A 57,340-nucleotide genomic window follows, 5' to 3' on the forward strand; every position below is an offset into this window, starting at 1 on the left:
TGGGGTCATCGGCATCATCATCACCTGGAACGGCCCGCTCATATCCCTCGGCATGAAGGTGGCGCCGGCACTGGCTGCAGGTAATACAGTGGTGATCAAGCCGGCCGAGCAGACGCCCTTTGTGGCCAATCTGTTTGCCAGGCTGGCACTGGAAGCCGGCATTCCGCCAGGGGTCATCAATGTGCTGCCGGGTTCGACCGAGGCAGCGCAGGCGCTGATTGGTCACCCGGATGTGCAGAAAATTACGTTCACCGGGGGGCCGGCGACAGCTCGCAAGATTCTTCACCAATGTGCCGATCTGCTCAAACCCGCTGTACTGGAGTTGGGAGGCAAATCAGCCAACATTGTTTTCGAGGATGCGGATGTCGCTGCGGTGGCGCAAATGGCAGCGTTCTGGAGTGTCGGTTTGCTCAGTGGCCAGGGCTGCGAGCTGCCGACCCGCCTGCTGGTGCAGGACAGCATCTACGAGCAAATGGTCGAAGCGGTGGCGGCGGTGGCTGGGCACTTGCCGCTGGGTGACCCGTTTGATCCGAACACCATTATTGGGCCGGTGATCAACATGGATGCCTGCACGCGAATTCTCGGCATGGTCGAGCGCGCTCGCAGCAGTGGTGCCGGGCGGATCGTGTTGGGTGGCGAACGGGCAGGTGGTGCGTTGGCCAATGGTTACTATCTAGGGCCGACGATTTTGGCAGATGTCGATCCACGCAGTGAGATCGCTCAACAGGAAGTGTTCGGTCCGGTGCTGGTGATCCAGCGCTTCAAGGACGAAGCAGAGGCTGTGGCCCTGGCGAACTCTACCGGTTATGGCCTGGGTGGCTACATCCAGACCCATGATCTGGGTCGCGCCAATCGGTTGGCTGCCGCGTTAAAGACCGGTTACGTGCATATCAACGGCACGCGCAATATTCCGGCTTGCGCTCCGTTCGGTGGTATCGGATTGTCGGGGTATGGCAAGGAAGGTGGGCGTCCGGGGCTGGATGAGTTCGTGCGACTGAAAACCGTCAGCATGCCGATCTGATGGGCAACTTCCCCTGTCCCGATCATGGGACAGGGGAAAGCCCGCCATTCGGCGGGCTTTCTTCTTTAAAATACAAGTACTTTTTTTTGGACCCATCATGTCGAAAGCGTCCACCATGTTCTCCCTGGGTCATACCGAAATTTTTCGGATCGAGGAAACGCGTCAGCTGCTGCCGATTGCGGCATTGAACGCTGAACCGGCACTGCTCGATGCGAATCGCCACTGGCTGATGCCAAATTTTCTCGACGCCGAAGGACAGTTCGAATTAGTTCATCAAACCTGGATCGCGCGCGTTGACGGCAAGATTGTGGTGGTCGATCCGTGCAACGGCAATGGCCGCACGCGACCGCTGCTGCCGGATTACAACCATCTCGACACGCCGTTTCTCGAACGTTTTGCTGCCACCGGCATTCGCCCGGAGCAGGTCGACTATGTGTTCTGCACACACCTGCACTGCGATCACTGTGGCTGGAACGTGCAACTGCGGGATGGTCGCTGGGTACCGACCTTTGCCAATGCACGCTACCTGTTTGTGCGGCGTGAAGCGCAGCGCTGGGGCGCACGCCGCGGCGACTATCGCGGCGCCGCATTCAACGACGGCATTTACGAAGAGTGCGTGCAGCCCGTCATCGATGCCGGGCTGGCCGAACTGGTCGACGATTACCACCGGGTCGCGAATGCGGTTTCGATCGAACCCGCCTACGGGCACACTGCAGGCCACTCGATCCTGCGCGTGGATACCGGTGGCGGCGAGATTTTTTTCAGCGGTGATGTCTTTCACCATCCGCTGCAGATCGTCGATACCGCGCTTTGCATTGGCGAGGGTGGCGACGACGATGCCGCGGCGGCGGTAGCGACGCGCGTTCGGCTGCGCGCGCTGATTGCCGAGCGCGATGCGCTGATGTTGCCAGGGCATTTCCAGCAGCCGCATGGCGGTCGCATTCGCCGCAGCGGCGAGGTGTTCACCTTCGTGCCGGGGTTGCCGACCGCGCCATAACGAGCGCCGCCTGATACGCGCTCGGCGACACGCCGGTCCACTGCTTGAAAGCGCGGCTGAACGAGCGCGGTTCGGAAAAGCCGAGCTGGGCGGCGGTCTCGTTCACGCTGAGGCGCTGAAAGTGCAGTTTGTCGATCGCCAGATCGCAGCGGATGTCGTCGCGCAATTGCGCAAAGCCGGTGCCCTCGTCGCGCAGATGGCGGCGCAGCGTCTGCGCCGTGGTGCTGAGTTTCGCCGCGACGGCCTCAAATTCGAGGCATTCCTGTTGCTGTTGCAGCGCCTGGTGCACCAGTTTGCGTACGCGCAGGCTCCAGCGCATTTCGCCCTCGGGCCACACCGGTGTGCCGCGCAGACCCTGCTGCAGGTGTTCCTGCCATTCGCCGTGTGTGCGCACGATCGGCAGCGTCAGGTACTTGCGCGCAAATACCAGTGCGGCCACTGGCTGTGCCGGGTTCCAGTCGCCGTTGATGTAAAAACACAGCCGTTGCGGCGACGGTGTTTCCGCGAAGGGCACGTCGATGCGTTTGATCGGAATCAGGTAGCCGGTCAGCCAGCTCAGCAGGCGCTGCCAGTGCAGCAGCCAGTGTTCGATCAGGAAGTCCTCGGGGTCGCACTGGGGGTGAGTGCGGGTGAACTGCAGTTCGACATCGTCGCCGTGCGCGCTCAGCGTCAGCACGCGCTCGTCGGTGAGCAGGTGATCGGCGCGCAGCATCTGGTCGAGCGCAGCGGCGAGCGTGTCGCAGTGCAGCGCGAGTTCGACCATCAGCGTCAGCGCGCCGGGTTTGCAGCGCTGCGCCGTGAGCCCGAGGAATTCATCGCCGAGCGCGGAGCGTGCCGCCGTCATCAGCCGAATCATCTGCTGCCCGCGTACCTTCATCAGCAAATTGTCGAGCAGTTCGGTGGCGATGCCGGCCTCGCGCAGGATCGGCGCCGGATCGAGTCCGCGCGCGCGCACGCCGCCCAGCAGGCGGCAGGCGGCCCCGCGGTAATCGGGGTGGGTGGCGGCATTGGGGCTGGGGATGCTGGCGGACCGGTTCATCGGGTGCTTGGCCATCGCGGGTGGCGGGCGATCGTTTTGGTGAGGCATTCTGACACGTATTGTCCTTCACGCCACCGGGGGGCGGCAAGCATAGTGACTATCTGGCACAGATGCTGTCATTCCTGTCTATAACCGCGAGGACACACGCGTATGAACAACCAAATCTGCGAAATGGTGGGCTGCGAGTTCCCCCTGTTTGCCTTTACCCATTGCCGCGATGTCGTCGTCGCGGTCAGCAAGGCTGGAGGTTTCGGGGTGCTCGGGGGTTCCAGCTTCACGCCGGAACAGCTCGAAATCGAGCTGAAGTGGATCGATGAACATATCGACGGCAAACCCTACGGCGTCGATATTCTCGTGCCCGAACACACCGCGGTGGATATGTCGAAGGTCAGCGGCGAGCAGATCGCGGCGCAGATTCCACAGCAGCACATCGATTTCACCGTGAACCTGCTCAAGCAGTACGGCGTCGAAGCGGATGCCGGCAGCATCGTGCGCAGGACTCTGGCGACGATTGCACCGGAAACCGGCGAGGCGCTGATGGATGTCGCGTTCCGTCATCCGATCCGCCTGATCGTCAACGCGCTCGGCATCGCGCCGGCGTCGATGATCGCGCGCGGCCGCAAATACGGCGTACCGGTCGGCGCGCTGGTCGGCGCGAAGGAGCACGCGGTGCGCCAGGTGAAGGCGGGCGTCGACGTGCTGATCGCCCAGGGTACGGAGGCCGGCGGTCACTGCGGCGAAGTATCGACGCTGGTGCTGATCCCGGAAGTGCTGCGCGCGATCAAGCCGATCAAGGACGTCCCGGTGCTCGCCGCCGGCGGCATCATGACCGGCGGCCAGATGGCCGGTTGCATGGCGATGGGCGCCCAGGGCGTGTGGACCGGCTCGGTGTGGCTGGCAACCCTGGAATCGGAAACTTCGCAAGCCTTCCGCGAGAAAATGATTGCCGCGACCTCGCGCGACACCATCCGCTCCAAGGCGCGTACCGGCAAGCCGTCGCGCCAATTGCATTCGGCATGGCACGATGCGTGGGAAGGCAAGGACAGCCCCGGCGCGCTCGGCATGCCGCACATGGGCATGATCTCGCAGCCGGCATTTCAAAAGATCGATAAGGCCGTCGACGGCGGCAACCAGGCAGCGATGCCGCTGGTGAGCTACTGGGTCGGGCAGGGCGTCGGCCTCATCGAGTCGGTGAAATCGGCCGGTGATGTGGTGCAGGAATTCAAGGAAGAGTTCGCTGAGAGCCTGCTAGCGCTGAATGCTGCGATCGAGTAATTCACGCCACCTTCAGCTGCACCCCCCTCCAATAGCCTCATTCGTCGATAGCCCGGCCTGTGTGCCGGGTATCCGCTGAGGCTGCACATGAATCGACTTCGCCACTATGGCCTTGTGCTGTGCCTGACAGCGTCTGGCCTCTACGCGGCAAGTCGTTCAATCCTTCAATCCCCGCCTCCTGATAGCGCTTGCGCCGCCGTTTTCAAAACAGTGTACTTGGGGACATGGCGCAAGCGAGTTCGAGGATTTCCTGCCGATCTGCCGGTAAGACGAAGCCTCGTGCGATCGCTGCGTCGAGTGAGACCTCGAAGCGCTCAAGATATTCCGTTGGGCCGCACGGATAGAGCCGACGCAGAATGGCTGCGTCGAATGGTTCGCCCGAGCCGAACAAACTCGCCAAGACGTTATCTTCGTTGCCAAGGCCAGATGTCCTGGCAATCGGTACATCGACCCAGGGTGTCCTGATGCCGCCAGTGGCGAGTCCGTTTTCGTCCAGAATCAGTTGAGGCGGATGGGTGTCGGTCAACTCGATGGGTTGGGCGATCGGTGCCGGTTCGCCAGAACGTACCCAGTTGTGGAGTGCGACGAGCGCCGCTTGGACGACATAGTGATGTTGTGGGGCGAAATTGATCGATTGCGTCACTTGGGCACCCATCAGGTTACGGGTGGGCGCATAGGCCGCGACAAGATCGGTCAGTGATGCGAAGCCGGTGTCAATCCTGCCCACTTGAATGATGTAGTTGTCGGCATGGGCCGTGCCGGCAATTTCCCAGGTCCGCAGAAGTGCGCTGTCGGGCTGTCTCGCCAGGTAATAACCCGGTCGCGGGCCGCCGATCAAATCGGTCTCAGTGATCACATTGATCAACGGGACGCGAACATCCGAGCGGAATTTTGGTGCCACAGACATGCCTGCATCGGCTGGTCCGAACATGGAGTTGCCGTCCAGCGGAGCGGTGCTGGCAAACCGCGAATGGATCAGGAATCCGTCATAAACCCTGGCTAGTGGATCGACAGCATTGATGTAAGTCGTCAAGAACATCGCCGATTGGGATTCGCCAACTGCCAAGACGTAGTCTGGACGGAGCGACCCCAGGATACCGTTGTGTTGGGCATCACGAACCAGGCGCCCGGCCTGGGAAAAGATATCGTAGGAGTAAGCATCGCCGGGGTGGCGCAGGCGTGAATAGCGTTCTGGATTTATGGTCTTCAGCGAGTTGTTCGCACCGCGGCTCGGTCCACCCTCGACTCCTACCCGCTGCGCAGAGACGGCGACATAAACAGAGCCCGCGCGCACGATCTCGCGATGTGCCATGAGCCAGTCTACCGCTGTGTCCATACCACCGGTGACGTTGAGCCATTCGACGATGGCTGTGCCGTTGAATTTGGCCGTATCCATCGGTTTCAAGATCACCATTCTGGTGACGTAGTCCGCCTCGGCGCAAGGTCGGACGCACCACTGCCCGTCGGAGCCGAGATGTGCATCAGAGGCGTAGGAGACCGCTGTTGCGGAGATGAAAAATTCCTCGGCGATATAGCCCAGGTCAGCAAGCTCATAATCGCCGAGCAGTAGGGTAGGCTTTCCTGCTACAGACGTGACGATTGGATTTCTCACAGTGACAATTCCTTCCTGATTTGTGCGAAAGGCCGCCGGTGCAATCGTCGCGCGATTCTTGCGGGGCCTGCTGATGCTGTCGTAGTCCGCTTCCCGGCGCGTCCTTGAAGCAGTGCTCATTACTTCATGACAGGCCGACCTGAGTGTAGAACGGTCTGGATCGAGTTAGCGATAGCCTACGCACAATTAGATAAATCATTGCTGTAATTTGTGAAGGTGGTCAGCATGATCTGGTGCATTGCGAAGAGAGGGGATGGTTGGCTATTGACGCTAAAGATATATACGATTAATGTGATTGTCATATTGTGCTCAAACCTGATGGCTGGGCGCGCACGGTTGGCGAATGTTACCCCGCACAACAGAAAACAATAAAAAGAGTCTGGAGGTTGAAATGAGGCCGAGCAGCTCGCCGCCCTTTCGCGGTAGCGGCAATATCAAACCCAACATTCGTTGGTTGTTGGGCTGTGCGGTAGGTGTAGTCCTATTGGTAGGTGCTCAGGCCAACAATGGTGTGAAGCCTTTCGTCGATCCATTGAGCCTGGCTCCGCTGCAATCAAGCCTGGTGTCCAAGACGCAGTTGGTCTGCGTGGCCCAGGCAGGTAATCGTCTCGTGGCGGTGGGGTGGCGAGGGCATATTGTCTACTCCGAAGATCAGGGTCGCACCTGGCGCCAGGCCCAGGTACCGGTCAGCGTCGACCTGACGGCGGTGACCTTTGCCAGCGCTACGGCTGGCTGGGCAGTCGGTCACGGCGGCATCATCCTGCGTACCTCGGACGGTGGTTTGAGCTGGAGCAAACAGCAAGACGGCTTCAGTACCGGCAAGTTAATGGCGGACTACTATCAGCAGCGTCTGGATCAAGCCGCAGAGGCTGATAAACCGGCTGCCGACAGTCTGGTGGAGCAAGTGCGCCAGAACTACGAAACGGGCCCTGAGCAACCCTGGCTGGACGTCTGGTTCGAAAATGAGCAACACGGTTATGTGGTCGGGACTTTCAACCTGATCATGGAAACCCACGATGGCGGCGAGCACTGGACACCTCTGCTGGATCGGGTCGACAACCCCGAAGGTCTGCATCTGTCGGCCATGAATGCTGTCGACGGTGAGCTGTACATTGCGTCCGAGCGCGGTACGGTCTTCCGTCTGGACAAAACCAGTCAGCGTTTCGTGGCGCTCAACAGCGGTTATGTCGGTAGTTTTTTCGGTGTGACCGGCAATGCCCAGACGCTCCTTGCGTATGGGCTCCGTGGCAATGTCTGGCGCAGCGCAGACAAAGGGGCGACCTGGAGCAAGGTCGACACCGGTATCGTAAACACCCTCACTGGCGCCACTGTGCTGGCTGATCAACGCATCGCGCTGGTCAGTCAAGGTGGGGCACTGTTGATCGGTGATTCAGCGGGGGAACACTTCAAGCCCTCGACACTCAGCCAAAACCTACCGTTTGCCAGCGTCGTAGAAGCGGGCAAGGGCGCGGTGGTCATCGTTGGCACCCAAGGCGCTCAGCGAGAATCGGTGCCGGCTTTCGGCGGTTGAAGACCACGGCTTGAAAAAATATGGAGACATCATGGCTGTAGATACCGAATCACTTCAACTGCCGGTCATTCGCGACGTCAAGAACTTTGACAAGCAGTCCGGTGACTGGTTGGAACGGCTGGTCTTTAATAACCGTATCTGGGTGGTGGTGCTGGTCGCCGTCATTACGGTATTTCTGGGGTTTCATGCGACGCGCCTGGCTGTGCAGGCCAATTTCGAGGCCATGATTCCGCAGTCGCACCCCTTCATTCGCAATTACTTCGAAAACAAGGCCGAGCTCAAAGGGTTGGGTAACTCACTGCGCATCGTGGTCGAGAATACCCAAGGCGATGTTTTCGACAAGGACTACCTGGATGTGGTCCGTGACATCAACGACAAGTTGTTCCTTACGCCCGGTGTGGATCGCGCCTTTATCCGCACGCTATGGACGCCGATCGTGCGCTGGACTGAGGTCACCGAAGAAGGTTTTCGCGGCGGCCCGGTCATGCCGTTCGACTACGATGGCTCCGATAAGTCGATCGAGACGTTCCGCATCAATACGCAGCGTGCCGGCCTGCGCGGTAACTTGATTGGTAATGACCTGAAGTCGAGCATGATCGTGGTGCCGCTGCTGGACGTGGTGCCGGAGACCGGTCAGCCGCTCGATTACAGTGTGCTGTCGACCTTCCTGGAAAAAGAGGTGCGCGACAAATACCAGACGGCTCAAAACCTGGAGAAGCAGGTCAATGCCCAGACGGGTGGCCACTACCGCATCCACATCATTGGCTTCGCCAAGCTGATCGGTGACCTCATCGAGGGCCTGGTGCAGGTCATGATGTTCTTTGGCGCGTCGGCACTGATCGCCTCGCTGATTATTCTCTATTACACCCGTGACTTGCGCAGCACCCTGTTGTTGGTTGCAACGGCCACTATCGGCGTGGTTTGGCTGCTGGGGCTACTGGAGCTGCTGGGTTATTCGCTCAACCCTTATTCAGTACTGGTGCCTTTTCTGATTTTCGCCATCGGCCTTTCCCATGGCGCGCAAAAGATGAACGGCATCATGCAGGACATCGGCCGTGGGACGCACCGCTATGTCGCCGCGCGCTACACGTTTCGCCGTCTGTTCGTCGCCGGCCTGACAGCGTTGATCACCAACGTGGTGGGCTTTGCCGTTCTGATGATCGTTGATATTCCAGTGATCCGCGACCTGGCCATGACGACTAGCCTGGGTGTGCTGGTACTGATTTTCACCAAGCTGTTCTTCATCCCCGTGGCGCTTTCCTATATCGGCGTGAGCCAGGGTGCCGCGTTGCGTAGCTTGCGCAAGCAGCCAGCCGGCAAGGGGATGATGGGGATGTTGCAGCGCTGCACTGAGCGCAAGTTCGCGTTGCCCTTGGTTCTGGCGGCCCTGATCGTTGGCGTTGGCGCCATGGCCATCAGTTTCACCGGGTTGAAAATGGGCGATCTGGACGCAGGCGCGCCGGAGTTGCGCCCCGATTCGCGTTACAACAAGGATGTGGCGTACATCAATGAGCACTACGGTTTGAGTGGTGATCAGTTCGCGGTGATCGTCAAGACCAAAGAGGAAGGGATGCGTGAGTACGCGTCGCTAGTCGAACAGGACCGGTTGGCCTGGCAGTTGCAGCAGTTGCCATCGGTGCTCGCCGTCTCTTCTGTTTCCGGTGGTCTGCGTATGGTGGCCGCGGGTGCGTTCGAGGGTAACCCCAAGTGGATGACCATCCCGCGCAACGTGCAGGCGTCGGGCAACTCGACCCAGAACCTGCTGGTGGGAAACCCCGAGTTGATGAACGTCAAAGCCAGCGTTGCCCCGGTGATCGCTTACCTCAAGGATCACCGCGCCGAGACGCTGGAGGAAGTGGTAAAGGTTGTGCAAGAATTTTCCGACGAGTACAGCACGCCTGATCGCCAATTCCTGTTGGCTGCGGGGCCTGCCGGCATCGAAGCGGCGACCAATATCGTTGTCGAGCAGGCCAACTATCGCATTCTGGGGCTGCTCTATGCCGCCGTGATCGTACTGTGCCTGATCACGTTCCGCAGTTGGCGCGCGGTGGTGGTGGCCATGGTGCCGTTGATCATCACCTCGTTTCTGTGTGAGGCGCTGATGGTGGCGCTCGGGATCGGCGTCAAAGTAGCGACGCTGCCGGTCATCGCTCTGGGTGTCGGTGTTGGTGTTGACTATGCGCTGTACCTGCTCAGTGTCCAGCTGGCTGCGCAGCGACGCGGTATTTCCCTTTCCGAATCTTATGGGCTGGCGCTTGGGTTCACCGGGCGGGTTGTGGCGCTGATCGGCGTGACGATGGCGGCAGGTGTGGTGACCTGGGTTTGGTCGCCGATCAAGTTCCAGGCCGACATGGGCATGCTGCTGACCTTCATGTTCTTGTGGAACATGCTGGGTGCGCTGACGCTGATACCGGCCTTGTCGTATTTCCTGCTGCGTGATGTCGGTCGCGACGTCGAGGCACAGTCGAATACGGTGTCGCTGCCCCTGGGTGAGCGTGAGCCGCTGGCCGAGAGTGAGGTGGTATTGGAAGTCGGCAATCAGAATCGTACCGTCAGTCAGGCTTGATACCTGCGCCATTGCTTATTGACCAAGGAGGCGCCTGATCATGGCCCTGAGTAATAGAGACAGCCGATGGAAAACGATCATGCTGGCGTTGGTCATTGCAGAAGTGGCATCGGCGTTCGAAGTCAGTATGGTGTTCTCCGGCTTGCCTACGTTCTACAAGCTGTTCCAGGACCCGGCGCTGGTGGGCTGGGTCATCACCGCTTATCTGTTGATGGGAGCCGCTGCTTCTGCGATCTGCGGGCGAATCGGTGATCTGTATGGACGCAGCCGGGTATTGATAGGCCTGCTGTTTTTTGCCGCGCTTGGCTCACTTATCAGCGCTATATCCACCTCGCTTGAGGGAATTGTTTTCGGACGGGCAGTGCAGGGGTTGGCGTCAGCTATCTTGCCGTTGTGCTTCGGTCTGGTCAGAGAAAATATCAGTCCGGCGCGTACACCGCTTTGCATCGGAATCCTCGCGGGTACAGCCTCAACTGCGGCCGGTATCGGTTTTGTGTTGGGCGGGGTGTGCATCGATTACCTGAGCTGGCACTGGATCTTCTACATAAGCACCGTGGCTTCTGTGCTTGGTTTGCTGTTGGTGATTGCCTTCCTGCCGTCGTCAGCGGGCAAGGCCAGCGAGCAGAAGGTGGATATCCTCGGTGGGGTGTTGTTTGCTCCGGCGGTGGCGGGGATTCTGTTCGCCTTGACCAAGGCCAGTGCCTGGGGTTGGTTTGATCAGCGCACGTTGTTGTTGGGTTTCGGCAGCCTTGCCTTGTTGGCATTCTGGGCGTGGTACGAGGCGCGGCATAGCAATCCGCTGATCGACGTACGGCTGTTTGCAAATCGCCAGTTGGCCATGTCCAACCTTTGCTATGTCTTCATAGCCCTGGGTGCCATGCAATTCGCTCAGGTCCTGTTTGTGTTGTTGCAGCAACCCACCTGGACCGGCGTCGGCCTGGGTATGGCGGCGACGGCGGCCGCGGCAATGAAGTTGCCCTCCTCACTGGTGGCAATCTTCGCTTCGCCCTGGGCTGGTGTCCTCGCCGGGCGTTTTGGTGGGCGCAAGGCGTTACTGTTTGGATTGTCCTTTCTGGTTGTAGGGTGGGCTGCCTTGACAGTGCACCATAGCACCGTCTGGTTTGTCGGATTTGCGATAATCCTTCACGGCATCGGGACGGCCATGGCGTTCAGTGCCGTGCCGAATCTAATCGTGGAAGCGGTACCGCCGCAGCGGGTCAGTGAAGTGACTGGCTTGAGCCAGGTAATACGTACGACCTTCATGGCCATCGGTGCGCAAATGATCGCCTTCATCCTGGCCACTCAAACGATCAGCGACCCGGCGCAAGGTCCTGGGGTCTACCCAGCAGGTTCGGCGTTCCAGCTGGCGTTTTTGGCCATCACCCTGCTGTGCGTTTTCAGTATGTTTGCAGCGATGGCCTTGCCCAAGCGCGGGGCTAATGGGGCGCGCGAAGCTGCGGTACAGCCTGCCATTAATTCATAACGGTAACGCTAGTCCAAGGCCGTCGTTCTGGTGATTCGGAACGACGGCGTTGTGCGTTTCAAGCCAGGATTATTCCAGCGACTTGACCCATCCTGCCAGGTGTTCTGCGTTATCCGGGAATGCGCTTAAATTCGCTGTGGCCGGCCCTATAACTGGTTGCCTATTATTATAATGATATATACAATTTATCGAAGTGGCTTGCCCTGGATCTGGGTGCAAGTGTTTCAAACGGAGCGAGGAGAAGTTCGTGAGCAATCCCAATCTGGTAATCGACAGCAAGCAATTCCGTAATGCACTGGGAGCGTTCGCGACCGGCGTCACGATCGTCACTACACGTGACGCCGAAGGCGCTGATGTAGGCCTCACTGCCAGTAGCTTCAACTCGGTGTCGCTGGAACCGCCGATGATTCTCTGGAGCCTGGCAAAAACCTCCGGCAGCTTGTCGGCGTTCATGACCGGCGACCATTTTGCGGTACACGTCCTGGCAGCTGATCAGCAAGCCTTGTCCGACCGCTTTTCCAAGCGCGGCATTGACAAGTTTGCCGGTCTGGAGTTGGAGCGTGGCCCTGGGCAGGTTCCGCTTCTCGGCGACTGCGCGGCCCGGTTCAAGTGCAAGACCAGCTTTCGCTATGAGGGCGGTGACCACATCATCTTCGTCGGCGAAGTGATCGAGTTCGATCATTCTGCTCATCCACCGCTGGCGTTCCACGGCGGCAAATATGCCAAGGTTCACCCGCGCGCACTGGAAAATCCGCTGGATGTCGAGGATGTGAACAGCAGTTTCAACAAAGACTATCTGGGCTTTTTGCTCGGTGTGGCCTCCATGCAGCTGTACCAGCCTGTGCGCAACGACTGGCAGCAGATGGGCCTTAGCGAGTGCGGGTATTACGTGCTCAGCGTATTGGCGGCCGGCAAGCACAAGACCCAGGGTCAAATCGAAGAGTTGCTCAAGCCCAGTGGTCACCGACTCGATGATGAAGAGCTGGGAAGGCTGCTGGAAACCGAATTGGTGACCGTGCACGGCGATGGCCCGGATCGTCAGTTCGATCTCACTCCCCGTGGCCATGAGTATGCGGTCAAGTTGTTCGTGCAAGCCAAATCGGTGGAGCAAAAGGCTATCGCCGGTCTGGATTGGGATGATCTTGCCTTGCTCAAAAACCTGCTGAAAAAGGTCATCCGCAATACCCGCAGCTGATAGCGCAGGCGTCACGAAAAGCCCCGGTCGATACCGGGGCTCAGTGCTTTAGCCGAGTTGACGGAACAGCGAATGCTGGGCTGCATTGGCGATCAACCTGCCATTGCGGTCATAGATGGCGGCGTTGACCAGCCCGGTTTCACCATGCAGTGAAGGGCTGTGCAGATCGAACAGAAGCCACTCATCGGCACGAAACGAGCGGTGCAACCAAAGGTCGTGCGTCAGGGTCGGGGCAAAAAAATCACGATTCATGCGCGTTGCTACATGTGGAAGCAGCATTGCACTGTTGATCCAGGCATCGGACATGTACACCAGCGCTGCTTCATGCAGCCTCGGGTCATCACCCAGGCGCTGGCTACTGCGAATCCAGTAGCGCATGTTCGGCTGGCGGTCACCGCAGAAGAGGAAGGCCTCGCCATCCACTGGACGTAATTCGTACAGATGTCTTGCCTTGAGCAGTCGCTGGTTGCCTTCGCTCAGGCGATCCTGGTGCAGGTCGGCAAGGCTCGCCAGATCCGGCAGTACCTCTGGGTCTCGAACCTCGGGCGCCGAGTCTTGATGGCTAGGCCCTTCTTCCTCGGTTTGAAAACACAGGCTGGCGCGGAACGCCACCTGCTGTCCCCTGCAAGACTGCACCTCAAGGTTGCTGAAGCTGCGCCCTTGCAGCGTGGTCTGGACCTGATAGCGAAGGTGCGGGTCGAGTGGCAGTGGCTTTAGAAACGTAGCATGCAGCGAGCGAAGCCGTCTCTGCGATTCCAACCCATGAGCGGCGGCAGTCACGGCTTGGACCATCAGCTGTCCACCGAAAGCGTTACCTGTCAGGTTTGCTTCACCGCATCGACTGATGAAGTCACTGCCGTCGAGATCCAGGTGCAGCAACGCGGCGAAATCGTCGGGGCGAGGCATACGGCTTGAGGGTGCTTGCATTCTGTTTGTCCTGTTTGCAAATGAAGGGCCGGTGTTGGCAGAAGGAAAAAGGCCCAGGTGAAATCCGGGTGGTGATGAATTTGCCTTGTTGATTAAACATATAACTCATTGATATGATTTTTCCAAGCCGACGGGTCTCTACCCGTCATTCGAATGTGACCACGGGAGAGGACCATGGCGAGTTTGGCCTTGAATACACTGTTTGGTCTGGAGGGCAAGTTGGCGCTGGTGACCGGGGCTTCCAGTGGCCTGGGCCTGCACTTTTGCCGGGTATTGGCTGCAGCAGGCGCGCATGTGGTGATGGCGGCGCGTCGTACCGAGTTGCTGGTGGAATTGGCCGCCGATATCCCGGGCCAGGTTTCGACGGTTCGCCTGGAAGTGAGTAATGGTGCCGACGTTCAGCGCGCCTTCGATGAAGTGGTCGAGCGTTTTGGTGTGCCCGACATCGTGCTCAACAACGCAGGGGTTACTGTCACCAAGCCTGCACTTGCACAAACCGAGGCAGATTTCGATGCCGTGATTGGCACCAACCTCAAGGGTGGCTGGCTGGTGGCCACTGAGGCGGCACGGCGCATGGTCGCAGCGGGTAAGGGCGGGGTAATCGTCAATACTGCTTCGATTCTGGGGGAGCGGGTCAGCGGAGCTGTAGCGCCGTATGCCATATCCAAGGCCGGTGTCATTCAGGCGACCAAGGCCCTGGCGCTGGAGCTGGCGCGTCATGGCATTCGAGTCAACGCCTTGCTTCCCGGCTACGTTGTCACTGATTTGAATCGTGAGTTTCTCGTCAGTGAACCCGGCGAGCGCCTGCGTCAACGCATCCCAAGCCGACGCTTCGGCGAGTTATCGGACCTCGACGCCCCACTCTTGCTCCTGGTGGGCGAGGGGGGGCGACATATCACCGGAGCGACTCTCGCCGTCGACGGCGGTCATCTGGTCAGCGGGCTTTAGGAGAACAAGGTGGACGCTCAATCACGCAGTGCAATCGAGCAATACCTGGCCGATGTCGGTCAGGCTTCTCGCGTCGAGTTAAAGTTGGCAGATTTGCTATCAGGTGGCGCTATCCAGGAAAACTGGCGCGTCGATGCCGAGTTTTGTGATGGGCCTTATCGTGGCTTGCAAAGCCTGGTGATTCGTACCGACGCCCCTTCCGGGGTATCGGTCAGCCACGGTCGAGCCCAGGAGTACGCCTTGCTGATAGCGGCGTTCGAAGCCGGGGTTACGGTGCCTCAGCCATTATGGCTGTGTGAGGACCGTTCCGTGCTGGGACGGCCGTTCTTCGTTATGCGGCGAGTGGAAGGCACTGCCAGTGCCCACCTCATTGCGCGTGAGGGTTCACGTTATGGTGGCGATCGACGTGAATTGGCGGAGCGTCTGGGTCGGGAGATGGCGCGTATTCACTCGATCCGCCCACCACGTCAGGACCTCGACTTCCTGCCGCTTTACGACGAAGCACCAGCCCATTATCTGATCGCGCACTTTCGACATTTTCTCGACAACTACCGCACACCGTATCCGACGTTGGAGTGGGGCCTGCGTTGGCTCGAACGGCATGCTCCACCGCGTGGCGATATTGCGTTGACCCATCGTGATTTTCGCACCGGAAATTACATGGTCGACGAGGCTGGGTTGACTGCCATCATCGATTGGGAATTTGCCGCCTGGAGCGACCCGCTTGAGGATATCGGCTGGTTCTGCGCACGCTGTTGGCGCTTTGGCCAGCCCTCTCTGGAGGCGGGTGGTATCGGCGAACGAGAAGACTTTTATCGAGGTTATGAGGCTGAAAGTGGTCGGCGAATTGATCGCGACCAGGTTCGGTATTGGGAGGTCATGGCACATGTGCGCTGGGCGATCATTGCCATCCAACAGGCCGAACGGCATCTCTCGGGCGAAGAAGATTCGTTGTTGCTGGCTTTGACGGGGCACATTGTTCCTAAGCTGGAATGGGAAATCCTCAACATGACGGAGAATGATTGATGCGTACGCGACCCGAAGGTGCCGAGCTACTGGAAGCTGCCCAAGCGTTGTTGCGTGAGCGCCTGCTTGGAGATTTGCCGCCGCAGCGCAAACATGAGGCGCTGATGATCTGTAATGCGATGAATATTGCCGCACGCCAGTTGCGCTTCGGTGAACAGCCGCAACGGGATGAGCTGAAATCATTGCTGGCAGTGCTGCAGGAGGAGGGGGTATGCCTGTTAGGCGGTAATCGCTTGTTGGGAATGCGCTTGCGCGAAGGGTTCGGTGATCCGGGACACTCTTCGCGTGAACAAGTCATTGCCCATCTGCGCAGCAGTGTGCGCCAGGCGGTGGCTGAAAGCAGTCCCGACTACCTTAAATAGTGATGCGAGAGGCAGGGCTTGCGGGCCCTGCACCCCATTTAGCGTACTTCGAACGAGCGTGATTGCTTGCGTGCGGCCTCTACGTCCATCTGTGACTGGGCTACAGGGTTGCCAATCATTGTGTACTTCAAGGACTGTGTCAGCGCCGTTGTGCGTGGCACATCCAGCGACTCCCAGATTGCCCGCACAGTGCCTTGCACGGCGGCCGGTGGCTTAGTCGCAATTTTTGCCGCCAGCTCATGGGCTCTGTCCCACAATGTCTCATTCGAGGTGATCTCTGTCACCAGCCCAATGCGCAATGCGGTGTCGGCACCAATCCTTTCATCATTCCCCAGCAAGGACATGCGTAGTACCTCGCCCAAAGGCAGGCGATAGGACATGCCGATGGGTTCAACGGCACAAACAAGACCGTAGGAAACATGGGGATCAAAGAACTGTGCATCTTGCGAGCAGATGATTACGTCGCTCTCGTTTAGCCAGTAGAAAGCCCCTGCGCAGCATAAACCGTGAACCGCAGTCACCACTGGTTTCCAGACTTTGTTCGACCGTGCGCCTAGACTTTCCCCCGGATCTCGGGCATTCCATAGGTTGTCTGCATGGCCGACGGGATCGGTGGCATGGGCTTTGACATCGGCACCTGTAGAGAACGCCCGGCCGGCCGAGCCGCGCAATACCACCGCGCGCACCTCGTCATTGTCACGGATATGCGCCCAAAGATGATCGAACTCAAGCAACATGGTCCGCGTGAAAGAATTCATTGCTTCCGGACGATTGAGTGTGATGGTGCCGACACCGTCGTCGGAAATGTTAAACAACAGGGTCGTGTATTCCACGGTTGCGCTCCTTGAAAATATTGTTGGTTTTGTCGAGTTCAGCGGACAGTCCAATGTGTGGGCTTTCGTTCCAGAAACACATGGCTCATGGGGCATTTCGCTGGCAACGGGGCGGGCAAGCCCGGCGTCCTGCGACGCCGGGCCTTGATCAGCAGGCGCGAAATACTGGTTGTTGCCAATCATCGTTGATCGGGTTCCATTCGACCTTGACCGGCATGCCGATCTTCACCTGCTCCGGATCGATACCGACCAGGTTTGACACCAGGCGAATGCCGGGGGCGTCATCAAGCTCGACCACTATCGGAATGTAGACGAAGTCTTCGACGACCGGGAACGGTGAGCGGTTGCACACGGCATAACTATAAACAGTGCCCGTGCCGGTCAGGGTCGGCCATTGAGTGTTCTGGCTCTGGCAATGCGGGCAGTAAGGCGTGGGTGGCATGCGAAAGTGCTTGCAGTCACCACATTGCGCGGCCACCAGCCGCCCCTCGCGACCCGCCAGCCAGAAGGGTTCGGTCCAGGGATCGGTGGTGATATGGACATGTTCGCCCGGCAGGGCGCGAGACAGATGCTGGCTCATGCGGATCTCCTGAGAATAAGGCCGGAAACCGGGATCGATGCCGGGCCGCCCGTCACCAGTGCCAGTTCGGCGTCGGCGACCTGATTGATGGCGGTGCCGCGCATTTGCTCGACGCCTTCGAGAATGTGGGTCATGCCGATGATGTACGCCTCGGACAATTGGCCACCGTGCGGGTTGACGGGGATGGAACCGGACATGCGGATTGCGCCGCTTTCGACGAAGGCGCCACCTTCACCCTTGCCGCAGAAGCCGTAATCCTCCAGTTGCATGATCACCATCGGGGTAAAGTGATCGTATAGCAGGGCTACGTCGATATCGCTCGGCTTGACGCCTGCCTTGGCATAGAGGCGATTGGCGACATCTTTGTGACCGGATGAGGCGAAATACTCATCGCTCATACCCATCCAGGCGAAGGCGCGCCCCCATTCAGCGCGGCCGCCGTGCGTGGCGGCACTGACCAGTACGGGCTTTTGTTTCAAGTCGCGAGCGCGTTCGGTAGAGGTGGTGATGACTGCCACCGCACCGTCGGTTTCCAGGCAGAAATCCAGACGGCAGAGTGGGTCGGCGAGCATAGGTGAAGCGAAATACTCTTCCAGGGTCAGTGGCGTGCGGCGGATAGCCTTGGGCCGGTTCATGGTGTTCAAGCGGCTGTTGATGGCCACTTCGGCGAAAGCTTCGCGACGCGTGCCATACAAATGCATATGACGGCGCGCAAGCACCGACATCAAATGCCCAGGCCCCACCAGCCCGGAAGGCTGCAGGAAAGAGTTTTCCGGGTCGGGCTTGAGTGCAGCGAACACTGTTCCCAGGCGTTGGGCGCGCTGCTGCAGGGACATCACCGTGACCACATATTTGGCGTCGCCGGCGATAATGGCGGCCGAGGCCAAGCCAATGGCCCCGGCTGATCCCCCGCCGCCACCGGTCAGTGTGGCGGTGAAAGTGACTTCGGGAATGCCGAGCATTTCCATGATGCTGGCGGTGTCCATCGTATCGAGATAGCCGGCCTTGGCGCCGCCGTAATAGGCGAAGCCATCGATATCGCGTACCGACAACCCGGCGTCGGCGCAGGCACCGAGTATTGCTTCGCCGATCATTTCGTTGATGGTGCGGGGCCAGGATTGGCCGCGCACGTAGTACGGCGTTGCACCGACACCGACAATGGCGGTCTTGTCGCAATGTTCCCAAGTCATTCGCACTCTCCCTCTCGACATCCATCGGCAAGGCGGATGAATGTCATGGATGAATAAACATCTAAATTATTATTGTGATGTGGATGATTGGTCAAGGGCTCATGACAAGGTTGGATCACGCCAGTCGCTGGAGGAACGACTCAATGGCCTCATTGAAGACGTCGTTACGATCGCCGGCGACCATGTGCCCGGCACCTTCGATGTCGACATATTCGGCATGAGGGATCAACTCCAGCAACAGACGAGCGCCTTCTTCGCTGACGACGTCGCTTTGCCGACCGCGTACCAGCAGGGTAGGTGCCTGGACCCTGGCTGCTGCGTTTTCCATGCGCGAGTACAAGTCGCTCAGGCGCTCACGGGCGCCATTGGCCTGGAAGGCCGGATCCCAGTGCCAGTAATAGCGGCCATCGTCTTCGAGGCGCAGGTTCTTTAGTAAGCCCTCATTGGAGGCGGGTTTTGCTCGATTGGGGATGTAGCGTGACACGGCTGCCGCTGCTTCATCGAGATTGGCGAAGCCTTCGGGACTGCCCGTCATGAAATCACGGATGTGCCGCACGCCTTCAGGTGACATGCGCGGTACCACGTCAACCAATACCAATGCTCTTGCCCGGACAGTTGCAGCTTCGCCCATCGCCAACAACGCGGTCGCGCCTCCCAGGGATGCGCCGACCAGTACCGGAGGTTGCTCAAGGGTATCGATGACGGCGTTCAAATCGCCGATAAAGGCATCCGTGGAGTAGTCACCGTCGGCTGCCCAGCCGCTTTCGCCATGCCCGCGCAGGTCCATGGACAGCGTGTGGAAGCCGGCTTGCGCCAAGCGCCTGGCGGCTCTGCCCCAGGAGTGGCGGGTCTGGCCACCGCCGTGCAGCAGAATCACTGGGGGTGCATCGGCAAGGCCGCCGACATCGGCGCAAAGCGACAGGTTCTGGAAGCCGGTAAAGGTTTGGCGCTGCAGGGACATGGCTAATTCCTTTGTGCTTGTTTTATTGGAATATTGAACAATTCAGGCGTTGCGTGGAAGCTCCGGCATATCTGGATCGGGTTCCGGATCGATGACGCCCTGGCACTGGTGCGCCGCTTTGCAAAGCGCTCGGCCAGGGCTTTGCGTTGTTCGACAGTCTTGTCCGGGGATATAGCCATCAAACCCGCAAATTCCATTACTGAAGCGATGAAAGCGATGGCATACCGATTCATTGGATCACCTTTGATCGGCTGGCGCATACGTTATATTGAGGACGAACTGCGAAAGCACTGCAGGTAGCCCATAGTCGTCGGGTTGGCCAGCGGACCTTGTTCAAGTATTCGATATGCCCAGGGACGTTACGCTGTGCGGTGGCTCAGTGATTGACCGCGGCTTCGCCACCTTCGGCCATCAACGCTCCAGTATTAAAAAAAGCCGCGATGTGCACCAGGGCAGAACGCGGCTGCAGGTTTGTAGCTCAAGGTGCAGGTCAGTCGCGGTTGGCCGCTTCCCAGGCTTTCAGGTCGAAGCCGTCGACGGCGGCTTCGGCCGCAGTCAGCTTGGGTGCGCGGGCAAGTATCTTGCGGGCGGCCATGTGGTCACCCATGCGATTGCAGGACTCCACAGCCACCAGGCGGTCATTGCGAAAGCACAGTACGCAGAGTTGTTTGTCCTTGGCAGACCCCAAAACAACGGTGCTGTCGTAGCCGTGGGAGAGGCCGGCAATCTGTAGCTTCAGGTCACCCTGATCGCTCCAGAACCAGGGTAGAGCGCTGTACGGAGAGGGTTTTTCCATCAGGCGCGCGGCCACAGCGCGAGCCTGGTCAATGGCGTTTTGCACGGATTCAAGACGGGTATGTTGCTCGCTGTTTTGCTGGCAAGGGAAACTGGCAACATCGCCCAGTGCGCAAATATGCGGGTCACTCGTGAGCAGGTGGGCATCTACCTTGATGCCGTTCTCGATATCCAGGCCCGCTTCGATTGCCAGTTGCGCATTGGGGATTACCCCGATGCCAAACACCACCAGGTCCGCGGGTAAAGTGCGTCCATCGGTGGTTTGCACGCCACACACCTTGCCGTTGTCTTCAATAATGCGGCTCAGGCCCTGGCGGAAGTCGAAGTGCACACCCCACTGTTCGTGCGACTGGCGAAAGACTTCGGACATCTCTCGGGAGACTGCACGCGCCATGGGGCGCTCACCCAACTCCAGCACATGGACATTGGCCCCCAGGGCTGCAGCCACCGCGGCGAACTCCAGGCCGATGAAGCCTGCGCCAATCACCACCACGTCACGCGCTTCTTTAACGAGCGGCGCCAACGCATCGGCATCGGCTTTGGTTTTGATGCCGAACACTTGTGCCAGCTCTGCACCGGGAACCGGCAGCGACCGGTTGTGCGCACCGGTGGCTAATACCAGGTGGTCGTAACTGACAGCGGCGCCGGAGGCCAGGAGCACGCGGCGGTTCAATCGATCAATGGCGGTAGCCGTGTCGTGCAGCAACTCGATGCGCTGTGTGGCGAAAAATTCGGCAGGGCGAAACAGCAGATTGTTTTCCTGGATCTTGCCGAGCAAATACGCCTTGGACAGTGGCGGGCGCTGATAGGGCAGGCCGGGCTCATTTCCGATCAAGGTGATACTGCCTTCGTAACCTGCCTGACGCAGGAAGGTAGCAACCTGAAATCCGGCTTGGCCTGCACCGATAATAACGACTGAGGCTAGGGTCATGAAAACTCCGTGAAGCGCATTCAGAGTTGCGAAGACGGGACGTGCAGAATCATGCCGTCCATGGCTTCGCTAATGATCAATTGGCAGCTCAAGCGGCTGTTAGCGCGGGGTTCGAAGGCGCATTCGAGCATGTCACTCTCCATGCTTTCCGCTGCTGGCACTTTGCTCAGCCAGACCTCGTCGACATAGGTATGGCAAGTCCCGCAGCTGCATGCACCACCGCAATCGGCGGGAATGCCTGGCACGGAAGCGAAGGTGGCGGCCTGCATGACCGATTGGCCAACTTCGCCTTTGACCTGATGTTCAGTGCCGTTGTGTTCGATAAAGGTCAGTGTGGGCATGTTTTGCTCCGATTTTTATTTGAGTTCAGGAATGGCAGGGCAATGCCTGCATATCAACGCGCGGCACTCGCCCAAGGGGCAGTAGCAACAGGGGGGGGCGGTTAGGCTGCAGGCGGCGCTATACATGAGCATTGCGGTATATAAGCCTGTGAGACAGCACACCATCCCCCGCATTGTTAAATGGGTGGTGGGTTCGGTGGTGTTGACTCATTTACCGCACGAGCGGATTCGGGCTTGCGAGCGTTTACTTGCACGAGCGGGAAGAATGCCTGCTCCAGCCAATTCGCTTCCTGACCCGGCAATCCATAACGGGCAGGTCGCCCGACTGGATGATGAATTGTGCCGAAGATCTTGTCGAACAAGCTCAGAAACACGGCGTAGTTGCGATAGCTCATGCCATCTTTACCGTAACCATGATGGGTATGGTGCATGCTGGGAGTGACGATGACCGATTCGAAAATCCGCAGCGCTCGCGCCAGATAACGATTGGTGCGCAAAGGCGCATCCCAGCGAATATCGCTGTGCGTGAAAATGTTCCAGAGCATTACCGTGAGCAAGGTCAACGCAGCCGCCTTCGTCATGCCGAGATAGAGCGCTATGCCGATCACCCAGGCATGGGGCACGACGAATACCCAGAACACATTCACCCGGAAGTACACCGACAGATTCATGAAATTGGCACTGTGATGCGTGCGGTGCATTTTATAGAGCCAAGGATGCTTCTTCATGTCGTGCGCGGCGCGATGGACCCAGTAGAAACAGAATTCGTCGATCAGCAACACCAACGGGAAGGCAAGCCACACCGGCACCTCGGCAAGCGCACCGGCAAAACCCGGCAGGAGAAAGGCTAACGACGAAGCCCAAAACAGGCTGGTCAAAGGCTGGGTTACTGCGGTGACTACCGCAAAACATACGACGGTCAGCAGCATGTCGCGCTTGTTCCACAGTGGCTTCAGGCGGCCGGTCATCAATTCCGCGAGGAACGTGATGCTCATGACGCCTAAGATCAAGGGGGCTGCCTGGTGCACTAGATCTGCGAGTTTCATGATTTCTCCTATCGAAACGAATTAGTTTCGATGTGAACTCTAGATTCGGAATCCCTTGCATGTCAAGCGATGAACTGCAGAGGTATTGTTCGGCAAAGGGGGACAGCAATCGCATCAGTTGGTGGATGAAATTACACATGGGGTTTTGAGCCCGTCGGCGCAGCAACCCGGTTACAATGTTCGCCAAACCCTTTGGACGGAGGCAGGGTGGACGTACATTCCAAGCCGCAGGCTTCAGCTCGTTTCTCTCAGAAACGCCACGCGTTCTTGCTTGACACTGCGATGACGATATTTGTATCGCGTGGGTTGGGTAGTGCCACGATTGATGAGATTGCGCAGGTTGCCGGTATCAGCAAGGCAACGATATATCGCCGGTACGCTAACAAGGATGAGTTGTTTGAAGCAGCGATCATCCAGACCACCGAGCCGCTTGCGCAGGCGTTCAAGGAGATCGAGCTCGACCCAGCCACGCCAGAGGCATCGCTGACGCGCGCAGCCGATACTATCTATTACCTGATGCGGCAGCCGCGCCAACTAGAGGTCTTCCGTGCCATCGTCGCTGAGGCATCTCGCCTGCCTTTACTGGTTCAACGCTCCAGGCTGCAAATGCTCGCGACGCTGACGCAAAGCCTGACCAGCTATTTCCAACAACTGGTCGCTGCCGGGGTAATGGTGAGTCCTTATCCCGAGCAGAGCGCGGTCAATTTCATAATCCTTACCGGCGGCGGCATGCGCCCGCTGCTAGGGGTGGGAAACGACGGCAGCAGCAGTGACGAGCAACGGCGGCGCGAGGCCGACCTGGATCTATTCCTTCGCGGTACTGGGATCCGGGTTAGTCATGCTTAGGCGCTGTACGAAAAGTGCCTGCGCGACGCCCATGCAGCGTTAAAAACAGGCTCGGAATGCTCATTTACAACCATTAAAGTCGAGCGTGGCCCCGGCCGCTCCTCGCCTGTTTTGCCTTGCCTGAACCTCGCTACAACGGATAGGGACTTCCTTCCCCATCGACCTGCCACGATCGCGCGCCGCAAGCTTGGCGCCATGTCATCTCTCAACGGCGTCCTTCAATTCAGGCGCCTGGTGTTTTAGCGATTTACTCTTGCTTCTGTAAAAAGGGTAAAACACCTCTTCGGCCCAGTGTGCATTTTCTCCCGGCAGGCCGTAGTTCTTCGGCCGGCCTTGAGGGCAGTGCAGGGTGCCGAAGATCCAGTCGAAGAATGAGAACATGATCGAGAAATTGCAGTAGTTCTTCCCGTCGGGGCCGCCCCAGCCGTGATGGGTGTTGTGCATCCCAGGGGTGACGATGATGTGTTCGATAGCGGTTAGCCAAGGGGCGGTGCGGGAATTTTTGCGCAGCCAGTCGTCCCAGCGGAGATTGGCGTGCGTAAGCAGATTCCAACCAATCAGTTTGATTCCGGCATAGTACACGGCCTCACTCAAGCCTATCCCTTTGAGTTTCATCGAGTGTTTCATGGAGATTGCCGGTATGTTGAGCAGTAATCAGGATGGCCAGTTCCATCTCACCGCCATTGATCATTTCACGATGAATGCCGAGGGGGAAATTGTACGCGCCGTGTATTACTTCAGGCCGGATACGATTCGGGCCATGGATGCGATAGTTGCCGCGAACGCACAAAAGCAATAGTGCTGATGCCGCTATTGGGATCGTGCCCGGGAAGTGGTATGGCTGAACCGGCTGGATACGCCTGGCGGCAAAAGAGGCTTGGCGCCATGGTTCTTGGTCAAGGTAGTGTTTGCGAAGGTCTATGGGCCGCTGGGGGGGGGGGCGTCAAAAGCCCTGGTCGCGCCAGCTACTGCAATCTGAGACAGGATCCTTGTTCAGCACGACCCGCTCAATGGTGGGCAGAGAGCAGAAAATCTTCAATGGTTAGCGCAAAAGCTGAAAGTTCCGATGCTCAAGAAAGATTATTCGCCATGGAAAAGCGGTTTAAGTCGGTTTTTGGAGATTGTTAATCCTATACTGTATTTAAATGATGTAATCAGTAGAATGAATGCAAAGATCGACGGCCATTAGGATTAAATCATGAACAATATAAGCGATATGCCTCCCGCTTTTGCCTCGTCTTCTGCCAAGAAGGTGCCTCTTCATATTCCCAAAGCGCCGGAAATCGTTGCCTCGCGCGTGAAAAAGATGATCGTTGGCGGTGAGCTAAAGGAGGGGGATCTCCTGCCTGCCGAGAGTAAGCTGATGGAAGAATTCGGTGTCTCCCGGCCGACGATCCGCGAAGCCTACCGAATTCTTGAAGCCGAGCGATTGGTAACGGTATCACGTGGTGCGCGCGGTGGTGCTGTCGTTCATTCGCCTGATCCAGACCTTATTTCCAACTATGCGCTGATGGTTCTGCAGTATGAAGGCACCACCGTTTCCGAAGTCTATCAGGCGCGAATGGCGTTCGAACCGACTGTCGTGCGACTTGTGATAAAGAACGCGCGCAAGACTGCTCCTGATGCGCTGCGCCTGGCGTTGGCCAAGGAACGCGAAGCTCTGGATGAGGCTTTAGGCTTTGCGCAAACGATTGCCAATTTCCATCGCGTGTTGGTGGAGTTGTCTGGCAACCGGCCACTGATCCATTTGTGGTCGGCAATACACCAAGTGGTCGAGCGACATCAGACGCTGGTGGTGTCGGCATACCGACGCAATCAGGCTTCTGAAGCCATTCTCGCCAATGCTTCGATTGGGATACGTTCGCAGGAGAAGTTGATCAAGTTGATCGAGGCCGGCGATGAGGATGGAGCTGAAATCCACTGGCGCAAGCATATGCAGGCTGCCTACAAGACTTGGGTCAGTGGTTACGAAGAAATGACGCTCTCCCAGTTACTCCAGGACTGATATCCAGGTCTAACGCTTGGCGTTTTCTGTGGGGGCTGCGTAATACCCGACCGCAACGATGTAGCGACCACTACGTCGCAACAGGGTTTCTTTTGGCTCAGGTTTGCCCGTGACGGGGTTACTCCACAGATAGTTGATGCGTGCCGTGTCGCGGCCCTTGATTACGGCCAACATCTGTTGGCCGATCGGCTGGCCATCGACCGACGTCAAATGGCGTAAGTCGGTATTGATCAAGCGCCTGTTGTAACCGTGGGCGACCATCTTCAGGTTGCTGGTATCAACAACGAAGATGTATAAATCGTCGCGAGTCAGTTGGCTGTCCAACTGATTGATACGCGCAATCGTATCGCCCGGTGCCTTGTTCAAGTCCTTTATCGCATCGTCGAGCAAAGCTTGCGCGGCGCTCGGGCTGGAGCGGGGCATGTAGTAGCCAACGGCAAAGACCTTGTCTTCGACACGCTTGTAATAAGCCATTTTGCGTTCGGTCTTGCCATCCTGCCAATTTGTCCAGCGATACTCCTGGCTGCGAACTTCCTGGGTGTCAGGTTGGCTCAGGATGTTGGTAAATGCCTGGCCCAATGATGGATCGAGCAGGGGGGGCGATATTGCGGCCAATATACTGCGCTGACGGACCTCCGCTGGCCAGCATCACGCCATGGGTATCGATCACGTAAACGTAGTATTCGCCCTGGATGAATTTGCCCTGACGACTGAATTCGGCCAATGCGTTGTCGCCTACCTGGCGATAGCGGTCAACCGCTTGCGCAAGCAAGTGTTGGGCCTGCACAGCTTGATTCTGGTAGGTGGGTTCCACAGCGATGTCCTGGGCAGAAGCATGACTTAACAGGCCCAATCCAAGATAAAGCGACAAAATAAATCCCGTCGTTTTCACACAGTGCTCCAGTGGATATCGGCCTCCAATACGTCTTGCCGTAAAGCAGCAGGCCTTTCAGGTTTGTAGGTGGGCGCGTTCCTGGGCCCATCGCAAACCTGAACGAAGCCGGATGGCTCAGCCATGTTCATGGCTGAGCTCGCGGCACTCACTGGTATTGACAGGCTAAAGCAGCAGCGACCGTAAAATCGTTTTCATCGTTATCCCCTGATTATTTTTGTGGGGGTTTAAGATAGATATGATTGTAATCGTATATGTCTATATTTTAAAGGTGTCAGCAGCTTCAGGTTTGCCATTCATCGACGTTTGTTCACGAAATCCTCCAGCGCCCGACGGCATTCCGGGGCTTGCAGGCGAGCGATGAAGTTTTGATTTTCCGCTTCAATGATGCCGAGCACGCTATCTCGCAGCGGCGCTTTCATCAGGCGCTTGGCTGTTTGCAATGCGGCAGGGGAGGCAGTCGCCAGGCGCTCTGCATAGTCTTTGGCGAAGGCCAGGCATTCCTGCCCTTGATCAAAAAGGTGGGTGCACAAGCCCAACGTATGCGCCTGTGCCCCATCGATGCTCTCGCCACCGAGCAGCAGGCGAACGGCAGTGCCATGCCCCACTCGTTGTGGCAGCAGCAGGCTGGCAGCGAATTCCTGGCACAGACCGAGCTTTACGAACGGTGTAGCAAAACGGCTGTCACGGGTGGCCATCACCAGGTCGCAGTGCGGCAGCAAGGTCGTGCCAATGCCAATGGCTGCGCCACAAACTGCAGCAATCAGCGGTTTGTCCAGGGCGACCACGGCCGCCATGAAGCGAAAAGCAGGGGCGTCGAGGTCTTTGGGTGGTGCTTGCAGAAAGTCGGCAAGGTCATTGCCCGCGGTGAAGCAATCCGGGCCGCCAGTGATGACTACAACCTTCACGTTATCGTCGTCGCCGGCAGCCTTGAGCGTGTCGCTCAGGCTGTCGTACATGGCATTGGTCAGGGCATTGTATTTGTCAGGGCGGCTCAGCGTGATCGTCAGGCTATGTCGATGGCATTCGACCCGGATATGTTCACTCATGCAAAAAACTTCCTTTGGCTGTCAGCGACACTGTGAAAACGGAATGTTCTTGTCTACGCGGATTTCACCCGGCATGCCCAGGACTCGCTCGGCGATCTGATTGCGCAGTATCTCGTCGGTGCCACCAGCGATGCGCAGTGCAGCAGCCCATTGGTATCCGTAGGTGAATCGCGCCATCGGGCTGCCGGGCTGCTGCTCGGTCATGCCCTCCAGGCCCAGGTTATCCAGGGCTATCGCTGACAGCTCTTGAAGAACATTGGCGTAGACCAGCTTGCTCATGGCGGCAATCGGGCCTGGGGTTTCGCCTTTCGACAGGGATGTCATCAAGCGGAAACGAAAGTATCGCAGCCCTAGCTCTTTGGTCAGCAGGCTGGCCAGTTTGAATCGATCCTGGGTCACCTGGCTGCCATTTTTGCCGATCTGCTCCAGCAGCTCGACCACAGAAGGCAGTGCCTGGCTTTCACCGCCAACATTGACGCGCTCATTCATCAACGTTGTCATGGCGCACTTCCAGCCCTCGCCGACAGCGCCGAGGCGATAGCTGTCGGGAATGCGCAGGTCGGTGAGGAACACTTCGTTGAATTCGGACTCGCCGGAAATATTCTCGATAGGCCGCACATCAACGCCGGGGCTGCGCATGTCTACCAGGAAGAACGTCAGGCCCTTGTGTTTCGTCGCTTCGGAGTCGGTGCGTGCCAGTAGAATCCCCCAATCTGCGACGTGCGCCCAGGAAGTCCAGACTTTTTGCCCGTTGATAACCCAGTCGTCGCCATCCTTGACTGCGCGGGTGCGCAGATTCGCCAGGTCAGAGCCTGCCGAGGGCTCGGAGAACAGTTGGCACCAGAGTAAGTCGCCATTGAGTGTAGGGCGGGTAAAACGCTCGATCTGTTCGGCGGTGCCATGGGTACGCAGTGTCGGAATGGTCATTTGCGTGCCGATTGTCACAAGCGGGCCGGTCGGCACCGCATAGCGCGACTCTTCTTCCTGGAAGATCACTTCCTGCATCGGCGTTCCATCCAGGCCGCCTTCTGCGCGTGGCCAGCGGATGGCGGCATATCCGGCCTGGGCTTTTTTGCGCTGCCAGAGCCGTGCATTGGCGGTGAATGCTGCGGCGTCCTGGTGACTGTCGGCACCCAATACACTGGCAACGTTGTCTTGCAGCCAGCTTTGGACCTGCTGACGGAATTCGGCTTCAGCCGGGGAATCATTGAAATCCATGGTCGTCTCCTTAGTGGGCCTTCAGCAGTTGCAAGGACGCATCCGACAGCAGTTGGTCGACCCATGCTCCAGGCTCGCCCAGTGTCACGGCCAGCAAGCGCGAGCGCTTATAGAAGAAGTGGCAGTCGGCTTCCGAGGTGTAGCCAATGCCGCCGTGTATATGCAGGCATTCACGCGCTGCGTATTCGAAGGCCTCGGTAGCGCTCAGGCGGCAGGTGGCGGCGGCCAGTGCTCGCTCTTGCGGGCTGCCGGCATGCAGGGCCCAGGCACCGTAATAAGCATTGGAGCGGGCCAGTTCGATTTTCACGGACATATCGGCCAGTTTGTGCTTGATGGCCTGGTAGCTGCCGATGGGGCGACCGAACGTATGCCGCTCCAGAGCGTAGTTGCGTGCCAGCTCACAGGCTGCTTCTGCCCCGCCGATCTGTTCGAATGCGGTCAAAATGGCGGACTGGTCGACTACCTGCTGCATCGCGGCAATGGCCGGCGCTCCGGCCAGCAGTCCAATAGCGCTGACACCGTCGGCCTGCAAGGCGGCAAATGGGATGATTTCATCGGGACTGTTCAATGCCACTGGCTGCAATCCGGCGTCACCGAGCTTGACCAGGACCATGACCGGCCGTCCTGCTTGCTGGGCTGGCAAAAGCGCGTAATGAGACTGGGCTGCGTATGCCAGAGGGCGACTGCGGCCGGTGAGCGTCTTGCCATCGAACTGCATGGGTTGATCAGCCCAGGATTGTCCAGGTGCAACCAGGCCGGCCGCGACGATAGCTTCGCCACTGGCAATGGCCTGCAGCAAATCCTGCGCCTCTGGGGCTGCGCTGAACTTGAGCAATTCTGCAGCCAACAACACAGTGCTCTGGAAAGGGATAGGCGCCAGTGTTCGGCCCAGCTCCTCGGCCAGCACGCACAACTCCAGCATGCCCAGGCCGAGGCCGCCTTGTTCCTCGCCTATGGCGACTGCCGGCCAGCCCATCTCCGCGACCTGTTGCCAGAGATCGGAATTGAACGACTGTTGCGCCTGAAGCATCTGTCGCACCGTATGGAAGTCGCTGACTTCGCTCAGGAGGCGACGGGACTGGTCCCGCAGCATCCGCTGCTCATCTGAGAAATCGAAATTCATGGAGGCCCCTGCAACGTAATTGTTGTATAAACATATAAATCATATACACAATAAGGCTAGCTTGTCCAGCAACGCATGCGGACCTGTTGATGGCGTAAAAAAGCCCTGAAGGCCGCCATTATTACGCGTTGTGCGGTAATGAAAAAGCGCTATGATTTTTGTTTAACTCATCGCTATAGTGTGTATCATCCAGCTTATTATTAACTGTTTATGCCGTAACGCGGTCTACTTAACTCAAGGCTGAGATCATGAGCGATTTGAAAGAGTTTTCGTTCTCGAGCGGTAAGGTATCGGGCGAGCGGCGGCAAGTACTGCATATTCCCAAGGCGCCGCAGATCGTTGCCGGCCGAATCAAGAAGCAAATTGTGCGCGGTGAGCTCAAGGAGGGTGACCTGCTTCAGGCTGAAGGCAAGCTGATGGAGGAGTATGGCGTTTCGCGTCCGACCATTCGTGAGGCTTTTCGCATTCTTGAGGCTGAGCACCTGATTACCGTTGCCCGGGGTGCCAAGGGCGGCGCCATCATCCATGCGCCTGACCCGTTGCTGATCGCCAATTACGCTTTGATGGTGTTGCAGTTCGAGGGTACTACCGTAGCGGAGGTCTACCAGGCGCGGATGGCATTCGAGCCCTCGGCAGTCCGTTTTGTGGTTGAGAATTCGGCTGAGCGCGCGCCCTCGGTCTTGCGCGAGGCGATAGAGCGCGAGAGAACCTTTATCGAGGATCCGGCAGGTTTTGCTGCCGAAGTCGCGCACTTTCACAAGGTACTCGTGGAGCTGTCGGGTAATAAACCCTTGATCCATCTGTGGGGGGCGATGCACGAGGTGATCACACGGCACCAGGCTGCAGTTGTGGCGTTGCAGCGTCGCAGTATTCCCGTGGAAAGTTCGATTCTGGCGGCAGTTACCGGATTGAAGTCCCAGGAAAAACTCGTCACCCTGATTGAGGCGCGGGACATCGATGGTGCTGAAGCCCATTGGCGCAAACATATGGTGCGTGCCAATAAAGTCTGGGTGGCGGGGTTCGAGCACATGCGAATTTCCGACCTGTTCCAGGCCGGTTAAACCTTCGGAGCCACCGCAGGGTGGCTCAAGGCTCCTGCTTTACGGGATTTTGTGCGCGTTAATCAACATGTTCGCGGCGTTGGTCGCGTAGTCACGGGTTGCTCCGTAATTGCGCAAAGCTTCGTGGCTGCGTTCAGGTTGAAAGCTGAAACAGAGTGCGGGCTGACCAAATTCGGCGGCAGTGTTGAATCGGTCATGGTCGATTGTTCGGCCGCCGGCCACAAGGATGGCGCGCCGCAGTAATGTTGCTTGTTCGGCGGCTTCTTCGGGGAGCGACTCGGTCCACTGGCGGAAACCACGTTCCAGTGTCTGGCCGGTAAAGGGGGCAGGGCCCGTAATCCGGTCATTGTCTACCTCCCAATACATGGCTTCTTTGCCATCGCACAGGATGCGAGCCCGTGTCGGACCCAGGGTCGGATGCAGGCCATTCCAGGCAAAAACCTCCCGGTCCTCGACCGTAATCTCATAGCGGCGTTCGCAATCTCCGCGCTTGATATGCGCCAAGGTCAAGCCTGCCAGATCGTGGACATGGGTGCACTGCTGGCGCATGTCGATCAACGCGCCGATGTCCGACGCGCGATTTATCAGGGGGCTGCCGACGAGCGCCTGCAAAGGCACCTGCGCTCCGGAACAGGTTGCCCAAGGTGTGCGCGGCGAGGCCATGCGTACGGCAGTGATGTGCATGCCGTCGTGTTCTATGGTCACGCCAAAGTGATGGAAGTCATCCTCCAGCCAGCCAACCACCTGTCCAGGCGTCACCTGACGCAGAACAATCAGGCGGCGCAGGCGACCACCGTGACGTGGAAAAGTATCGTTCATTGCTGATTCTCGACAGGTCAAAAGCAAGTGAGGTAGTTGCCTTGCATGCGCGGCACGATGTCGAGCAGCCCAAGCTGGGCCGAATATTCCACTTCATCGAGCATGTCTTGTTCGTGCAATCGAACACCCAATTGACTTTGCATCAGGCAGCCGCGTGGCGAATCGCGATATTGGCCGTACACCGCACGGGCGATATGACAGGTGTCCGATTGGGTCCAGTGGCTTGGGCGCGCGATTTCCAGTTGGTCGACAAGGTAGCCCGCCAGGTACAGATCTTCCAGATTGACTCGGCCGGCCGATCCGGAGCAAACCAGCACGATTGAGCTGTCCTGGTGTGTCTGGAGTTGTCGAACAATGGCTGGGGCATTGAGCAGCGCGGCGGCGTAAACGTGCTTGGCGGTATCGGCCTTGCGCAGGGCGACAGTACCGTTGGTAGTGGAAAATACGACATTGCGACCCGCTATTGGCTCTTGCGACAGAGCGAGCGGAGAATAGCCTACAAAACCCGGGATATTTTGCAGGTGGTTCTCTCCGGCCAGTATGTAACTGCCGGGTTGCAGTTCCTTTATTGTGTCGCAAGCCATTTGTCGGTTGGCGGCGGGATAGACGGCTTTAGCGCCGTTATGCAGGGCGGCGACAATAGTTGAGGTAGCGAACAGAACGTCGATGACCACGGCAACCTTGTCATACAGGAAGTCTGGATCGAGGTCTTCCTTTCGCAGGATCACATTTATTTTTGGCATTTTTTGCGATGCTCCGGCATGTATGGATCGAAATAATCAGTACTGGCAGGTGAAAAAATATCTTAATGATACATATCATTATGCGCAAGGCGAGGTTGTCGGGTTTCGTAGGGGGGTTGGCAGGAATGTCACCGAATTAGTGGCGGCTTTACCTGTGACCCAGTTGTTTATCATCTTAAACATACATATCATTGTGCTCTATGGCGTCGAGGTGATTGGCTTAGGCCTGCTCGATGATGAATGGTCCGGATGGGGAGACAGACAGTGGCTCAAGCCTATATTTTCGATCATGTGCGCACGCCTCGTGGCCGCGGACGTTCCAATGGCGGCTTGCACTCGGTCAGCTCGGTAGAGCTGGCGGCACAGGTGCTACGTGCCCTGCGTGATCGCAATCAACTCGACAGCGCCGAAGTCGCAGAAGTGGCATTGGGTGTGGTCACGCCATTTGGTGAGCAAGGTTCAAACCTGACCCGTCCCGCCATTTTGATGGCCGGTTATGCCAATAGTGTGCCCGGACTGCAGTTGGATCGAGCGTGTTCTTCGGGGCTCGACGCGGTCAACATGATGGCCGCGCAAGTCATGGCCGGGCAGGTCGATCTGGCCATTGGCGGCGGTGTGGAGTCCATGTCACGCGTTCCGATGGGCTCCCAGGGCAGCGCCTGGGCCAGGGATCCCGCCATTGCTTATGCCACCGCATTTGCACCTCAAGGCATCGGTGCCGACCTGATTGCCACGCGCAGTGGTTTCAGCCGCAGCGATGTCGATGCCTACGCGCTGGCCAGCCAGCAGCGGGCCGGGCGTGCCTGGGACGAAGGTCGTTTCAATGGCTCGGTGATACCGGTAGTGGACTCGCTCGGCTTCCCCTTGCTCGAGCGCGATGAACACATGCGTCCGCAAACCCGCGCGGAGGACCTTGCCAGTTTGCAGCCGGCGTTCGCGCAAATGGGCACTCTGGGCGGCTACGACGCCATTGCCCTGCAAAAATATCCTGATGTTTTCGAGATTGAGCACGTGCATACCGCCGGTAACTCGTCGGGCATCGTCGATGGTGCCGCCGGGGTGTTGATCGGTTCGCTGGAAGCAGGAAAACGTCTGGGTCTGAAGCCCCGCGCACGTATTCGCAGTTTCGCCAGCATTGGTTCAGACCCGACCATCATGCTGGACGGCCCGGCGCCAGCTTCGCTGCGCGCTCTGGAGCGAGCAGGAATGAGCGTTGCCGATATCGACCTGTTTGAACTCAATGAAGCGTTCGCCTCTGTCGTGCTGGAATACATGCGAGTGCTGAACATTGGCCATGAGCGGATCAACGTCAATGGCGGTGCCATCGCCCTGGGTCACCCACTGGGCGCGACCGGTGCGATGTTGCTCGGCACCGTCCTCGATGAACTTGAACGCACCGGTGGCAGCACTGCACTGGTCACGCTGTGTGTCGGCATCGGCATGGGCGCGGCAACCATTATCGAGCGCGTCTGAATTCGATCCTCACCAAATTCTGCAAGGATGGGCCATTGCATGTTTGAAACCTTTGATTTTGCGTTGGGTAAAGATGGCGTTGCTGTCGTTACTATCGACATCCCCGGGCAACCGGCCAACACCATCACCGAGCGATTTCGAGATGAGCTGGCAGAGGTCGTCGAACGAGTGGCCGCCGATGCCGAGATTCGCGGCGTTGTCATCACCTCGGCGAAGAAAGATTTTGTCGCCGGTGGTGATCTGAAGGAAATCGTACGGACCTTGTCTCGCGAATTGAGCGTGGCTGATGCCCGCGATATGGCGACCCAGATGAGTCCATTGCTGCGCCGCCTGGAAAGCAGCGGCAAGCCTTATGTGGCTGCAATTAATGGCTCCGCTTTGGGCGGTGGCCTGGAAATCGCTCTGGCCTGCCACCACCGTCTGGTATTGGACAACCCGCGCATTTTGCTCGGCTTGCCTGAGGCCACGCTGGGCCTGATGCCGGGTGCCGGCGGTACGCAGCGCCTGCCGCGGTTGATCGGTATTGCCAGTGCACTGCCGCTGATGATGAAAGGCACATTGCTGTCGCCAGATGCTGCATTGGCCAAGGGTATCGTCGACGGCGTACTCAGCGCAGAGCAGTTGCTGCCAGCGGCGCGCGCCTGGATCCTTGAACATGCCGATGCCCAGCAACCCTGGGACAAAAAGGGCTATCAGGTCCCCGGTGGAGCAGGTTTTGCGGATGCAGAACTCGGTAACCTGTTCAACCTGACGACCACGCAGATTGCCCGGGATACCGCGCGCAATCTGCCGGCACCGATCGCCTTGCTCCGCGCTGTCGCTCATGGCACCTGTGTGCCAATCGACGCGGGGCTGCATATCGAGTCTTGCGAATTCGCCAAGCTGGTGCTCGATCCAACTGCCTGCAACATGGTCCGCACCTTGTTTGTGAACAAGGGCGAGCTGGAAAAACTCACCCGTCGGCCGAAAGCCATCGAGCCGGCATCGATCACCAGGGTGGGGGTAGTCGGAGCGGGTCTGATGGGCAGCGGTATCGCCCAGACTGCGGCAGTCGCTGGCTTGCAAGTGGTGTTGCTGGATGCCAGTGCTGAACAAGCCACTGCCGGCCGCCAGCGGTTGGCCGATGAATTCGCCAAACGAGTGGCCAAGGGGCGCATGGTTCAGGCCAGCGCTGATGAGATCCTGGCGCGTATTCAGGCAACAGGCGATTACTCGGAACTTGCCGAGTGCGATCTGGTGGTCGAAGCGGTCTTTGAAGATGTACAGGTCAAGGCTGCTGTGTTCATGCAGGCGCAGGCCGTCATGAAACCGGGCGCGATTCTCGCCTCCAACACCTCGACCTTGCCGATTACCGACATGGCTCGCGACCTCAATCGCCCCGATGGATTTATCGGGCTGCATTTCTTCTCGCCCGTCGATCGCATGCCGTTGGTGGAGGTCGTGGTCGGTCAGCAAACCAGTGATACCACCCTGGCTCACGCCCTGGATTTCATTCGTTTGTTGCGCAAGACGCCGATCGTGGTCAAGGACTCGCGAGGCTTCTTCACCTCTCGGGTGATTGCTGCATACCTTCAAGAGTCGCTGGCAATGCTGGGTAGCGGCGTCAAGCCGGCCCTGATCGACAATGCTGCACGTCTGGCAGGTTTTGCCATGGGGCCATTGGCGTTGCTTGACGATATCGGGATGGAGAACGGCTACAAGTCATCCTTGGCCGAACGTGCTGCTTTGGGTGATGCCTGGAGTGAGCCTGCGGGGTTCAAGGTTCAAGAGATGTTCAGCGCAACCCTGGGGCGAATCGGCCGTCGTTGCGGCAAAGGTTTCTACGACTATCCAGAGGGCAAACGTACTTTGTGGTCGGGTCTTGCCGATGTCTATCCGCCACTGCTCGTGCAACCCGATGTTGAAGACATCAAGAAGCGCATGCTCTATATCCAGGCGTTGGAAGCAGCACGCTGCATGGAAGAGGGTGTTATCGGCAGCGCTGCCGAAGGTGATGTCGGCTCGTTGCTGGGCATTGGTTTCCCGACCTGGACGGGCGGCGTGTTCAGTTTGATCGATACAGTCGGCGGCATTGCCTTCGTCAACGCCTGCGATCGATTGGCCGATCTCCATGGCGAGCGTTTCCGTCCATCAGCCTGGATGCGTCAACGTGCTGAGAGTGGCGAGCGTTTCCATGCCCGTGAACAATAAGCTTTGGCCTTGCATGGGCCTGGGGTGCGATCACTATGAACTTTGATTTTTCTGCTGATCAGGAGCAGTTGCGCGATCAGGCCAAGCGGGTATTCGCTGAGGGTCTGGGCCGCGCCCGGGCACTGCTGGAAAGCCCGCAGAGTCATGATCAGGCACTGTGGAGCCAGGTGCAGGAGCTGGGCTGGCCGGCGGCTGCTATCGCCGAGGCCGATGGTGGTCTGGGACTTTCGGCTCTGGAGCTTTGCGTTCTGGCCGAAGAGGCGGGTCGTACGCTCGCGCCGATCCCGTTCAGTTCTTCGGTATTGCACGCCAGTACCGCATTGCAGCAGTTGACGGACTGCCAGGTCGCGTCGGCGCTGCTGGGTGAACTGGCGGCGGGGGAAAAAACCGCCACCGTCGCTTTTACCGAGCGGGGCCAGGCAGCCTGGACTGAGCGGCCCCAGGCACGCGTCATCGCCGGAAAACTCAGTGGCCATAAAGCCATGGTCGCTGATGCACCGGTGGCGGATGTGTTTATCGTTTCGGCGTGCGCCGATGAAGATGGCCAGGATTGGGGGTGGTGGCTGGTCGAGGCTCAGGCAGCGGGGGTGAGCCTGGTGCCGGTCGAGGCGATCGACCGGATCCGTCGTCATGCCGACCTTCATCTGGACGCTGTCAGTTGCGTGCGATTGGGGGCAGCAGGGCAAGGCAGTGCGCTTTCCGAGCGCGCATTGGATGCCGCAGCCGTACTCAGTGCATTCGAGCAATTGGGCAGCGCCGAGGCAGCGTTGGAGTCGACCCTGGAGTACGTCAAGACGCGGCAGGCGTTCAACCGCGTAGTAGGCGGCTATCAGGCCGTCAAACACACACTGGCCGATCTTTACGTGAAAAACCAGTTGGCCCGCAGCCATTGCTACTACGGTGCATGGGCCTTGACCCAAGCCCCCGAGCACTTGCCCCGCGCCGCCGCGGGTGCGCGACTGGCAGCCACTGAGGCCTTTTGCCAGGCCGCCGAAGCCGCGGTGGAGTTGCACGGCGGGATCGGTTTCACCTGGGAAAGCGATATCCAACTTTTCTACCGTCGCGCGCGGCTGATGGCTACCCAACTGGGAGGCCGTGCCTTTTGGGCTCGCCGTCTCAAGGCAGCCTTGCAGCGCAAAGCGGCTTGACCGGACACAGGAGCGATATCCATGGATTTTCAAGATACGCCTCAAGAAGCAACCTATCGCGCAAAGGTGCGCGAATGGCTGAGCGCCAATGCGCCCGCTTACCAAGTCAGGCCTGAAGAAGGCCTGGAGCATCAGCGCTTCATGGCGTTGGCGCGTGGCTGGCAACAACTGAAGGCAGACGCCGGCTATGTCGGCATCATGTGGCCAAAGCACGTTGGCGGGCAGGGTGGCAGCCCTATCGAGCACGTGATTTTTCACCAGGAAGAAGAGCATTACAGCCTTCCGGTCGTGCCTTTCGCAGTCGGTATCGGCATGTGCTTGCCGACTTTGTTTACCCATGGTTCGGCCCAGGTCATGGACCGTTTCATGTCCAAGGGCATGCGCGGCGAGGAGATCTGGTGCCAGTTGTTCTCCGAGCCGGCCGCCGGGTCCGATCTGGCAGGCTTGAGAACCCGCGCTGTGCGTGACGGCGATGACTGGGTGGTCAATGGCCAGAAAGTCTGGACGTCCTACGCCCACGAGTCCGACTTCGGGATCTTGCTGGTACGTACGGACCCTTCGGCGCCCAAGCATAAAGGGCTCACCATGTTCTACGTCGACATGCGTGCGCCTGGCGTTGAAGTGCGGCCGATCCGGACGCTATTGGGCGATGCGGAGTTCAACGAAGTTTTCTTCACGGACGTGCGCATTCCCGACGCCCAGCGCCTTGGTGAGGTTGGAGAAGGCTGGAAAGTTTCCCTCAGTACCCTGATGTTCGAACGCCTTGCCGTCGGCGGCAAGCCGTCCGGCGCGCCAGTGGCCAGTGAGCTGGCGGACCTGTTCGATGCCGATGCTCTGGCCCGTTTTTATGTGGCTGATGAAGGTATCTCTTTGACGCGCATGCGTTCAATGACTGCCGTTTCGCGCGGTGGTGTACCGGGCCCCGAAGCCTCGATCAACAAGCTGGTGATGGCCAAGAACCTTCAGGACATGAGCGCCTGCGCGTTGGAAGCGTTAGGTGTGGATGGTCTTCGAGAGTTCGATGATCCGCAGGCTCGTCGATTCAACTATTGGTACATGTGGTCTGCGGGTTTGCGCATTGCCGGTGGTACCGATGAAATCCTGCGCAACATCATCGCTGAACGGGTACTTGGCTTGCCGCCTGAACCACGTAGCGATCGGGATACGCCGTTCAACCAGTTGGGCAAGGCTTGATCCGACAGTCGATACAATGAAAAGGGGGCTTGCGCCCCCTTCGCATTTCTACCGTTCAACGTAATCGATACAAGCCTTCCTGCCCCAACGTCGCTACCAGTCTGCCCTTTTGATCGTGAACGTGGCCTAGCGTCAAGCCGCGCCCCGAACCCGTGAATGGACTGTGGGCAGAGACCAGCAACCACTCATCGGCCTGCACATCCTGCTGATGGAACCAGATCGTGTGGTTGAGGCTGGAAACAAACAGATCCTCCCCCAGTTTGTGTTCACGGTGTGGCATCAGCGCCGTTATGCCGAACCAGAAGTCACTCAGGTAAGCGAGCACTGCCGGTTGCAGTCGTGCTGGCAGATTGGGGGACTGAGCGGTGCGCATCCAGTATCGGATCCTGGCTTGGTCGTCGCGGCCGAGCACAAACTGTTCCGGGTCTGCCGGACGAATATCCACCGAACGGGTTTTGCCGATAAACACCCGTTCTATGGGATTGAGTCGTTGATGCAAGGCTTCGCGAACCTGTACCAGGCCCATCAAGCTTTCCGGGTCGGGTGCGGCTTCACATGGCTGTTGGTGCTCCATGCCGTTTTCACCGGCATGGAAGGACAATGTGGCAATCGCAATGGAGCGGCCGTGTTGAATGAGTCGAACCAGCCGCGCGGCGAAGCGTCTGGTTTGCTGTATGCGTTCGACTTCAATCGACAGGGGAGCGTTAACATCACCTGCAGCCAGAAAGCTGACTTGAAGGACGTGGGGATGCAAATGCGCGTCGACGGTGGCGATGGCGGCTGCGACCGCCAGGCCCAGTGTTTGCCCACCGTAGATCGCAGCATTCTGATTGGCGTGGAAGCAGTTGCAGGTGAAGCGGTCCGGTCCGACTTCCACCACGTCCAGGAGAGGCGTGATATCCACGCCATCCCAGGTTTCAGACGCTGTGTTGAGGTGTTGCACAGTGGCTTCAGAGCCCACGAAAAACTCCTGCGCGCTTTTGGAAGAATGCGTCACGGCCTTCGGCAAAATCTTCCGACCCAATCAGCAAGGCTTGAGTGTCGGCCTCCCAGTCAAGCAGGGTGTCCAGGCTCAAAGGGTATCGACCCAACAAGGTTTTGGCTGCCGACAGCGGCCCTGGTGCACTGGCGGCCAATTGTTGGGCGCGCTGGAGAGCCGTCTCCAAGACCTGCCCGGGTTCGGCCAGAAAGTCGACCAGGCCTAGGCGTGCAGCTTCTTCACCGCCGAGAATCTGCTGAAACATGACCAGCTGGCGAGCCCGTGGCAGTCCGATACGCTGAGGCAGGGTCCAGAGTGAACCCCAGTCAGGCATGACCCCGACTTTGCCGAATACTGCACCGAAGCGGCTGTCGGCATCGGCCACGACGAAGTCGCAAGCCGCTGCCAAGGACAGGCCGGCACCGAATGCAGCGCCTTGCACGGCGGCGATCACCGGCACCCGACCATTGGCGATGGCACGAATGACCCGATGGCCGCAGCGCATGTCCTTGCGCATGGCCATCGGCCGGGTATCGAGGCCATCCAGCGGCCCCCCGGCACAGAAGTGCTGGCCGCCGCTGAGTACGATCACCCGAACGTTCTCGTTGTCTTGCAGGCTTTCGAGTTCGTCGGCCAGGCGGCGATAGAGTTCAGGTACCAAACTGTTGCGCTTTTCCGACAGGTTCATACTGACCAGAGCCACCGTATCGTGGTGGCTGACAGTGACGGCTGTATTCATCAGGCAATTCCTTGGGTTTATCGGCTTACAGCCGCTCGATGATGGTCACGTTGGCCAGACCGCCGCCTTCGCACATGGTCTGCAAGCCATAACGGCCACCGCTGCGCTCCAGTTCGTGGAGCAAGGTGGTCATCAGCTTGGTACCGGTGGCTCCGATCGGGTGGCCCAGGGCGATGGCGCCGCCATTGACGTTGGTCTGCTCGGCCGAGTAATCCAGTTCCTGCAGCCAGGCCATGGACACGCTGGCGAAGGCTTCGTTGATCTCCACCCGATCGATGTCGGCCATGCGCAGGCCGGCTTTTTCCAGGGCCCGGCGAGTGGCGGCGATAGGTGCAGTGAGCATCCAAACCGGGTCGTCGCCAAGAACGCTCATATGGACGATGCGTGCCCGTGGTTTGAGGCCATAACGCTTGACTGCCTCTTCGGAACAGACCAATACCGCACTGGCGGCATCGGACATCTGGCTGCTGGTGGCCGCAGTCAATTGCCCGTCCGGCAGCAATGTCTGCAGCGTGGCCATTTTTTCCAGGCTGCTGCGTCGGGCCGTTTCATCCATGCGCAAGTCGCCATAGGGCACGATCTCCCGGGCGAAACGCCCTTGCTCGATCGCGGCCAGAGCACGCTCGTGGGAGCGCAGGGCATAGGCTTCCATGTCCTGGCGAGTAAAACCCCAGTGACGCGCAATGCGCTCGGCGGCCTCGAACTGCGAGAGCTGTTGCGTGCCATAGCGGGCCTGATAGGTTTTGGCTGAGGTCCACGGATCGGCAAAGCCCAGGTCCTTGGCAATGTACAAGGCGGTGTTGATAGGGATCTGACTCATGTTTTGCACGCCGCCGGCAATCACCACATCTTGAGTGCCACTCATGACGGCCTGGGCAGCAAAATGCACGGCTTGCTGGGACGAGCCACACTGGCGGTCGATGGTCACGCCGGGCACGTTATTGGGCAGGCCGGCACCCAGCCAGCAGAAGCGAGCCAGGTTGCCTGCATTCGGGCCAATGGCATCGATAGTGCCGAAGATGACGTCGTCATAGTCCTCGGCTGGAATCGAGTTGCGCTCCACCAGTGCCTTGATGACATGTGCGCCCATGTCCATGGGGTGTTCCTGGGACAGGCTGCCGGCGCGTTTGCCGGTGGGCGTACGCAGCGCATCGACGATATAGGCTTGTTTCATGCAAAGCTCCTTGATCGAGTGGGCCGCGCTCAGCGAGCCTGAGTGTGAGGACGCAGAACGTTCTTGGCGATGCTCCAGCGGTGCACTTCCGATGGGCCGTCATAGACGCGGAAGGCCCGCACATCGGAGAAGATCCGCGCGACGATGGTTTCGTGAGTGACGCCCTGGCCACCGAGGATCTGTACGCTGCGGTCGACCACACGCCAGATTGCTTCGGAAGAGATCACCTTGGCGACGCTCGAGGCATGGCGCCCAAGGTTGCCCTGGTCCAATACCCAGGCGCAGTGCCAGACCGCCAGGCGCGTGACGTGCAGGTCCATTTCGTTATCGGCCAGCTTGAAACCAACACCTTCATGCTCGCCCAGGGATTTACCGAATGCCTGGCGTTGTGCCGCGTAGCGGGTCGCTACGTCATGGGCGCGACGTGCTGCACCGAGCCAACGCATGCAGTGGGTCAGGCGGGCAGGGGACAGGCGCACCTGCGCATATTTTAGGCCTTCGCCAGGCTCGCCCAATACGTCACAGGCAGGCACCCGCAGATTGTCGAAACGCACGACGGCATGGCCACCGGGGAAGCATGAATCGAGTGCGTCCATCGCACGTACGATCTCAATGCCCGGACGGTCCATGTCAGCGAGGAACATGGTCGCCCGACCATCTTCAAGCTTGGCCATGATGATGGCGAAAGTGGCCCCTTCGGCTCCGGTGATGAACCATTTCTCGCCTGTGATCAGGTAATCGTCGCCATCGCGAACGGCAGTGGTGGCGAGCATGCCCGGGTCCGAACCCGCACCCGGCGAAGGCTCGGTCATGCAGAAGCACGAACGAATCTCGCCCAGGGCCAGGGGCTTGAGCCAGCGCTCTTTCTGCGCCGGGGTGGCGATCACCTCCATCATGTGCATGTTGCCCTCGTCGGGCGCAGCAATGTTCAACGCCACCGGCCCCAACGGCGAGTAGCCCGCTTCTTCGAAGAGTATCGCCTTGGCCCGATGGTCAAGGCCAAGCCCGCCCAGCTCGGTGGGCATGTGCGAGGACAGCAGGCCGGCTTTGCGTGCCAATGAAATCATTTCCCGGCGCAGGTCCTCGGTCGGGCCATGAGCGGTGCAGCGCGGGTCCTTTTCCAACGGGATGATGTGCTCGGCGATAAAGGCACGGGTGCGTTGTTGCAGGTCGAGCAGCTCGGGTGACAGGGTGAAGTCCATGGTTATTTCCGCTTCAAAAGGCTGATAAGAATGGTCGAAGGTGCATGCACGGATTCATGAATGGAACTTCAGGTTTTTCGAAGCCATATCGCGCATTTGAGGAGTGACTTGGTAAAGCCCTCCGAGAGCGGCGTAGTGGTCGCAACGCTCTACCAATGCCGGCAAGCCGAGCCAGTCGGCGTACTTCAGGGCGCCACCGATCGGACGCGGGAAACCCACACCGAGGATCAACGCCATGTCGATTTCGATGGCACTTTCGGCGATACCTTCCTCCAGCGCCCGGGCTGCTTCGATCAGCGTCGGCAGCATGATGCGCTCGACGATTTCATCCGAGCTGAACTCGCGACGCCCGTTTGGCTGCACGCTGGCCAACAGGATTTCGGTGTGCGGATCGACGGATTTCACCAGACGGCCCTTGATATCGCGGTCGTAGCGGTAAAAGCCTATTGCGCTCTTCTGGCCCAGACGCTTGTCGGCGACCATGGCATCGACCGCATGGGAGAATCCGGGCAGCATGCGTTCGCCGTAGCCCTGAGTGATGCATTCGATTACATGGCGCGAAGTGTCCATGCCGATGACATCCTGCAGGTACGCAGGGCCCATGGGCCAACCAAAATCCTCCATGGCCCGGTCGATGGCCCGGTAGTCGGCACCGTCATGAATCAGTCGCAGAAAAGCCACGATGTAGGCGGTCAGGATCCGATTGACCAGAAAGCCCGGGCAATCCTTGACCACGATAGGCGTTTTGCCCAGGGTCGCGGCGTAGCTGGCAACCGTTGCCGCCGATTGCTCGCTGGTATGCGCGCCGCGAATGACTTCGACCAGCGGCATGACGGGCACCGGGTTGAAGAAGTGCATGCCGACGAAATTTTCCGGGCGTTGCAGCGCGCTGGCCAGCTCAGTGATGGACAACGACGAGGTATTGGATGCAAGCACGGTAGCGGGGGCAACCAGGTTTTCGACTTCGGCCAGCACGGTTTTTTTCACCGCGAGGTTTTCAACAACGGCCTCAACCAGTATGTCGACTGCGCCCATGCCCAGATAATCCAGAGTTGGCGTAATCGAGCCCAGTACCTTTTCGGCCTGGTCCTGGCTCATGCGGTTGCTGCTCACCTGCTTGTCGAGCAATCTGCCGGCTTCGGTCATGCCCAGATCCAGTGAAGCCTGGGAAATGTCTTTCATGATGGTCGGTACACCGCTGGCAGCGCTGGTGTAGACGATACCGCCGCCCATGATGCCGGCGCCCAGTACCGCAGCGCTGTTCAGCTCGCGCGAAGCCTTGGCGTAGCCGCGCGCTTTCTTGCGCAGGTACTGATCGTTGATGAACAGCTGCACCAGTGCCTGGGCGGCCTGGGTCTGAGCAACTTGTGAAAAGGTAAGGTTTTCTTCGGTCAACGCCTCATCCACGGACAGCGCGGCGCTGCGCTCGAGCAGCTCGATGGCCAGCAGTGGCGCAGGCACCAATGGGTTGCGGGCAATCACGGCAGCCTTGGCATCGGCAATCTGTTGCGCATCCAATGCAAAGTGCTGGCTGCGTTCAATTCGCCGCTGGCGCCAATCACGTGAACCACTGACGGCCTCGGCCAATACGGCCAGCGCACATTCGCCAACAGCCGAGTCATCGACGACTTCATCGACTGCACCGAGTTGTTTTGCAGTCGCTGCCTTCTGTGGCTTGCCGGAAGTGATCCAGTCGATACTGGCAGCGGCGCCGATCAAGCGGGGCAACCTGGCCGTGCCGCCCAAGCCTGGAATGATGCCCAGGCCGACTTCTGGCAAGCCGACCTTCGCGTTGCTGCCCAATACCCGGTAATCGGTGGCCAGGGTGACTTCGAAACCGCCACCCAAAGCCAACCCGTTGATAGCCGATACCGTCGGTATCGGGAGCTGCGCCAATTCGTTGAAAACCTGGTTCTGGGCCAGGTTGTAAGCGGCCAGTTCAGCTGCGGGGCGGGCGAACAGTTGAGTGAACTCGAATATGTCGGCACCGACGATAAAGCTGTCCTTGGCACTGGTCAGCACCAGCCCAATGATATCACCGCTGTCGCGTATTTCTTTGCAGGCGATGCGCAGCTCTTCGACTGTCAGGGCATCGAATTTGTTGACGGCCTCGCCCTTGCGGTCGAAGCACAGTTCGACCAGTTGATTGTCGAGGCGGGTCAGGTGCAGCGTTTGACCTTGATACATGCGATAACCTGCTTTCTTGTTTGTTTTGTTTAGGCTGGGCTGATTCAGGCACTGGCCAGGCGCGTGGCAAACGCCAGGCGCTCGCGGCATTCTCGAACCATGCGCTCAAGCAATTCGTCACAGGTTGGCAAGTCGTCGATCAAGCCAATGACCATGCCTGCCGTGATGATCCCTTCGTTGATCTCACCGGCCTCCAGCGCGGCACGGCCGCGAGCACCGGCCACCAGCGGGCGAATGTCTTCAAAGGCGCAACCACCTGGGCGACGTTCGGTGGCAACGACTTCATCGGAAATCGCGTTCTTGAATACCCGGGCGCTGTTTTTCATGCTGCGAAAGATCAGGTTGGTATCACGCTCGGTGCCCTTGAGCAGCGCGGCCTTGATGTTTTCGTGAATCGGCGCTTCCTGGGTCATGCAGAAGCGGGTGCCCATGTTGATCCCCTCGGCACCCAAGGCCAGGGCGGCGGCCATGCCGCGACCATCGCCAATACCGCCTGAGGCAATTACCGGGATCGTCAACGCCTTTGCTGCCGCCGGAATCAGCACCAGGCCAGGAATATCTTCTTCACCGGGATGCCCTGCACATTCAAAGCCGTCAATGCTGATGGCATCCACGCCCAGTTTTTCGGCACTCAGGGCGTGCCTGACCGCCACGCATTTATGAATGATGCGAATGCCGGCCGCTTTCATCTTCGGCATGAATTCAATCGCTTTGTTGCCGGCGGTTTCGACAATGGTCACCCCATTGGCGATGATTGCATCGATGTACTCGTCGTAAGGCGGAGGACTGATGGTCGGGAAGATGGTCATGTTGACCCCGAACGGGCTGTCAGTCATTTCGCGGCAGCGGCGGATTTCCTTGGCCAAGGCTTCCGGGGTCGGCTGTGTCAGGCCGGTCAGCATGCCCAGGCCACCCGCGTTGGAAACGGCGGATGCGAGTTCTGCGCGGCCAACCCACTGCATGCCGCCCTGAATGATTGGATAACGGATGCCAAGCATTTCGGTAATACGTGTTTTCATGGTGACTGCCTCGTTCACTTGACTTTTCGTTCATCCAGGCCGAGGGCCCGGCCGATGATTTCTTTCATGATTTCGCTGGTGCCAGCGAAGATTCGCGACACCCGCGCATCGCGGTACATCCGGGAAATTCGGTATTCATCCATGTAGCCGGCACTGCCATGCAGCTGCACGCATTCATCCATGACTCGTCCTTCGAGTTCCGAGGTCAGCAATTTGGCGGACGCGGCGCCTTCGGCACTCAACTGGCCGGCGTTGTGTTGCAGCACCAACTGGTCGATCCAGGTCTGCTGGCAATCGAGCAGGGCGCGCAGTTCAGCCAGCTTGAATCGGCTGTTCTGGAAGGTGCCGACCGGACGGCCGAAGGCTCGGCGATCCTTGACATAGTCCAGGGTCAGGTCGAAGGCGACCTGGGCATGGGCCATCGACTGGCAGGCTGAAAGCAAACGCTCTTCAGCCAGGCCTTCGGCGAGATAGGTGAAGCCTTTTTGCGGATCGCCCAAGCCGTTGGTCTTCGGGATGCGCACGTTGTCGAAGAACACAATCACGGTGTCCTGGGCATCGAGGCCCATCTTCGTCAATGGCGTACGACTGACCCCTGGCCAATCCGCTTCCACCAGAAACAGGCCGATTGCATAGCGTTCGCTGCCGGTTCGAGCGGCGACGACCATCAAGTCGGCATTGAGCCCATTGGAGATGTACAACTTGGAACCATTGAGCATCCAATGATCGCCGCAGTCCTCCACGCGCGCTTTCATGCCGGCCAGGTCCGAGCCGGCGTCCGGTTCGGTCATGGCGACGGCGAGGATCGTCTCGCCACTGATGCAGCCCGGCAGATAGCGTTGACGCTGCTCCTCTGTACCGAAGCGTTGCAGGTAAGGCCCGACAATGCGTGAGTGCAGGGTGAAAAACACGCCGATGTCGCCGTGGCGAATCACCTCTTCGTAGACGATCTGCTCGTAGCGCAGATCCTCCAGGCCGCAACCGCCATAGGTTTCATCGGCCCACATCAACAGCAGTCCCTGTGCGCCGGCCTTGCGAAAGATTTCCCGGTCGCAACGCCCGGCTTCACGCCAATGATCGACGTTAGGGGCTATTTCTTTCTGCACAAACTTGCGCACCTGGTCGCGGAACAACTCATGGTCGCTGTCAAAGATCAGTCGATTCTGGAACATGTGCTGTCCTCTCAGGCCGCATCGTTGCGTGGGTGGAAGCGCTCGCCGCGCTCGGCACGGGCACGCAGCCAGGCCGAAGGCCGGAAACGCTCGCCAAAGGCATCGGCCAATTGATCGCAGCGTGCGACGAAAGCTTGCGCACCGAGGGTGTCGATCAGAGAGAGCGTGCCGCCCGTCCAGGAAGGGAAGCCCAGTCCGAGGATGCTGCCCAGGTCGGCATCGGCGGCGTCGCTAAGTACACCTTCCTCGACGCAACGCGCGGTTTCCAGCGACTGGATGTAGAGCAGGCGGTCCTTGACGGTGTCGACATCCGGTTGTTGCGCGGCACGCGGGAAGTGCTCGGCCAACCCCTGCCACAGATGCTTCTTGCCGCCCTGCGGGAATTCATAGAAGCCACCGCCGCTCTTGCGGCCGAGACGGCCAAGGTAGTTCATCAGTTCGACCACGGGCCTGGCATGCAGGCGCAGGAACTTGGCCGGCAGGCCATCCTTGTGGGCCTGGTCGATGACACTTTTCTGCAGGTCCAGCGAGACTTCATCGGTCACTGCCAACGGGCTGGTGGCCGCACTGGCCAGGCGCGCGGCATTTTCGATCAGAGCCGGGTTGACGCCTTCGGCCAGCATGGCCATGCCTTCATCGGTATAGGTACTGAAGATGCGGCTGGTATAGAAACCGGGGCTGTCGTTGACCAGGATCGGGGTTTTGCGCAATTGACCGACAAAGTCCAAAGCGCGGGCGATGGTTTGTTCGCTGGTCTGCTTGCCGACGATCACTTCGACCAGCGGCATGCGCTCGACCGGCGAGAAGAAGTGCAGGCCGATGAAATTATCAGGACGCTTGGAATATTCGGCCAGCCCGGTGATCGGCAGGGTGGAAGTATTGCTGGCAAATACTGCATCAGGCGCAAGCACGGCTTCGGCCTTGCTGATCACCGATGCTTTGACTTCACGGTTTTCGAAAACGGCTTCGATGACCAGATCGCAACCGTCGAAGGCGGCGTAGTCAGAGCAGGGCTCAATCAGGGCGAGGATGGCATCGGCCTTGTCGCGGGTCTGGGTGCCGCGCTCCACGGCCTTGTCGAGGATGCGCCGGGAGTAGTCTTTGCCCCGGGCCGCAGCATCAGCGTTGGTATCGAGCAGCATGACCGGAACACCGGCAGCGGCACTGACGTAAGCGATGCCAGCGCCCATCATCCCGGCACCCACCACGCCCACCTTGCGCACGGCAGTTTTGGCCGGGCCTGCAGGGCGGCGGACGAGTTTGTCGGCGGCGCCTTTGTTGATGAACATCGTGCGCATCAGGTTGCGTGCGACCGGATTGGCCTGCAGCGTGCCGAAGTACTTGGCTTCGACCGCCAGGGCCTTGTCGATAGGTAACTGGGTGCCTTCAAACACCGCCGAAAGAATCGCCAGCTTTGCGGGGTAGTTTTGCGCGCCGGAGGCTTTGGCCAGGGTAGTGCCAAACTGGAAGGAGCGGGTGGCGTGCGGGGCCAGACAGCCCACACCACCGGCAATCCGGTAGCCTTTTACATCCCACGGTTGAGTCACTTGCGGGTTGTCCAGAACCCAGCTACGCGCTCGCTCCAGCAGATCAGCAGCATCGACCAGCTCATCGACCACGCCCAATTGCAAGGCTTGGGCAGGTTTCAGGCTGGTGCCTTCAATCAACAGCGGCAGGGCTTTTTCTATCCCGATCAGACGAGGCAGGCGTTGCGTACCACCACCGGCAGGCAGCAAGCCGACGGTGACTTCTGGCAAGCCGACGATGGCTTTGGGACTATCGACCAGCAAGCGCCGATGGCACGCCAGCGCCAGCTCAAGGCCGCCGCCCAGCGCCAGGCCATTGAGCGCGGCGACGAAGGGCTTGCCACCGGTTTCGATGCGACGCATGAGAGCGTTTTCGCGTTCGAAGCGTTGCGATGCCTGCACAGCATCGACCCCCTGGTCGAAGGCATCGACCAGGTCCTTGAGATCGGCGCCGGCGATAAAGCCGGATTTGCCTGAGGTCAGGACTGCACCGCGAATGCCGGTGTTGGTAATGACTTCTTCGACCGCTGCCTGCAATTCACTAACGAACGTGGGTGTAAACACATTCACCGGGCGATCAGGCAGATTGATTGTAATAACGGCTACGCCATCGGCGCCCAGTTCCAGTTTCAAGGTATTCATTGTGTTCGATTCCATGCTCAGATCCGCTCGATCAGGGTGGCGGTGGCCATGCCGGCAGCGGCACACAAGGTGACGAGCGCGATGTTCAGGTCGCGACGCTCCAGTTCATCGAGCACAATGCCGATCAGCATCGCGCCGGTTGCGCCGAGTGGGTGGCCCATGGCGATCGAGCCGCCATTGACGTTGACGCGGTCAGGGTCGAGATTGAAATGGCGCATGTAGCGCATCACCACCGAGGCGAAGGCTTCATTGACTTCGAACAAGTCGATGTCTGCGATGGTCATGCCGGTTCGAGCCAGCAGCTTTTCGGTGCAGGCCGCGGGGCCGGTGAGCATGATGGCCGGCTCGGAGCCGATCGAGGTGTAGCTGCGCACACGGGCGCGAGGACGCAGGCCCGCATTGCGGCCGAATTCGGCATTGCCGAGCAAGACGGCAGCCGCACCGTCCACGATGGTGCTGGAGTTACCCGCGGTGTGGACGTGACGGATCGCTTCGATATCCGGATAGCGCTGCAGCATCACGGCATCAAAACCGTTCTGGCTGCCCATGGCCTCGAAAGCCGGTTTGAGACGCGCCAGATCATCCAGGCTCGCGCCATGGCGAATCGCTTCATCACAATCGAGCAGGGGCTGGCCGAGCAGGTCGGTGACAACGAATTGCGATTGCAGGAATCGACCATCCGCTTCGGCAGCTGCTGCCCGTTGCTGACTGCGCAGGGCAAAGGCATCGACGTCTACCCGGCTATAGCCGTCCTGTTCGGCAATCAGATCGGCACCGATGCCCTGGGGGATGTACCAGGTTTTCCAGATGACCTGGGGGTCGGTATAAACGGAGCCGCCATCGGAGCCGATTGGCACCCTCGACATGCTCTCCACACCACCGGCAACGATGGCCCGCGCTTCGCCTGCACGCAGAGTAGAGGCAGCCAGGTTGACGGCTTCAAGGCCTGAGGCGCAGTAGCGATTGAGCTGCAGGCCCGGCACGCTCTGGTCGTAGTCGGCAGCCAGGGCCGCGACCCGGGCAATATTGCCGCCTTGCTCACCAGCCGCCATGACACAACCCAGTAAAACATCATCGACCAGGCTGGTATCGAGTTGGCTGCGATCGCGCAAGGCGCTCAGGGTCTGGGCTGCCAGCGCGGTAGCACTGACTTCATGCAGTGCGCCATCCGGGCGGCCCTTGCCGCGCGGGCTGCGTACGTGGTCGTAGATAAAGGCGTCATTCACGTCAAGGATCCCTCAAGGTCGGTGCGGCGGCGAACTGCCGCATGAGACCTAAAGATTATAATCATACATATAATAGAGCAAGAGGCAGGACCATCGGAATCGAAGGAATACCCGACGTGGGGGAGGCTCGCTGAAGAGGATTGACGCTTTCTCGAACATCAGGTCTCGCGATGGCATGTGCATCGCGGCCACCAAGGCGGCCGAGCCGGATTCAGCGCGACATCGTCCAGCGCACCATGCAAGTCCATGGCTCGCTCGGTGTTTTGCACGAAATGGTCCTGGGCGAGATGTGGATCTATGCCGCATCCAAGGGGCTGGTCGATGGCTTGGCTGCAGTGCACAAGGTGACGGTTGCGAAGAATCTGCTCAAGCACTACCAGCCGGCTCCCGGGTTGATCCCGATCGAGCATCCGATATCGCGCGGGCTGTTGCTGGAGAAACTCAAGGACTACCTGAGGAAGCTCTCTCGAAGGAAAATTGCGCGCTTGGCCCTCGTTTTTGCCGTTGTGCGGATAATGAAATTTCGGCTCACTGGTAGGGAAAGCTTTGAAAATATTATGCGCCAATGATATATATGATTTAGCTCGAATTTGGGGTGTTGGTTCAGTCTTTATCCATCCGTTTTCGACCTTCCGGACGCCATCACTCATTCCGAGTACAGGAGAGCTTATGCCATTGCCCACGCTTCTACGCGACCGTCTACGCCTGCCCCTGGTGGCCGCGCCCATGTTTTTGGCCAGCAGCCCGAAGCTGATGCTCGCCCAGTGCCGGGCCGGTGTCGTTGGCTCGATGCCGGCCTTGAATATTCGCAGCAGTGAGCAACTGGACGACTGTCTGGCCCAGTTGGTAGAGGAACTCGCAACGACTCCGCAGGCGGCTCCTTTTGCCATCAACCAGATTCTGTCTCCTGCCAATTCGCGCAAGGAACGTGACCTGGCCCTGCTGGAAAAACATCGCGTACCGGTGGTTATCACCAGTGTCGGCTCCCCGGGCGAAGTGGTTGAGACCGTACATGGTTACGGCGGCCTGGTGTTCCATGATGTGGTCAGCGTGCGGCATGCCGAAAAAGCCGCGGCCGCAGGCGTCGATGGCATCGTAGCGGTGTGCGCTGGCGCCGGCGGTCATGGTGGCGACCTTAATCCGTTTGCCTTCGTCAATGAAATTCGTAGCTTCTTCGATGGCACGTTGCTGTTGTCTGGCGCGTTGGCCCACGGCAAAGACATTCTGGCCGCGCAGCTGCTCGGCGCGGACCTGGCCTATATGGGCACTCGTTTCCTGGGCACGGCCGAAAGCGAGATTGATGCCGTGTACAAGGAGATGCTGCAGGCTGCCGGTGCTGACGACATCGTCTACACCGACCTGTTCAGCGGGATGCGTGGCAATTATCTGAAAGCCAGTATTGCTCGCACGGGGCTCAATCCCGCGCGTTTGCCAGCGGCGCCGCAACCCGGAGTCGGGACCGGCGGGCATGGCGATTTCAAGCTGTGGAAAGACATCTGGGCGGCCGGGCAGGGCGTTGGCGCGATCAACGGGTTGCCCAGTGTTGCCGAATTGATCGATGAATTGGAGCAGCAGTACCGAGCGGCGCTGAAACAGGCCCAGGCGCTGGCGTTGTGAGCGAGGTGCGCATGCAGGCTGTGTTGGGCCATCGCCTGGAAAGCCTGGATGACTATGCGCTTGACAGTCTTCCACTGCCAGAGCCTGGCCCCGGGCAGGTACGCCTGAAGGTCCATAGTGCCGGGCTTGGTTTTGCTGACGGGTTGCTGTGTACCGGTCGCTATCAGTTGAAGCCGGCCTTACCGTTTGTGCCTGGGTGCGAGTTTGCCGGGGTCGTCGATGCCCTGGGGCCGGGGGTCAATGGTGTCGAGCCTGGTCAGCGGTACGCGGCTACAGCAATGGGCGGCGGCTGCGCGGAGTTTGTCGTGGTGCCAGTCTCAAGCCTGGTTCCCCTGCCTGATGGTCTGGATTTTGCCCGCGCTGCGGCGTTCTGGGTCGATTACACCACGGCCTTCCACGCCCTGCGGGACCGCGCCAGGCTGCAATCCGGCGAGCGGGTTTTGGTGCTCGGTGCTGCCGGTGGCCTTGGTCTGGCGGCCGTTCAGATCGCCCGTCTGCTGGGTGCTCAGGTCATTGGCGCAGCGTCCACTTCGGACAAGCGCGAAGCTGCGCGGGCAGCCGGTGCACAACAGTGCCTTGACTCAAGCGCGGCCGATTGGTCGGAGCAGCTCAAGATTCTGACCGGGGGCGTCGGTGTCGATGTGATTTTCGATCCGGTTGGTGGTGAAGGATTCGAGGCGGCTTTCCGGCGTCTGGCTTGGGGTGGACGTCACCTGGCCCTGGGCTTCGCCGGTGGTGGCATCCCGGCCTTGCCTACTAACCTGGCGCTACTCAAGGGTGCCGCTTTGCTAGGCGTGGATATCCGCCAGTTTGCCTTGCGCGAGCCGGAAAAGGCCGCTGCCTCCCGCGAACAATTGGCGCGCTGGGTTGACGACGGTACGTTGCAACCGGCCGCAGGTGTTGTCTATGCCCTGAACGATTTCCAGTCGGCGTTGGCCTCGACGTTCAATCGCCAGCGTATCGGCAAGACCATCTTAACCGTGCTACAGGAGTAAAGCCGTGAACCTGATTGACCATCATCGCCAGGGCAATTGCGCTGTACTGACCCTCAATCGCCCGCAAGTACTCAATGCGATCAATGATGCCTTGCTCGATGAGCTGGATGCGCATCTGGACCGTATTGCCAGTGACGACAGTCGCGCACTGGTCATCACGGGGCAGGGGCGGGCATTCTGCGCCGGCTCCGACCTCAGCGAGCGTGATGGCGATCCGGCCGTGCGTATCGCACGCATGCATCGCTTGATGCTGCGTCTGGCTGAGTTCCCGAAAATCAGCGTGGCAGCGATCAATGGTGCAGCCATGGGCGGCGGCCTGGAAATAGCCCTGGGCTGTACGTTTCGGGTCTGTGTTGCAGAGGCAAAAATGGCTGTCCCGGAGATACGCCTGGGATTGATACCGGTCTACGGTGCCACCCAGTTATTGCCCAGGCTGATTGGTCCGGGGCCTGCACTGCGGATGATGATGAGCGGAGAAACACTTGATGGGCCGGCCGCCTGCAAGGTGGGTTTGGTCGATCATATTGCCGATAGCGCGGATGACCTGCTGGAAGAAGCCTGTGATTTTGCGGCGAAGTACAGCGGTTACAGTCTGCCGGCCCAACAGGCCATTCGTCAGGCGGTGCGTGTAGGCACCAGCCTTTCGTTAGCGGATGGCCTGGCATTGGAAGCCAAACTTGGTCACCGCGTTGGTATGACCGATGATGCCAAGGAAGGTGTCCTGGCATTTGTGGAGCGCCGTAAGCCAGTATTCAAGGACTGTTGATCTCGCGCAGGTATTGCGCGGTGTGATATTGGCTATTTAGGTACTAATCATTGATACGATTTTGCGGCTTGATGCATGCTTGGTGCTGTCGCATAATCAGCTTGATGATTGATATAAAAAGCCGGTGCACTCAGCCTCAATGCGGCGCGACTGTTTCGCCAGGAACGACCGGAGTTTCATAACCCGGCGCCCGGCTACCAATAGCTACGACAATAACAAGGTAACGCTATGACACGACTGGACGACGACAAGTTTTTCGACCCGGACATGGAAACGATGTCGCGGGCTGATATCGAAAAACTACAGGAGGCGCGGATCCTCAAGCTGGTTCCGTATGTCTACAGCCGCTCGGCACTGATCCGCGAGGTTTGGGATGAGGCGGGCGTCAAACCCGAGGACATCAAGAGCCTGGCGGACTTCAAGGCCAAGGTGCCGTTTATCGACAAGGACCGTATCCGCCAGTTTCGCGACGAGCATGGCGACCCGTCTGGCGGCCTGGTCTGTGTCGGCCCGCCGCATTTACGCGGTGTCGGTTTTACCTCGGGGACGACCGGCGATCCGACTCCGCTGCCGCGCTCCGAATACCACGTTGCAATCGCCGGGCTCAAGCGCGAGCTCTGGCATATCGGGGTGCGTGCAAACGACTACTTCACCTACGCATTGTTTACCTTTCGCGAAGGTCTGAACGCCGACAAGTGGATGGACAGCGGTTTCCGCCCGGTCACCGTACAGCACCTGCCCAGCGAAATGCCTCACCTGGTCAAGATGTCTCGTGAGTTGCGCCCCAAAGCGATGTTCATGCTCTCTACTCCGCTGATCATCGCGCTGGAGAAATATGAGAAGGACACCGGCGACGACCTCAAGGAGGCTTTCAGCTCCTATAAGGGCGTTGTGTTCGGCGGCGAGCCGATGAGCCCGCATTTCCGTGCCGTGGTCACAGGCTGGGGCCTGGAAATTTTCGAGCTCAGCTCGCTGGGCGACATCACCACCACCATGGACTGTCGCGCCCATGACGGCATGCATACCTGGGAAGACATCGCCCTTATCGAGCATTTGGACCCCGACGGTGACGCCGAGATGCCAGATGATTCGCGCGGCGAACTGGTCGTCACGGCATTGCTGGACGACGTCGGTCCGCTGATTCGCTTCCGTACCGATGACCTGGTGCAGTTCACCCGCAAGCCGTGCAGCTGCGGGCGCACCCATGGACGGCTCAAGCCCATCGGGCGCAAAGGTGACGAGATGTTGATCGAGGGTCGCTCGATCCTGCCGATCGATATTTGGCCGCTTATGGAGCAGTTCGAAGAGACCCGCACAGGCTTGTTCCAGATGATTCGTCCGCAGCGCGAAGCCGACGTCCTGACCTTGCGTGTGGGCTATGAGGAAAGTGCACTGAAGGACAGTCTGGAGCAGTTGTCGGCACGGGTTGCCGATGTCGTTTCCACCGCGCTGCAGGTGCCGGTGAAGATTATTCTGGCCACGAACCAGTCCATGCTCAAGGACGGACCGCCAAACAAGATCCCGAGGGTGACCAAGCAATGAATAGTCCAGTTCAGCAGTCAACCGTACTTTCCCCGATGGCCGTGGGTCGTTACATCGACGCGCAGGGCGAGCGTCAGGCCCTGCCATATTCGGCACTGGAAACCGAACGCTCGACGCGCTCGATCCTCAAGGTGCTCAACACCTTCGATTTCCATATGGGCAGCAATCTGCTGGTCACCGCGCTGTTCGACCAGGGTATACAGGCCCTGGGGATGGAACGTGCGGTGATGCAATTCAACATGGTAGCGGTTTCGGCCGACTCCTCACTGTTTGATGCCCGTCGAGTGGAGTCGATCATTCGTCGCTTCAATCTGGTCGGCGCCTATGGCATCACCGCTGCCACACTGGACGGTTTGGCAGGGCTTGGCCACGACCCGCTCAAGCTGTTTGCCGGCTTGGTGGTCTGGGCCTGGCCTGACGCGTATGCGCGGTTGGCCGGTCAACCGGGTTTGACGGTGTTTCGTTGCCTTGAGCTGGGTCCAGCGCTGGCCATCGAATGCAGTGCTGGTACGGGAGCGCACATCGACCGCTTCGAGTGGGCAGTGGACGCAATCGACGGAGAAGTGGTGATCAGCAGTCGCCTGGAGCGCTGCCAACCCTTCCATCACTACCACACCGGTGTGCGCGGCAAGGTGCTGCATGGCGCCTGCAGTTGCGGCAGTGCCGATCCCCGGATTGTTCCAGCCTGACACGCTTCGCCCCCGGCCTGGCCGGGGGCGATCGATGAGGACTCCCAAGATGCAACAGGCCCAGACGGCTCAAGATAATTTCAACCTGATCCGCATGCACGGCGTGGCGGACGTTTTGCGTGAGCACCGACGCTCGCGCCCGAACATGCAAGCGGTAGTGGATGGCGACACACGCCTGACCTGGCCGCAACTGGACGCTCGGGTCAACCGTCTCGCCCATGCCCTGCAATCCGCCGGTGTGACGCATGGCCAGCGGGTTTTGTGGCTGGGCCAGAATGATTTCAGGGTACTCGAATGTTTGCTCGCGGCAGCCAAACTCGGTGCGGTTTTTTGCCCGGCGAACTGGCGCCAGAGCGCCCATGAACTGGCCTTCGTCATCGATGATTTCAAACCTGCTGTGGTGCTTTGGCAGCAGGCAGAGGTCGGAGAAGCAGTAGTTCAGGCTCGTGAGTTGAGCCAGCATGCCGCGCTGTGGGTACAGGCCGACGATGAAAGCGGCTACGAGAAGTGGATCGCAGGCCAGCCGGATGTCGATATCGAGACTCGGGTGGACGCAGATACCCCCTTGCTGGCGATCTATACCGCGGCATTTGGTGGTCACCCCAATGCGGCGCTGCTGACCCAGGGCGCGATCCTCTATCAGGGCTTGATGCTGGCGTACAGCAATAGCATCAGCGAAGCATCGGTGTTCCTCAATTCCGGCCCGCTGTTTCATTTGGGCACCTTGAACTCGACCCTCGCGACGTTCCAGTTCGGTGGCAAGAACGTCTTCATCGCCCGCGTGGATGCCGAGCGCATGCTGCAACTGATCGAACAGGAGCGGGTCAGCCATGCCTTCGTGGCGTTACCGACCCTGGAGCAGATTCGCCAGATCAACGCCGACGGCTGCTACGACGTTTCCAGCCTGTGGTCGTCGCCACTGGCGCCGGAATGGACCAGCCCCTTGGTGATGCCACAAGGTGCACCGCTCAACCGCGCCCCGCGACTGTATGGCCAGACTGAATTGGTAGGCTTTACCGTGATGGCCTGGCTGGGTGGGGAAGGGGCCGGACGACCGTCGCCGTTGGTGCAGGTGCGTATCCTTGATGACAGCGGCCAAGACGTGCCCGACGGTGATGTCGGAGAAATCAGCGTCCGTGGCGCGCAGGTCATGGCCGGTTACTTTGATCGTGAAGAAGAGAATCAGCAGCGTACCGCGGATGGCTGGTATCGCACCCGCGACCTGGGCAGGCGTTTGCCGGACGGTGCTATTGCCTTTGTCGGGCCGAAGACAACCATGATCAAGTCCGGGGTGGAGAACATTTACCCTGCCGAGATCGAAGGATGCCTGCGCATGCTGCCACAGGTGGCGGATGTCTGTGTGATCGGCGTACCAGACCCCGTTTGGGCTCAGAGCGTCAAGGCCCTGGTGGTGTTGCGCGAAGGGCAGCACATCGAGGCCGACG

Annotated in this window: 52 protein-coding genes (2 of these 52 only partly in view); 25 read left to right on the forward strand and 27 right to left on the reverse strand. The window is 59.2% G+C overall.

Annotated elements, in window-relative coordinates:
• Together PMI22_RS25320 and PMI22_RS25315 are read left to right on the forward strand one after the other, a co-directional pair.
• A protein-coding gene (locus PMI22_RS25320) for an aldehyde dehydrogenase family protein (protein WP_007943196.1) crosses the window boundary here: on the forward strand, positions 1–1,021 show its 3' portion. 437 nt of this gene lie to the left of the window's left edge; 1,021 of the gene's 1,458 nt are visible here — the last part of the coding sequence; its start codon lies beyond the left edge, outside the window; it ends in the stop codon at positions 1,019–1,021.
• A 97-nt stretch (positions 1,022–1,118) separates the two neighbouring features.
• Positions 1,119–2,018, forward strand: a complete 900-nt coding sequence (locus PMI22_RS25315) for an MBL fold metallo-hydrolase (protein ID WP_007943197.1) — start codon at positions 1,119–1,121, stop codon at positions 2,016–2,018.
• Here the strand turns inward: PMI22_RS25315 and PMI22_RS25310 are convergent.
• Positions 1,984–3,057, reverse strand: coding sequence for an AraC family transcriptional regulator (locus PMI22_RS25310; RefSeq protein ID WP_162131637.1), 1,074 nt, complete (start codon positions 3,055–3,057; stop codon positions 1,984–1,986). The two genes, PMI22_RS25315 and PMI22_RS25310, sit on opposite strands and share 35 nt — an antisense overlap.
• Before the next feature lie 150 nt (positions 3,058–3,207).
• On the opposite strand from PMI22_RS25310, the gene PMI22_RS25305 reads away from it, so the two are divergent.
• Positions 3,208–4,332 (forward strand): NAD(P)H-dependent flavin oxidoreductase, encoded by a 1,125-nt coding sequence (locus tag PMI22_RS25305; RefSeq protein ID WP_007943201.1) that lies wholly within the window; start codon positions 3,208–3,210, stop codon positions 4,330–4,332.
• A gap of 202 nt (positions 4,333–4,534) precedes the next feature.
• Here the strand turns inward: PMI22_RS25305 and PMI22_RS25300 are convergent, their stop codons facing one another.
• Positions 4,535–6,064: an alpha/beta hydrolase domain-containing protein gene (locus PMI22_RS25300; RefSeq protein WP_202949202.1), complete on the reverse strand. Its 1,530-nt coding sequence runs from the start codon at positions 6,062–6,064 to the stop codon at positions 4,535–4,537.
• Between the two features lie 271 nt (positions 6,065–6,335).
• On the opposite strand from PMI22_RS25300, the gene PMI22_RS25295 reads away from it, so the two are divergent.
• The 4 genes from PMI22_RS25295 (at position 6,336) to PMI22_RS25280 (ending at position 12,719) form a co-directional block, all read left to right on the forward strand.
• Positions 6,336–7,475 (forward strand): WD40/YVTN/BNR-like repeat-containing protein, encoded by a 1,140-nt coding sequence (locus PMI22_RS25295; RefSeq protein WP_007943203.1) that lies wholly within the window; start codon positions 6,336–6,338, stop codon positions 7,473–7,475.
• 31 nt (positions 7,476–7,506) lie between these two features.
• The gene (locus PMI22_RS25290; RefSeq protein ID WP_007943205.1) at positions 7,507–10,041 is read left to right on the forward strand and encodes an efflux RND transporter permease subunit; all 2,535 of its coding nucleotides are present in this window, start codon (positions 7,507–7,509) and stop codon (positions 10,039–10,041) included.
• Positions 10,042–10,120: 79 nt separating this feature from the next.
• Positions 10,121–11,524: an MFS transporter gene (locus tag PMI22_RS25285; protein ID WP_050550173.1), complete on the forward strand. Its 1,404-nt coding sequence runs from the start codon at positions 10,121–10,123 to the stop codon at positions 11,522–11,524.
• 247 nt (positions 11,525–11,771) lie between these two features.
• Positions 11,772–12,719 carry a flavin reductase family protein gene (locus tag PMI22_RS25280; RefSeq protein ID WP_007943207.1) on the forward strand — a complete coding sequence of 316 codons (948 nt, stop codon included), beginning with the start codon at positions 11,772–11,774 and terminating at the stop codon, positions 12,717–12,719.
• A gap of 48 nt (positions 12,720–12,767) precedes the next feature.
• On the opposite strand, the gene PMI22_RS0129090 is transcribed toward PMI22_RS25280, so the two are convergent.
• Positions 12,768–13,646, reverse strand: a complete 879-nt coding sequence (locus PMI22_RS0129090) for an acyl-CoA thioesterase (protein WP_007943208.1) — start codon at positions 13,644–13,646, stop codon at positions 12,768–12,770.
• A 174-nt stretch (positions 13,647–13,820) separates the two neighbouring features.
• Here PMI22_RS0129090 and PMI22_RS25275 point away from each other — a divergent pair, with 174 nt between their 5' ends.
• The 3 genes from PMI22_RS25275 to PMI22_RS25265 are packed head-to-tail and all read left to right on the forward strand — an operon-like array spanning position 13,821 to position 15,982.
• Positions 13,821–14,594 carry an SDR family NAD(P)-dependent oxidoreductase gene (locus PMI22_RS25275; protein ID WP_007943209.1) on the forward strand — a complete coding sequence of 258 codons (774 nt, stop codon included), beginning with the start codon at positions 13,821–13,823 and terminating at the stop codon, positions 14,592–14,594.
• A 9-nt stretch (positions 14,595–14,603) separates the two neighbouring features.
• Entirely contained in the window at positions 14,604–15,620 is a 1,017-nt protein-coding gene (locus PMI22_RS25270) for a phosphotransferase family protein (RefSeq protein ID WP_007943210.1), read from the forward strand.
• A complete protein-coding gene (locus PMI22_RS25265) occupies positions 15,620–15,982 on the forward strand; it encodes a DUF6285 domain-containing protein (protein ID WP_007943211.1) in 363 nt (120 codons plus the stop codon). The genes PMI22_RS25270 and PMI22_RS25265 overlap by 1 nt, the downstream gene beginning before the upstream one ends.
• 38 nt (positions 15,983–16,020) lie before the next feature.
• On the opposite strand, the gene PMI22_RS25260 is transcribed toward PMI22_RS25265, so the two are convergent.
• The 7 genes from PMI22_RS25260 to PMI22_RS25230 form a co-directional block, all read right to left on the reverse strand.
• Entirely contained in the window at positions 16,021–16,998 is a 978-nt protein-coding gene (locus tag PMI22_RS25260) for an enoyl-CoA hydratase/isomerase family protein (protein ID WP_202949203.1), read from the reverse strand.
• Complete coding sequence (locus PMI22_RS25255) at positions 16,964–17,395, reverse strand: Zn-ribbon domain-containing OB-fold protein (protein ID WP_007943213.1); 432 nt, start codon at positions 17,393–17,395, stop codon at positions 16,964–16,966. The genes PMI22_RS25260 and PMI22_RS25255 overlap by 35 nt, the downstream gene beginning before the upstream one ends.
• The gene (locus PMI22_RS25250; protein WP_007943214.1) at positions 17,392–18,585 is read right to left on the reverse strand and encodes a thiolase C-terminal domain-containing protein; all 1,194 of its coding nucleotides are present in this window, start codon (positions 18,583–18,585) and stop codon (positions 17,392–17,394) included. Before PMI22_RS25250 ends, PMI22_RS25255 begins: the two co-directional genes overlap by 4 nt.
• 115 nt (positions 18,586–18,700) lie before the next feature.
• Positions 18,701–19,546, reverse strand: a complete 846-nt coding sequence (locus PMI22_RS25245; protein ID WP_007943215.1) for an alpha/beta fold hydrolase — start codon at positions 19,544–19,546, stop codon at positions 18,701–18,703.
• A gap of 490 nt (positions 19,547–20,036) precedes the next feature.
• Positions 20,037–21,272: an NAD(P)/FAD-dependent oxidoreductase gene (locus PMI22_RS25240; protein WP_007943216.1), complete on the reverse strand. Its 1,236-nt coding sequence runs from the start codon at positions 21,270–21,272 to the stop codon at positions 20,037–20,039.
• Between the two features lie 20 nt (positions 21,273–21,292).
• On the reverse strand, positions 21,293–21,613 hold the full coding sequence (locus PMI22_RS25235) for a 2Fe-2S iron-sulfur cluster-binding protein (RefSeq protein ID WP_007943217.1): 321 nt from the start codon (positions 21,611–21,613) through the stop codon (positions 21,293–21,295).
• Between the two features lie 176 nt (positions 21,614–21,789).
• Positions 21,790–22,659, reverse strand: a complete 870-nt coding sequence (locus PMI22_RS25230; RefSeq protein ID WP_007943218.1) for a sterol desaturase family protein — start codon at positions 22,657–22,659, stop codon at positions 21,790–21,792.
• 207 nt (positions 22,660–22,866) lie between these two features.
• On the opposite strand from PMI22_RS25230, the gene PMI22_RS29905 reads away from it, so the two are divergent.
• The gene (locus PMI22_RS29905; protein WP_007943219.1) at positions 22,867–23,505 is read left to right on the forward strand and encodes a TetR/AcrR family transcriptional regulator; all 639 of its coding nucleotides are present in this window, start codon (positions 22,867–22,869) and stop codon (positions 23,503–23,505) included.
• Positions 23,506–23,703: 198 nt separating this feature from the next.
• Here PMI22_RS29905 and PMI22_RS25225 read toward each other — a convergent pair whose 3' ends face one another.
• Positions 23,704–24,120, reverse strand: coding sequence for a sterol desaturase family protein (locus PMI22_RS25225; RefSeq protein ID WP_007943220.1), 417 nt, complete (start codon positions 24,118–24,120; stop codon positions 23,704–23,706).
• 10 nt (positions 24,121–24,130) lie between these two features.
• Between PMI22_RS25225 and PMI22_RS31245 the strand changes: the two genes are divergently transcribed.
• Together PMI22_RS31245 and PMI22_RS25220 are read left to right on the forward strand one after the other, a co-directional pair.
• Complete coding sequence (locus PMI22_RS31245; RefSeq protein ID WP_157214400.1) at positions 24,131–24,304, forward strand: hypothetical protein; 174 nt, start codon at positions 24,131–24,133, stop codon at positions 24,302–24,304.
• Between the two features lie 399 nt (positions 24,305–24,703).
• Positions 24,704–25,510: a FadR/GntR family transcriptional regulator gene (locus PMI22_RS25220; RefSeq protein ID WP_007943222.1), complete on the forward strand. Its 807-nt coding sequence runs from the start codon at positions 24,704–24,706 to the stop codon at positions 25,508–25,510.
• A 9-nt stretch (positions 25,511–25,519) separates the two neighbouring features.
• On the opposite strand, the gene PMI22_RS31845 is transcribed toward PMI22_RS25220, so the two are convergent.
• From PMI22_RS31845 to PMI22_RS25205, 5 genes are all read right to left on the reverse strand, one after another.
• Positions 25,520–26,089 carry a cache domain-containing protein gene (locus tag PMI22_RS31845; protein WP_007943225.1) on the reverse strand — a complete coding sequence of 190 codons (570 nt, stop codon included), beginning with the start codon at positions 26,087–26,089 and terminating at the stop codon, positions 25,520–25,522.
• Positions 26,052–26,402, reverse strand: a complete 351-nt coding sequence (locus PMI22_RS31850; protein ID WP_007943226.1) for a hypothetical protein — start codon at positions 26,400–26,402, stop codon at positions 26,052–26,054. Before PMI22_RS31850 ends, PMI22_RS31845 begins: the two co-directional genes overlap by 38 nt.
• 296 nt (positions 26,403–26,698) lie before the next feature.
• Entirely contained in the window at positions 26,699–27,451 is a 753-nt protein-coding gene (locus PMI22_RS25215; RefSeq protein WP_007943227.1) for an enoyl-CoA hydratase-related protein, read from the reverse strand.
• Positions 27,452–27,472: 21 nt separating this feature from the next.
• Positions 27,473–28,669, reverse strand: coding sequence for an acyl-CoA dehydrogenase family protein (locus PMI22_RS25210; RefSeq protein ID WP_007943228.1), 1,197 nt, complete (start codon positions 28,667–28,669; stop codon positions 27,473–27,475).
• A gap of 10 nt (positions 28,670–28,679) precedes the next feature.
• Positions 28,680–29,792 carry an acyl-CoA dehydrogenase family protein gene (locus tag PMI22_RS25205; RefSeq protein ID WP_007943229.1) on the reverse strand — a complete coding sequence of 371 codons (1,113 nt, stop codon included), beginning with the start codon at positions 29,790–29,792 and terminating at the stop codon, positions 28,680–28,682.
• Between the two features lie 248 nt (positions 29,793–30,040).
• On the opposite strand from PMI22_RS25205, the gene PMI22_RS25200 reads away from it, so the two are divergent.
• On the forward strand, positions 30,041–30,853 hold the full coding sequence (locus tag PMI22_RS25200; protein WP_007943231.1) for a FadR/GntR family transcriptional regulator: 813 nt from the start codon (positions 30,041–30,043) through the stop codon (positions 30,851–30,853).
• A 39-nt stretch (positions 30,854–30,892) separates the two neighbouring features.
• Here the strand turns inward: PMI22_RS25200 and PMI22_RS25195 are convergent, their stop codons facing one another.
• Positions 30,893–31,672, reverse strand: coding sequence for a DUF2889 domain-containing protein (locus tag PMI22_RS25195; RefSeq protein WP_007943232.1), 780 nt, complete (start codon positions 31,670–31,672; stop codon positions 30,893–30,895).
• Positions 31,673–31,689: 17 nt separating this feature from the next.
• Positions 31,690–32,415 (reverse strand): 2-phosphosulfolactate phosphatase, encoded by a 726-nt coding sequence (locus PMI22_RS25190; RefSeq protein WP_007943233.1) that lies wholly within the window; start codon positions 32,413–32,415, stop codon positions 31,690–31,692.
• A 264-nt stretch (positions 32,416–32,679) separates the two neighbouring features.
• Here PMI22_RS25190 and PMI22_RS25185 point away from each other — a divergent pair, with 264 nt between their 5' ends.
• Genes PMI22_RS25185 through PMI22_RS25170 form a run of 4 tightly spaced genes read left to right on the forward strand, consistent with a single transcriptional unit; the run spans position 32,680 to position 38,420 of the window.
• The gene (locus PMI22_RS25185; protein ID WP_007943234.1) at positions 32,680–33,888 is read left to right on the forward strand and encodes an acetyl-CoA C-acetyltransferase; all 1,209 of its coding nucleotides are present in this window, start codon (positions 32,680–32,682) and stop codon (positions 33,886–33,888) included.
• A 39-nt stretch (positions 33,889–33,927) separates the two neighbouring features.
• On the forward strand, positions 33,928–36,078 hold the full coding sequence (locus PMI22_RS25180; protein WP_007943235.1) for a 3-hydroxyacyl-CoA dehydrogenase NAD-binding domain-containing protein: 2,151 nt from the start codon (positions 33,928–33,930) through the stop codon (positions 36,076–36,078).
• A 35-nt stretch (positions 36,079–36,113) separates the two neighbouring features.
• Entirely contained in the window at positions 36,114–37,226 is a 1,113-nt protein-coding gene (locus tag PMI22_RS25175; protein ID WP_007943236.1) for an acyl-CoA dehydrogenase family protein, read from the forward strand.
• 21 nt (positions 37,227–37,247) lie between these two features.
• On the forward strand, positions 37,248–38,420 hold the full coding sequence (locus PMI22_RS25170) for an acyl-CoA dehydrogenase family protein (protein ID WP_007943237.1): 1,173 nt from the start codon (positions 37,248–37,250) through the stop codon (positions 38,418–38,420).
• Positions 38,421–38,475: 55 nt separating this feature from the next.
• On the opposite strand, the gene PMI22_RS25165 is transcribed toward PMI22_RS25170, so the two are convergent.
• Genes PMI22_RS25165 through PMI22_RS25125 form a run of 9 tightly spaced genes read right to left on the reverse strand, consistent with a single transcriptional unit; the run spans position 38,476 to position 50,286 of the window.
• Positions 38,476–39,381: an acyl-CoA thioesterase gene (locus PMI22_RS25165; RefSeq protein WP_007943238.1), complete on the reverse strand. Its 906-nt coding sequence runs from the start codon at positions 39,379–39,381 to the stop codon at positions 38,476–38,478.
• Positions 39,371–40,138, reverse strand: coding sequence for an enoyl-CoA hydratase/isomerase family protein (locus PMI22_RS25160; protein ID WP_007943239.1), 768 nt, complete (start codon positions 40,136–40,138; stop codon positions 39,371–39,373). The genes PMI22_RS25165 and PMI22_RS25160 overlap by 11 nt, the downstream gene beginning before the upstream one ends.
• Before the next feature lie 25 nt (positions 40,139–40,163).
• On the reverse strand, positions 40,164–41,312 hold the full coding sequence (locus tag PMI22_RS25155) for an acetyl-CoA C-acetyltransferase (RefSeq protein ID WP_007943240.1): 1,149 nt from the start codon (positions 41,310–41,312) through the stop codon (positions 40,164–40,166).
• Positions 41,313–41,341: 29 nt separating this feature from the next.
• Positions 41,342–42,514, reverse strand: coding sequence for an acyl-CoA dehydrogenase family protein (locus PMI22_RS25150; RefSeq protein ID WP_007943242.1), 1,173 nt, complete (start codon positions 42,512–42,514; stop codon positions 41,342–41,344).
• Between the two features lie 54 nt (positions 42,515–42,568).
• Positions 42,569–44,701, reverse strand: a complete 2,133-nt coding sequence (gene fadB / locus PMI22_RS25145; protein WP_007943243.1) for a fatty acid oxidation complex subunit alpha FadB — start codon at positions 44,699–44,701, stop codon at positions 42,569–42,571.
• A gap of 44 nt (positions 44,702–44,745) precedes the next feature.
• Positions 44,746–45,738, reverse strand: a complete 993-nt coding sequence (locus tag PMI22_RS25140; RefSeq protein ID WP_274517753.1) for an NAD(P)H-dependent flavin oxidoreductase — start codon at positions 45,736–45,738, stop codon at positions 44,746–44,748.
• The gene (locus tag PMI22_RS25135) at positions 45,735–46,892 is read right to left on the reverse strand and encodes an acyl-CoA dehydrogenase family protein (RefSeq protein ID WP_007943245.1); all 1,158 of its coding nucleotides are present in this window, start codon (positions 46,890–46,892) and stop codon (positions 45,735–45,737) included. The genes PMI22_RS25140 and PMI22_RS25135 overlap by 4 nt, the downstream gene beginning before the upstream one ends.
• Before the next feature lie 11 nt (positions 46,893–46,903).
• On the reverse strand, positions 46,904–49,060 hold the full coding sequence (locus tag PMI22_RS25130; protein ID WP_033048766.1) for a 3-hydroxyacyl-CoA dehydrogenase NAD-binding domain-containing protein: 2,157 nt from the start codon (positions 49,058–49,060) through the stop codon (positions 46,904–46,906).
• Between the two features lie 17 nt (positions 49,061–49,077).
• On the reverse strand, positions 49,078–50,286 hold the full coding sequence (locus tag PMI22_RS25125; RefSeq protein ID WP_007943247.1) for an acetyl-CoA C-acetyltransferase: 1,209 nt from the start codon (positions 50,284–50,286) through the stop codon (positions 49,078–49,080).
• A 170-nt stretch (positions 50,287–50,456) separates the two neighbouring features.
• Between PMI22_RS25125 and PMI22_RS25120 the strand changes: the two genes are divergently transcribed.
• The 7 genes from PMI22_RS25120 to PMI22_RS25090 all read left to right on the forward strand — a co-directional run.
• The gene (locus tag PMI22_RS25120) at positions 50,457–50,855 is read left to right on the forward strand and encodes a hypothetical protein (RefSeq protein ID WP_007943248.1); all 399 of its coding nucleotides are present in this window, start codon (positions 50,457–50,459) and stop codon (positions 50,853–50,855) included.
• 100 nt (positions 50,856–50,955) lie between these two features.
• A complete protein-coding gene (locus PMI22_RS25115) occupies positions 50,956–51,903 on the forward strand; it encodes an NAD(P)H-dependent flavin oxidoreductase (protein ID WP_007943249.1) in 948 nt (315 codons plus the stop codon).
• Positions 51,900–52,898 (forward strand): NADPH:quinone oxidoreductase family protein, encoded by a 999-nt coding sequence (locus PMI22_RS25110; protein ID WP_202949205.1) that lies wholly within the window; start codon positions 51,900–51,902, stop codon positions 52,896–52,898. Before PMI22_RS25115 ends, PMI22_RS25110 begins: the two co-directional genes overlap by 4 nt.
• A gap of 4 nt (positions 52,899–52,902) precedes the next feature.
• On the forward strand, positions 52,903–53,664 hold the full coding sequence (locus PMI22_RS25105) for an enoyl-CoA hydratase/isomerase family protein (RefSeq protein WP_007943251.1): 762 nt from the start codon (positions 52,903–52,905) through the stop codon (positions 53,662–53,664).
• 228 nt (positions 53,665–53,892) lie between these two features.
• Positions 53,893–55,206 carry a phenylacetate--CoA ligase family protein gene (locus PMI22_RS25100; RefSeq protein ID WP_007943252.1) on the forward strand — a complete coding sequence of 438 codons (1,314 nt, stop codon included), beginning with the start codon at positions 53,893–53,895 and terminating at the stop codon, positions 55,204–55,206.
• On the forward strand, positions 55,203–55,895 hold the full coding sequence (locus tag PMI22_RS25095; protein ID WP_007943253.1) for a hypothetical protein: 693 nt from the start codon (positions 55,203–55,205) through the stop codon (positions 55,893–55,895). Before PMI22_RS25100 ends, PMI22_RS25095 begins: the two co-directional genes overlap by 4 nt.
• Positions 55,896–55,944: 49 nt before the next feature.
• Positions 55,945–57,340, forward strand: partial view of an AMP-binding protein gene (locus PMI22_RS25090; protein ID WP_007943254.1) — the 5' portion only. Its footprint extends 155 nt past the window's final position; only the first 1,396 of its 1,551 coding nucleotides appear in the window; its start codon is at positions 55,945–55,947; the stop codon falls past the right edge of the window.

Source organism: Pseudomonas sp. GM21 (assembly GCF_000282215.1).
In the GTDB taxonomy this organism is placed as follows: Bacteria; Pseudomonadota; Gammaproteobacteria; order Pseudomonadales; family Pseudomonadaceae; genus Aquipseudomonas.

Excerpts from the sequence above, each read along its gene's own strand:
- PMI22_RS25315 (WP_007943197.1), top strand. The coding sequence starts at position 1,119 with ATGTCGAAAGCGTCCACCATGTTCTCCCTGGGTCATACCGAAATTTTT.
- PMI22_RS25310 (WP_162131637.1), bottom strand. The coding sequence starts at position 3,057 with ATGAACCGGTCCGCCAGCATCCCCAGCCCCAATGCCGCCACCCACCCC.
- PMI22_RS25305 (WP_007943201.1), top strand. The coding sequence starts at position 3,208 with ATGAACAACCAAATCTGCGAAATGGTGGGCTGCGAGTTCCCCCTGTTT.
- PMI22_RS25300 (WP_202949202.1), bottom strand. The coding sequence starts at position 6,064 with ATGAGCACTGCTTCAAGGACGCGCCGGGAAGCGGACTACGACAGCATC.
- PMI22_RS25295 (WP_007943203.1), top strand. The coding sequence starts at position 6,336 with ATGAGGCCGAGCAGCTCGCCGCCCTTTCGCGGTAGCGGCAATATCAAA.
- PMI22_RS25290 (WP_007943205.1), top strand. The coding sequence starts at position 7,507 with ATGGCTGTAGATACCGAATCACTTCAACTGCCGGTCATTCGCGACGTC.
- PMI22_RS25285 (WP_050550173.1), top strand. The coding sequence starts at position 10,121 with ATGCTGGCGTTGGTCATTGCAGAAGTGGCATCGGCGTTCGAAGTCAGT.
- PMI22_RS0129090 (WP_007943208.1), bottom strand. The coding sequence starts at position 13,646 with ATGCAAGCACCCTCAAGCCGTATGCCTCGCCCCGACGATTTCGCCGCG.
- PMI22_RS25275 (WP_007943209.1), top strand. The coding sequence starts at position 13,821 with ATGGCGAGTTTGGCCTTGAATACACTGTTTGGTCTGGAGGGCAAGTTG.
- PMI22_RS25265 (WP_007943211.1), top strand. The coding sequence starts at position 15,620 with ATGCGTACGCGACCCGAAGGTGCCGAGCTACTGGAAGCTGCCCAAGCG.
- PMI22_RS25260 (WP_202949203.1), bottom strand. The coding sequence starts at position 16,998 with ATGATTGGCAACAACCAGTATTTCGCGCCTGCTGATCAAGGCCCGGCG.
- PMI22_RS25255 (WP_007943213.1), bottom strand. The coding sequence starts at position 17,395 with ATGAGCCAGCATCTGTCTCGCGCCCTGCCGGGCGAACATGTCCATATC.
- PMI22_RS25250 (WP_007943214.1), bottom strand. The coding sequence starts at position 18,585 with ATGACTTGGGAACATTGCGACAAGACCGCCATTGTCGGTGTCGGTGCA.
- PMI22_RS25245 (WP_007943215.1), bottom strand. The coding sequence starts at position 19,546 with ATGTCCCTGCAGCGCCAAACCTTTACCGGCTTCCAGAACCTGTCGCTT.
- PMI22_RS25240 (WP_007943216.1), bottom strand. The coding sequence starts at position 21,272 with ATGACCCTAGCCTCAGTCGTTATTATCGGTGCAGGCCAAGCCGGATTT.
- PMI22_RS25235 (WP_007943217.1), bottom strand. The coding sequence starts at position 21,613 with ATGCCCACACTGACCTTTATCGAACACAACGGCACTGAACATCAGGTC.
- PMI22_RS25230 (WP_007943218.1), bottom strand. The coding sequence starts at position 22,659 with ATGAAACTCGCAGATCTAGTGCACCAGGCAGCCCCCTTGATCTTAGGC.
- PMI22_RS25225 (WP_007943220.1), bottom strand. The coding sequence starts at position 24,120 with ATGAAACTCAAAGGGATAGGCTTGAGTGAGGCCGTGTACTATGCCGGA.
- PMI22_RS31245 (WP_157214400.1), top strand. The coding sequence starts at position 24,131 with ATGGAGATTGCCGGTATGTTGAGCAGTAATCAGGATGGCCAGTTCCAT.
- PMI22_RS25220 (WP_007943222.1), top strand. The coding sequence starts at position 24,704 with ATGAACAATATAAGCGATATGCCTCCCGCTTTTGCCTCGTCTTCTGCC.
- PMI22_RS25215 (WP_007943227.1), bottom strand. The coding sequence starts at position 27,451 with ATGAGTGAACATATCCGGGTCGAATGCCATCGACATAGCCTGACGATC.
- PMI22_RS25210 (WP_007943228.1), bottom strand. The coding sequence starts at position 28,669 with ATGGATTTCAATGATTCCCCGGCTGAAGCCGAATTCCGTCAGCAGGTC.
- PMI22_RS25205 (WP_007943229.1), bottom strand. The coding sequence starts at position 29,792 with ATGAATTTCGATTTCTCAGATGAGCAGCGGATGCTGCGGGACCAGTCC.
- PMI22_RS25200 (WP_007943231.1), top strand. The coding sequence starts at position 30,041 with ATGAGCGATTTGAAAGAGTTTTCGTTCTCGAGCGGTAAGGTATCGGGC.
- PMI22_RS25195 (WP_007943232.1), bottom strand. The coding sequence starts at position 31,672 with ATGAACGATACTTTTCCACGTCACGGTGGTCGCCTGCGCCGCCTGATT.
- PMI22_RS25190 (WP_007943233.1), bottom strand. The coding sequence starts at position 32,415 with ATGCCAAAAATAAATGTGATCCTGCGAAAGGAAGACCTCGATCCAGAC.
- PMI22_RS25180 (WP_007943235.1), top strand. The coding sequence starts at position 33,928 with ATGTTTGAAACCTTTGATTTTGCGTTGGGTAAAGATGGCGTTGCTGTC.
- PMI22_RS25175 (WP_007943236.1), top strand. The coding sequence starts at position 36,114 with ATGAACTTTGATTTTTCTGCTGATCAGGAGCAGTTGCGCGATCAGGCC.
- PMI22_RS25170 (WP_007943237.1), top strand. The coding sequence starts at position 37,248 with ATGGATTTTCAAGATACGCCTCAAGAAGCAACCTATCGCGCAAAGGTG.
- PMI22_RS25160 (WP_007943239.1), bottom strand. The coding sequence starts at position 40,138 with ATGAATACAGCCGTCACTGTCAGCCACCACGATACGGTGGCTCTGGTC.
- PMI22_RS25155 (WP_007943240.1), bottom strand. The coding sequence starts at position 41,312 with ATGAAACAAGCCTATATCGTCGATGCGCTGCGTACGCCCACCGGCAAA.
- PMI22_RS25150 (WP_007943242.1), bottom strand. The coding sequence starts at position 42,514 with ATGGACTTCACCCTGTCACCCGAGCTGCTCGACCTGCAACAACGCACC.
- fadB (WP_007943243.1), bottom strand. The coding sequence starts at position 44,701 with ATGTATCAAGGTCAAACGCTGCACCTGACCCGCCTCGACAATCAACTG.
- PMI22_RS25135 (WP_007943245.1), bottom strand. The coding sequence starts at position 46,892 with ATGTTCCAGAATCGACTGATCTTTGACAGCGACCATGAGTTGTTCCGC.
- PMI22_RS25130 (WP_033048766.1), bottom strand. The coding sequence starts at position 49,060 with ATGAATACCTTGAAACTGGAACTGGGCGCCGATGGCGTAGCCGTTATT.
- PMI22_RS25120 (WP_007943248.1), top strand. The coding sequence starts at position 50,457 with ATGGCATGTGCATCGCGGCCACCAAGGCGGCCGAGCCGGATTCAGCGC.
- PMI22_RS25115 (WP_007943249.1), top strand. The coding sequence starts at position 50,956 with ATGCCATTGCCCACGCTTCTACGCGACCGTCTACGCCTGCCCCTGGTG.
- PMI22_RS25100 (WP_007943252.1), top strand. The coding sequence starts at position 53,893 with ATGACACGACTGGACGACGACAAGTTTTTCGACCCGGACATGGAAACG.
- PMI22_RS25095 (WP_007943253.1), top strand. The coding sequence starts at position 55,203 with ATGAATAGTCCAGTTCAGCAGTCAACCGTACTTTCCCCGATGGCCGTG.